Consider the following 48,416-nt stretch of genomic DNA (forward strand, 5'->3'; position numbering starts at 1 on the left):
GCTGGTCATACTGGCGACGACGTAGCCAAACCCGGGCACGCCGCAGCCACTACAAACGCCGAGGTCACACCCCATAACTGCGGTTGCAGTACTAGCCGTCCCTCAAAGGGAACGCGAGGCCGGGCCGACGACAGCTCATCGTCGACACCGGTGCTCAGGCAGGCACGGGCCCGACCTCTTCCCATACGGCAGAACGGGGGCACGGTGGTCGGCGGGTGGCCGGCCGCCCGGTGGTGGGGCAGGTCAGGGCTGGCTGCTGGGCGTGCCGGGTGACGCGGGAGCCTGGCTGCTGGGTGCGCTGGGTGACGCGGGAGCTTGGCTGCTGGGTGTGGCGGGCGTCGCCGCGCCCGAGGCGATGTCCGTGGGCCTGGCGGAGCGTTCCGCGGTGGGCGCGCCGCCTCCCGGGGCCAGTGACGGGGAGGCGCTGGACGTCGGGCCCACGGTGGGTGCCGTGGACAGCTGCGCCGACGGGGAGGCGGAGCTGACGACGTAGGCGTTGACGGTGCCGTGGCCGGCATGGGCGAAGGTGAAGCCGACCAGCCGGTACGTGCCCGGGCTGACCGGACCCGGCAGCTGCACCTGCGGCTGGCCCGGCGACCCGACCAGGACCGGCTGCCCCGGCGGAAGGGCGACAGCCGCCCCGGGCGCCGGGGACGCGCCGGCGCCCTCCAGGTTGACCGCCGTCAGGGTGTCGGGCTCCCCGCCCGGGTTGAGGATGTACGCCGCCAGCGACGCGGTGCCGCTACCACCCGCATCCGCGACCAGCCGCACGTCGCGCAGCTTCACGTCCCCGATGTCGGCGTTCACGCTGTCCGGCCCGATCCGGTAGGTCTCCGCGCCGTTGCCGGCCGCGCACGCCGCCGGGGCCACCGTCGCCAGCAGCACGGCGCCACAGCGCAGCACCACCTTCGGGCGAAGAACTGGTTCGGGTCGCATACGGGATCCTCCGGTGCTCGGCTCGAGGTCCGCCATCCGTTCCCGACCCCCGCCCCGGGCACGCCACGCCTCACCCGAACCGCCCCCTGCCCTCGGCACGGCTCCGGCCGAAGCCGTCCTGAACGGCGGGCTCCAGGCCGTCACCGACGACGGACCGGCGCCCTTCGGGGCCTTTGCCCGCGCGGGTCTGGGGACAGGGCGGGGGGCGTGGAGTCTGCTGCTCCTGCGGCGGGCAGGGTCGCGCCCGTCGTCAGGGACGCGGTGCTATCCGTCGCCACGACGGCTCGGCCCTCGGTCCGGCCCCGGCCGCGCAGCGGGGGCAGACCCGGGCGACCCGGTCGGCGGCCCCGCCGCTGTCCGGCTGCACCTCGGCCCATCCCACGTGGGCGAAGCGGCGCAGGCGGGCGCGGTGCAGCGGAAGACCGCAGACGGTCTGGTTCTTCCCGCGTTCCCACGCGTGGACCTCACCGGCGGGCAGCCGAGTGTTGTCGTCCTCGTCGAACCACTCGCCGGACGCGGCGACGGCGTAGTGCGTCGGACGCGACATCGAACTCCTCCCTCGTCCTGTCCTGCGGCTCGGGGCCCGCCGGGCCATCACCGCGTACGTGTCGGCTGGTCGAGCCACTGCTCCCCCACAGCGGCCTCGGGGTGCCACCGTGAGCCGGCAGGCGTCCTGGCCCCGGATGTCGGTGGTGGGGCCGAGCCCGTGAGAGCCCGTGCGGGTGCAGGGCGCACCGCCCGCGGGGGTGGCTCACCGCGCGGGCAACCCGGAATGCCAGCCCTCTGCGGGCGGCTCGCGACGCCACTCCAGCCCCGCTGTCGGACACGGCCCGCGCCTACCCTGCTCGGCGCAGCCGACGCCTGCGGCGTGTGGGGCGCCTTGAGCGGGGCAGCCGCCTGGCCGGAAGAACCCGAGCCAGGAGGCGGTCATGCCCCAAGCAGTCACCGTGGCGCGCGCCCAAGGACTGTTCAACCTGGTAGGCGGCCTGTGGCCCGTCCTGTCGCTGAGAACCTTCGAAGCGGTCTACGGCGCCAAGACGGACCGCTGGCTGCAACGCACCAACGGCGCCCTGCTGGCCGCCACCGGCATCAGCCTGCTGCTCGCCGAACCGAGCGCCGAAGGCATGCGCCACGCCCGCCGCGTCGGCGTCGGCAGTGCGCTCACCTTCCTGGCCGCCGACCTGGTCTACGTACCGCTACGCCGGATCCCCGCCACCTACCTGCTCGACGCCGCCTAGGAGGCGGCCTGGCTCACGGCCTGGGCGGCCGTCCAGGACCAGCAGCTCGCTCACGGCCCCGCCGTCCGCCGGGACGGGCGGTGACCGGCGGTCCACGCCCAGCCCGCCCGCCGCCTGCTCGCAGTACTACTCCATGGCCGCCTCGACCAGCCGTAGCCACACCACCGACGCCCGGCCGGGGCCGCCCCCGCTCGGCACGGACGACCGCGTCATGGAGGACGGTGTCGGTCAGACGATCGTGGGACCCTGCCGGTAGGACTGGCGCAGCGCCCGCCCGACGGTTCCGGGGCCGGGCAGCACGTCAGCGGGCGGTGGTGCTCCGTCACCCACAAAAAGCAGCGCAGCGGCGGTGCTGCGCCGTCGGGCTGCCGGCACGCTCAGCTGGTCGGCCGGCTTCCCGGCTCGGGCGGCGCCTGGTGGCCTGTCAGAACCGGCGGCGCACCACCGGCCGGGCGGGCTCTGCAACGCGCAGCGCCAGGGCCGCGGTGCGGGTGCGTTCCAGCCGGCTCACGACCTGGCGCACGGTGGCAGCGTCGAACCTCGGGTGAGGGCGCGGACGGCCTGGTGGTCGTCGTCGGACAGCGTGTGGAGGCCGGCGCGCTTTAGGGACGGTGTAGAGGGGGCTGGGTCGCGGTGCCGCCCCGGCTGCAGTGGGCGGCGTCGGCGCTCTGGCGGGCTGGTGGGCGGCCTCGCGGGTGCAAGCGGCGAGGCCTAGCGGTGGCGCTCACGGCGCAGCGCGTGCTGGAGGGCGGTCTCGTCTCCGGCGTCGGCGTGCCGGTCGGCGCAGCGCTCGTCGAACCGGGCCTGCTCCAGGGCCTGCTGTATGGTCTCAAGGGTCATCCCGGCCGCCCGGCGGCGCACCCGGCTGGGAGCGTAGCCGAGCAGCAGCCCGCACAGTTCGCCGCGCTCGAAGTCGCTGATCTTGGAACCCTGCCGGTCACACGTGCCCGTGCTCGGCGGCCCACCCGATGATGGCGACGAAGGCCTGATCGAGACTGTCGGCGTGGCCCAGGCGCGTGCCGTCACCGTTACGGTTCCGCGCGTAGGCGCCCCATCCGCCTGCGTGGTTGATGGCCCATCCGATGGCCATGAAACCGTCGTGGTAAGCGGGATGCCACAGGAAGATCGTCTCTTCTCCGGATTCGACTTCTCTGGTCGTCCGGTACCCGGCCCCGGCCAGTTCCTTCTGCATCTTCCGCGACGGCTCTGTCACATCTCCCCCTGAGTAGACGAACGACCTCAGGTTAGGCGCCTGACGTGAGACATGGAACGGGGTCGCGCGGCCCACGCACCGGCCCTGGCGCGCTCACGCCGCCGAGCTGCGTCCGGCGACCACCAGCGCCCAGGTCACGCAGCCGAACGCCGCGGTGGAGGCGACCGCGCGGACCACGTTCCACCGCACCCACACGTCCTCGAAGGCGGCTCGCACCGCCGCCGGGTCGGTGAGCGCGTCGGGCGCCCCGGCGGCGGCCAGCCGGTCGTTGAGCGGGACGTTCACCACGCCGGTGATCACCAGCACCGCCAGGGACAGCACCGCCGCGGCGGCCAGCCAGGCCAGTGCCGTCCGGGAGCCGGCGCGCCACTGGAGGACGCCGGCCGCCACGATCAGCACCGGCGCGCCGAGGAAGCTCAGCATGAACCACCCGTTGAGGATGGCCGTGTTGATCCGCTGCATGGTGTCGATGAACGCCCGGTCGCCGACCACGGCCAGCCCCGGCATCACCGAGCAGGCGTAGGCGTAGAACAGTCCGGCGCTCCAGCCGGTGGTGAGCACCGCACCGACCAGCGTGATCGTCCGCAGTGCCGCCATTGACCTCGTCCCCGTTCGCTCGTCCATGCCGCCAGTCAACTTCCTGGCCTTACCGGGCGGCCATCGGCGAGGCGCTCGCGGCCATGTGCGAGCGTCCACCCCCGGGCCGGGCCGCTGCTCCGCCCGCTCCTAGGCTGGCGGCATGGACGCCCTCTCCGCGCTGCTGACCGGCCCCCGCGCCCAAGGGGCGTTCCTGCTGCGGTCGGTGTTCGACCCGCCGTGGTCGGTGCGGATCGCGGACCTGGCTCCGCTGACGCTGATCACCGTCGTGCGCGGCGACGGCTGGGTCGTACCGGACGACGGCCCGCCCGTGCCGCTCGGCACCGGCGACCTGGCCGTGGTGCGCGGCCCGGACCCGTACACGCTCGCCGATCTCCCGGACCGCGCCCCGCAGTTGGTCGTCCACCCGGGGCAGGTCTCCACCACGCCGGACGGTGCGGGCATGTGCGAGACGCTCGACCTGGGCGTGCGCGCCTGGGGTCCGGGCGGTGGGACCGTCCTGCTCAGCGGCACCTACCAGCTGCGCGGCGAGGTCAGCGGCCGACTGCTGCGCGCCCTGCCACCGGTGCTGCGACTGGCCGCGGACGAGTGGTCCTCCCCGCTGCCGGCGCTGCTGGAGGCGGAGATCGGCCGGGACGAGCCCGGCCAGGAGGCGGTCCTGGACCGGCTGCTGGACCTGCTGCTGATCAGCGCGCTGCGCAGCCACTTCGCCCGGGACGCCGAACGGGCCCCGGCCTGGTACCGCGCGCACGCCGATCCGGTGGTCGGCCGGGCGCTGTCCCTGATGCACACCGACCCGGCGCGCGGCTGGACGGTGCGCGACCTCGCCGCCGGGACGGGCGTCTCCCGCGCGGCGCTGGCCCGGCGCTTCACCGAGCTGGTCGGCGAGCCGCCGATGGCCTACCTGACGGGCTGGCGGCTCGCCCAGGCCGCCGACCTGCTGGCCGATCCCGCCCTCACCCTGGACGCGGTGGCCCGCCGGGTGGGCTACGGCAGCGGCTTCGCGCTGAGCGCCGCGTTCAAGCGGGTGCGGGGCGTCAGCCCGCAGCAGTTCCGCACCGGGAGCGTCCCGACCGGCGTCCCGACGGCCTGACGCACCGCCACCGGGCGCGCCCGCCGGTACCGAGCCAGGTCCCAGGGGGGACGGACTGTCCAGGGTGGCGAAGGCCGGCGCGTAGCGCCGCCGCAGGCACCCTGACCGGCCGGCACGGCCCGCACACTGCACGCGTGGGCGGCCCCGGCCTACGACGCTCGCTGAAACTCCCCACTCAGTCCGCCCTGCAACTGAGTGGGGAGCCCTGAGCAGCCCCGGCCGCTTTTCCGAGTTCCTCATCAACAGCACTGCAGGGGGCGGTGGTGGCCCGTCGGGGGCGTCCGTGGTGCCGGTCAGCGGTTCCACCGGAGGCGGCGCCGCAACGGCACCACGGGGGCCAGCGGCCGGTCGTCGTCCGCCTCGGCGGCGCCGTACTCGGCGGACACCAGGGCGGCCGGCTCCGGCGGGCGGGGCTAGGGTCTGTTGGGAAAGTGCTGGCGCTGTGCAGGGATATCGATGTCTGATTGCCGCCAGCGTGGTCTGTCCCCGCTGATCACACTGGCGGCATGACGATGTCATCCACTACAGACTCGATTACGGTCCTCACCGGCATGTATGCGGCTGAGGCGGAGTACTTTGCAGCCGGAGGCCCTGACGAGGCTTCATTCGACCTGCTCGCCCCCTTCTTCGCGCCGAATGTGGTGCTGCATCAAGCTGATTCCCTGCCCTATGGAGGCACCTGGCGCGGGCATTCGGGCATGACGCAGTTCTTCCTTGCGATGGGTGCCGCTTGGGAGTCATTCGACATGGCGGAGCAGGAGTTCCTCGCCGCCGGTGAGACTGCGGTAGTGCTCACCCAGGTCCGTGCTCGTGCTCGTGCGACAGGCCGCGAACTCTCCTTCCCGATCCTGCAGGCGATCACGGTCAAGGACGGGAAGATCACCGAGGTCCGTCCGTTCTACTGGGACACACGGGTCATCGCCGACGCCTGCGCAGGGCCGAGGGCGACCGGCTGATGTGGATGGTGAGTCCGCTGGTCACAGCCACTCGTTGATGGCCGCTACCAGCACGGTTGCCTCATGGCGGACCGCGAGCTTGTCGTATCGTGTTGCCACTGCACGGTGCCTTGTGAGGCGGTTGATGCCGCACTCCACCGCGTGACGCTGCTTGTAATCTTCCCGGTCGAACCTCGACGGCCTGCCTCCGCGGGAGCCGAGGTTCTTGCGGTTGCGGACCTGGTCCGTCTTCTCCGGAATGGTGCAGGCGATCCGGCGGCTGCGCAGGTAGGCGCGGTTCGCGCGGGACCATAAGCTTTATCGCCCCGGACCTTGTCGGGCCGGGTGCGCGGCCGGCCGGGCCCGGGGCGCTGCGCGTCTGTCAGATCCCCACGCGCCACGGCGCTCGATCATCACCGAGCAAGATCCACTTTTGCAACAGGCCCTACCAACCCCAGCGACCGAACTCGACTATGCCTTGGAGGACTAAGATGAGGTTCCTATTGAGTCGGCACGCCCGACTGGAAGTGGAAAGCCTGAGCCAGGTAGAAGCGAAACGGAAGGTATACGTATCCGTTTCAGTGTCACGCGGAAGAGAAGTGGTCAGCGTCTGCAGGGATAGGGACGGATCATGGCAGTTCTTCTCCGAAGACGACAAATCCGGCCCTGAAGGTCCCGTCCTGATTCATTTCGGACACGTTCCCACCAGGTCGGAACTAGCCGCGACAGTGCCCGGCCTGAGAAAGGGATACTGGGCGCTCCGTAATAGAAAGGATGATTCCTGGAACGTGGTGCAGGACGATTAAGGTCGCCTCGCACGCCGAACGGCCCGCGCCCGACACTGCCCCTACCAGGACAGCCGGGTCCGGCGGGCGGGCTTCGCGTGCCGGAGCGACCCCCCTCACCACGGCACAAAATCCTCCGAGCCGCAGCGGTGGCGAGGGCGGCGCGGCTCGCCAAGACGGTCGGCGGTGCGGTCGCCGTCCAGCTCGGGTCGCGGCCCTACGGTATTCGGTCTACGACGCGGCCGTCGACGTCATCGCTGCGGCGCTGGCCGTCCTGGCGATCCGGCAGATCACGGCCCGGCAGGACGCGAAGGTCCGCGCCACGCTGGTCGCCCTGCCGTTCACGCACACGTCGGCCTCCTGAGGCTGCCGGTCGGCCGCGGCGGTGGCGGTGGCCGCGGCGGTGCACGGCGACACCTGCGCCACCTGGTAGCGCTGGAGCAGCCCCCTCCCATCACCGCGACCCGGGGACGCCGTCCACAACCAGTTTGCGGTCAGCCCCGCCTGACTGACCATCAGTTTCCGTTGGCCACCGCTGGGCGGCCGGGCGCGGCGAGGGCGGCGTGCATGAGGCGGCGTGCGCGGGTCGCCGCCGTGCCGTCGCCGAGGAGTTGGATCTCCTGGTTGGCGGCCATGGCGATGCCTGACAGCAGGGAGACCAGGTCATCGGTGTCGGCGTCCGCGCCGAGGTCTCCGGCGGCGCGGGCGGCCGCGATCTCCTCGGCCAGGAAGCGCCGCCAGCGGGTCACGGTGTCGTGGATGCGGTCGCGCAACGCCCCTGGCCGCCCGTCGAGTTCGCAGGAGGCGGCGGTCACGAAGCAGCCGTTGGGGAACGGGCTGGCGGCCAGGTAGTCGCACCAGGCGTCGATGACGGCGTGCAGGCGCGGCAGGCCCGGTTCGGCGGTGCGGGCGGGGGCCACCACCTCCTGGGTGAACATCTCCACCGCGCTGGCGAGGGCGGCCAGTTGCAGTGCGGCCCGGGAGCCGAAGGGGCCCACGACTCCGGCCTTGCTCATGTCGAGCGTCTCGGCCAGGGAGCCGATGGTGAGCCCCGACAGGCCCTGGCTGGACGCCTGGTTCACGGCGGTGCTGACGATCCGTTCGCGGGTGCGGCGGGCTTCTTCGGCTGACTTCCTCATGCCCCCAGTTTACCGAACACCCGTCTGCTATATTGGCGAACGATCGTACGGTAAATTGCCTGGAAGGGGATGGTCCGATGCGCGTCCGATGGCTGGGGTGGGCCGGAGTGGAACTCGAATCACAGGGGGAGAGCCTGGTCATCGACCTGCTCGGCCGGCCCGAAGGAGTCCTCGAGGGGACCCCGCTCTCCGCTCCCCTGCCCGAGGTCACACCCCCGCTCACCGAGGGCCGCGTGCTCGCCGGACTGTGCACCCACCTCCACCGCGACCACACGGACGCCGGCGCGCTGGCCCGTGCGCTGCGCCCCGGAGGCACCGTCCTGCACCCCGAGTCCTTCGGCGGCGACGACCACGAGAACCTGTGGACCCTCCAGGCGGAAGCCGAACTGACCGCCCACGGCCTGCCCCGCCGGCCGATGGGACTGTGGCAGACCACGAAGATCGGCCCGTTCACCATCGCCGCCGTTCCGGCCGTGGACACGCTCGGCGATCCCCAGGTCTCCTGGGCCGTCGAAGCCGGCGGCAAGCGGGTGATCCACCTGGGCGACAGCATGTTCCACGGGTACTGGTGGCGCGCCGCCCGCCGCTTCGGCCCCTTCGACGCCGTCCTGACGCCCATCAACGGGCCGACGGTGTGCTTCCCGCACTGCCAGCCGCCGAGCCCGTACCCCGCCTCGCTCGACGCCGAACACGCCGCCGTGGCGGCGCGCCTGCTGCAGGCGAGGACCGTCGTCCCGATCCACTACGACGGCTTCCACCTCGAGGGGTTCTACACCACCCGGCCCCGCGAACTCGACCGCTTCCTCGACGCCGCCGCCGGCGAGCCCTACACCGTCCTCACCCCCAAGCTCGGCGAGGACCTGACCCTCTGAGAGGCCGCGCCGGCGCCGCGGCCGCCCCCCCGCTCACCCGAGCGGCTCGCCGAACACCGCGCCGCCTGCTCGAAGCCGTGCGCCGCATCACCGCGCCCCGGTGCCCCGGCGCCTGCGGACCGCTCCGGCACGTGACGGGGACCCGGTCCCGGCAGGCCGGGGCTCCCCCGCCCTTCTCCGTCCCTCTCCGCCGGGCGTCACGCCGCGATCGGGGCCGTCCGGGCCAGGGCGGCGCGCAGGACGGTGTTGAAGGCGTCCGGGCGCTCCTGGTGCGGCATGTGGGCGGCGTCCTCGATGACGTGGAGTTCGCCGTGCGGGGCGAGGGCGGCGAGGGTCCTGGACACCTCGACCGGGATCTCGGTGTCCTGGCGGCCGTGGACGAAGGCGGCGGGGACGGCGAGGCGCGGCAGGGCGGGCCGCGGATCGTAGGTCCGGCACTCGGTGAAGATCGCGTCGATGAAGACGCCCGAGTCCAGGAGCTGGCGGACCGTCCAGTCGACCTGGGCCCGACTGGCCTTGGGGCCGTACCAGTTGGGCACCCAGTCGGCGAAGGTCCCGGCCCGGTCGGCGGCGAGGTCGGCGACCAGGGCGTCGAGCTGCGCGGCCATGCCCTGGCTGGGCCAGTAGCCGGGGCCGTCCACCGAGACCAGGGCGCCGATCCGCTCGGGCGCGGCCAGGGCGGCTTCCAGGGCGAACGTGGCGCCGACCGAACTGCCCACCAGGACGGGGCGGTCGAGGCGGAGGTGGGCGATGAGCGCCAGGACGTCGGCGGCGTTGCCGGCCGTGTCGTTGCCGTCCACCGGGTGGTCGGAGCGTCCGCAGCCGCGCCAGTCGACGGTGATGGTGCGGTGGTCGCGTGCGAGGTCGGCGACCTGGGCGCCCCAGACCCGGCCGCTGGTGCCCCACCCGTGCAGGAAGAGCAGCGGGCGGCCGGTGCCGTGGTCCTCGTAGTAGAGGTCGATCCCGTTGACGTGCGCGAACGACATGGTGTCCTCCTCGGTTCCCTGCTGCCACCGGTGCGGTGGCAGCAGGACCATCACACCGGCCGGGGCGGCCGGGACCAAGGAGCGTTCCGCGCCTACACTGATCAGCGATCGTGATGGATCGCCGAGGGGTCGGCGGGCGGGGTGGGCGGGGGCTCGGGTGGAACTGCGGCAGGTCCGGTACTTCCTCGCGGTCGCCGAGGAACTGCACTTCGGGCGCGCCGCCGAGCGCATGCACATCGTGCAGTCCGCCGTCAGCCAGCAGGTACGGCGCTTGGAGCGGGAGTTGGGCGTCGACCTGTTCGACCGTACGACGCGCAGCGTGACGCTGACGCCGGCCGGGAGCGTGTTCATCGACCGGGCCCGAGCCCTCGTCGCCGCCGAACGGGCCGCGCTGGACGCGATCGCGGCGCTGCGGGCCGAGGCCTGCGCGGGCGGCGCCGTGCTGCGCATCGGCACCAACGTCGGCCTCGGTGCGCGGCTCGAGCGGTTGCTGGACCGGCTGGGAGAGCGGGCACCGGAGCTCACCGTCGAGCTCGTCAGCGCCGCGCCGGCGGAGCGCCTCCAGCGGGTGCGCGACGGCGACCTCGACGCGGCGTTCGTGCGCGGCGTCTCCCGGAGCCCGGGGCTGGAGCTGGTGCCGCTGTGGCGGGAGCGGTTCGTGGTGGCCCTGCCGGCCGGGCACCCGCTCGCCGCGGGCGGGGCCGTCCGTCTCGCGGACCTGGCCGGGATGCCGCTGCGGATCGCTCCGCGGGAGGCCAACCCGCACCTCGTCGACCTGGTCCTCGGCGCCTGCCGCGCCGCCGGGTTCGAGCCCGTCCTCGGCCCGGCGTTCACCACCGACCAGGACACCCTCGCCGCGATCGGCGCCGGCGGCACCCACTGGACGGTCTTCTACGCGAGCCAGGCCGAGGTCCTCCCGACGTTGCGCACCGTCTTCCGGCCCCTCGCCGATCCGGACGCCCCGACCATGCCCGCCTACCTCGCCGTCCGCCCCGACGCGCCGGCCCGCGCCCTGACGCCGCTGCTCGAGGCGTGCCGTGACGTCGCGGACCAGGAACCGACGGGCGGAGGCGGCCCGGAGAGCGGGCCGGAGACGGGGGGTCAGGCGGTGGGGGCGGTGGGGGCGGTTCGGCCGAACAGGCGGCCGCCGAGGTCGACGCCGAGCACGGTGCCGGCGGAGTCGCGGGTGAAGTAGCCCCGCTGGCCCTTCAGGCCGCCCTCGGTGACGAGGTAGTCGTCGCCGTCGCCGGAGAGGAAGCCCATGGTGGCGGCCGGGTAGTCGGCCGGCAGGTCGACGTCCGAGGCGGCGCGGATCTCCGGTTTGATCCCGACGGCCAGGGTGAGCCGGGTGCCGTCGGTGCGGACGTCGAGGTTCATGACGTCGTTCTCGTAGCGGCCGGCCACCTCGCGCGCCCGCCGCTCGTCGTGGGCGACCGGCTGCGGGTCGCGCTCGACGAGGCCCAGGTGGTGTTCGAGGGCGCGGCGGACGACGGCCTGGGTGAGGACGTAGCCGTCCGGGCCCGCGGCCAGGGCGACCACGGCGAAGTTGTGCTCGGGCACGATGACCAGGTCGGCGAACTGGCCGTTGCCCGAACCACCGTGGCCGACGGTGCGCACGCCGTCCACCTCGCGCAGGAACCAGCCGATGCCGAAGCCGTCGCCGAGCGAGCTGCCGCGCAGTTCGACCGTCCGCTCCCGCATGCCGTGCAGCGTCCCGGCGGGCAGCAGGCCGGCCCCGTCGCCGAGGTGGAAGCGGGCCCAGGCCAGCAGGTCGCTCACCGAGGAGGCGATGCCGCCGCCGGGGTTGTTGCCGCGCGCGCCGGCCGGGGAGGACTTCCACGGCCGGGCGGCCCGCAGTGCGCCGTGCGCGTCGCGGTTGTAGCCCACGGCGAACTTGCGGACCATCACCTCGTCCAGGTCGAAGAAGGTGTTCGACAGCCCGAGCGGCTCCAGCAGGAGCGCGGCGACGGCCTGTTCGTAGCCGCGGCCCGTGACGTTCTCGATGATCCGCCCGGCCAGGTTGTAGCCGGCCTGGCTGTACGAGGCCCGGGTGCCGGGCGGCGCGACCAGCGGGAGGCGGGCCAGCCGCCCGACGAAACCGGCCAGCGTGCCGTCCTCCTCGCCGGGGTCTACCAGGTTCCAGTCCAGGCCGGCGGTGTGGTTGAGCAGGTTCAGCACGGTGATCCGCTCGGCCGCCTGATCGTCGGCGAGCCTGAGCTCGGGCACGTACCGGCGCACCGGCGCGTCCAGTTCGACGGCGCCCTGCGCGACCAGGCGCATCAGTGCGGTCGCGGTGAAGGTCTTGGTGACCGAACCGAGGTGGAACAGCGTGCGCTCGTCCACCGGCAGCGGGTGGTCGACGCTGGTCACGCCGTGGGAGACGAAGCTCTCCTGACCGTCCGCCAGGACGCCGACGGCGACGCCCGGGATGCCGAGCTCCTCGGCCGTCGCCGCGACGAACTCGGACAGCTGCTTGTGCGACATGGCTCCCCCTGAGGCTCTTGAACTAAGTACAGGAGAACCGTACCCAGCTTCTTGAACTAAGTACAAGGGCTTTCCTGAACTATGTTCAACTACGCTGTCGCCATGCCACGACAGACCATGACCGCCGACCGGATCGTCCGCGCCGCGATCGAACTGCTGGACGAGGAGGGCCTGGACGGCCTCAACATGCGCAGCCTGGGCGCCCGGCTCGGCTCGGCCGCCACGGCCGTCTACTGGCACATCAAGACCAAGGACGAGGTGGTCCGCCGGGCCGCGGACGCGGTCTGGGCGGAGGTCGAGCTGCCCGATCCCGCCGCCACCGGGTGGCGGGAGGCCGCCACCGCCATGGCCACCGGCATGCACGCGATGCTCACCCGGCACCCGTGGCTCGGCCAGGCTTTCGGCAGCCACCTGCTGTACGGCCGCGGCAAGGCCCGGCTGGACGACTACGCCCTCGCCGTCTACGAACGGGCCGGATTCACCGGCGCCGAGGCGGACCGGGCGGCCGCCACGGTGTTCGTCTTCGTGCTCGGCAGCGCCCTCGGGCCCGCCGCGCAGATCTCGCTCACCCGGCGGCTGGGCCGCACCGGCGAGGACCCCGAGCAGCAGCTCGCCGACACCCTCGCGCGCAGCACCGAGATCGCCCTGGAGTTCCCCCGCCTGCGCAAGCGCATCGGCACCACCGACTACGCCGCCGCACCCGACAGCAGCTTCGAGTTCGGCCTGCGGGCCATCCTGGACGGCTTCGCGTACCGGCTCGGCGCCGGAGCGTAGACGTACGGCCGACGACGGTCCCCCGGCCCCGCGGCGCTCGGGGCGCCAGTCGTCCTCCGCGCCGGAGCCGACCGGAGAGCACGGTCTTCCCCCCGGGTGCGGCCCGACTCGCTCGCGTGGCAGGGTACGGGCCATGCGGGCCACGGACGCCGCAGCCCGGTCCGGTCGAGGAGGGGGGCGAGCGCGGCCGGGTCCCCGGCGCAGGGGGGGTGAGGGCCCACGCGACCGGCTCGCGGCCTGGACGGGCGGCGCGGGTGCGAAGGGCCGTGGCCGTGCGGTCGCGGGAAGCGCCGCGCGCGTCGACCAGGACCCCGCCGGGTCGCGGCAGCTCCCGTGACCGCACGCCGTGGTCGCCGCTGGACGGTCCGGCGGTCCTCGCCGGCGGGGCTCCTGGAACGAGCGTGGCCGCCCGGCGCCTCGTTCCCGGCACCCCCGTGCCGGCCGGGAGGGAACGTGTGAGAGAGTCGGCGGCCCGAATGCGAGGAGGAGCCGGTGCACGGCAACGGGCCTGGAGGCACGGACGGTCCCGGGGCCGGCCGGGTCCTGGTGGTGGACGACGACGCGGCGATCCGGCGCACCCTGGAACGCGGCCTGCGGCTGAGCGGGTTCGCCGTCGCGCTGGCCGAGGACGGCGAGAGCGCGCTCGCCCGCCTGGCGGCCGCCGTGACGGACGTCCTGGTGCTCGACGTCTCGATGCCCGGCATCAGCGGCGCGGAGGTCTGCCGGACCCTGCGCACCCGCGGGGACGACATCCCGGTCCTGATGCTGTCGGCACTGGACGAGCCGGCCGACCGGGTGGCGGGCCTGCAGGCCGGCGCGGACGACTACCTGGTGAAGCCGTTCGCCCTGGAGGAACTGGTGCTACGGCTGCGCGCCCTGCTGCGCCGCCGCCCGCCGCAGCCCACCGACCGGGTGTCGGCCGGCCCGCTGGTGATCGACCCGGCGACCCGGCAGGCCCACCTCGACGGCCGCGAACTGCGGCTCACCCGGCGCGAGTTCGAGCTGCTCACCCAGCTCACCAGGAACGCCGGCATCGTGCTCTCCCGGGAACTGCTGCTGGAACGGGTCTGGGGGTACGACTTCGAGGTGCGCAGCGACGCCGTGGACACCTTCGTCAGCTACCTGCGGCGCAAACTGGAGGCCGGGGGCCGGCCCCGGCTGATCCACACCGTCCGGGGCGTGGGCTTCGTGCTGCGGCTGCCCGGCGGGGACGGGTAGCGGCCGCCGTGAGACTGTCCACCCGGATCGCCCTGTGGGCCGCCGTCGTGGTGCCGTTGCTGGTGGTGCTGGCCGGGCTGCTCCTGTTGCCGTTGGTCGGCCGGGACCTGCGGCACCAGCAGGACGCCCGGCTGGCGGAGCGGGCGGCCGCCGTCCTGCCGAGCGTGCGCACCCTGGTGGCCGCCGATGCCCGTGGCCGGGCCAAGGCCGAACAGAACCAGCAGCGCAAGGTGTTGGACGCCGCGCTGGACTCGGGCGTGCGGGTCGCCGCCCAGGACGGCACCGTGCTGCTCGCGGGCGGCCCGCAGCCCGCCGACGCCCGGGCCCTGCCCACTGCGCCGGGCGGGCCGGTCACCGTCCGCGACCACGGCACGGCCTGGCGGGTGCTGACCGTCCACGTCTCCGGCGGCGGGACGGCGGGCAATGGGACGGCAGGCGATGGGACGCTCTGGGTCAGCGAGCCCGGCGCTCTGGCGGGCAACCAGACGGCGACCGTGCGCAGGCGGGTCCTGCTCGTGGCGGCGGTCGCGGCGCCGGTCTCGGCGCTGATCGGCTTCGCCCTCGCCGAACGCGCCACCGCACCGCTGCGCCGGCTCAGCCGCCGCGCCTCGGAGCTCGACCCGGCCCTGCCGCCCGGCGGCGCCGAACCCGACGGTCGCGAGCCCGACGGTCGCGAGCCCGGCGGCGGCGGACCCGACGGCGGACCCGGCGGCTTGGCGCGTTCGGGCGGCGCGGGCTTCGCGGCGGAGCGCAGCGGCACCGTCGAGGTGGACGAACTCGCCGCCGCGCTGGCCCGGTTGCTCTCCCGCTACGACGAGCAGGCGCTGCGCACCGCCCAGGCGCTGGAGACGGCGCGCTCGTTCTCGGCCGCCGCCTCGCACGAGCTGCGGACGCCGCTGATGAGTCTGGGCACCAACCTGGACGTGCTGGCCGCCCACCAGGACCTGCCGGCCGGTGAACGGGCCGAGATCGTCGCCGAGTTGCGCGAGGACCACGCCCGGCTGCTGGACCTGCTCACCGCGCTCGCCACGCTCGCCCGCGGCGACCTCGTCGAGGTCGACTCCTTCGGCCCGGTCGACCTCGCGGAGCTCACCGACGCGGCCGCCGCCGAGGCCCGGCGCCGGCACCCGGCGGCCGAGTTCTCCGTCGAACTCCCTCCGGAGCTGAGGCTGTTCGGGTGGGAGTCGGGCCTGCGGATGATGCTCGTCAACCTGCTGGTCAACGCTGCCGTGCACGGGCGCGGCGGCCCGCAGCGGGCGGAGCCGGCCCGGGTGAGGGTCCGGCTGGCCCCGGCCGGCCCGGTCGCGCTGCTCACCGTCGACGACGCCGGGCCGGGTGTCCCGCCGGGCGAGCGCGAGGCGGTCTTCCACCGCTTCCACCGCCGGCGCGACAGCCCGGGCTCGGGGCTCGGGCTCACCCTGGTCGCCCAGCAGGCCGCCCTGCACCGGGGCACCGTGCGGATCACGGAGCCGCCGGGTGGGACGGGGTGCCGGGTGGAGGTCCGCCTGCCGCTGCCCGACGCCGACGCACCGACCCTCCGGCTCCCGCTCCGGCGGGACTGGATCGCGGGCGAGGAGGGCTGAGCACCGCTCCCGCGTTCCACAGGGAATCCACAAGAAGCCGTCCTACGCTCCCGGCGACCGGGCCGCAGCGGGCCCGCAACCGCCGGCCCGGTCCCGTAGACCGTCCACGGCAGAAAGGGACGCCCATGTCCGTCGACCGCACGTCCGCCAACCGCACCTCCCTCCGCCGCGGGGCCGTCAGCCGCAGGGCCGCTGCGCTGGGCGCCGTGGCCCTCGCCGGCTCGCTGTTCGCCGCCGTCCCCGCCCAGGCGGACGGGACGGGCGGCTCGCCCTCCGCCGCCCCGGCCACGCCGTCCGCTCCCGCCACCGGGTCCACGCCCGCGGGCGACGGCGCGAAGGCCGTCTGCAAGCGGCTGCCGAAGACCGAGCAGCGCGTCACCGAGGCGCTCGCCCGGCTGAACGGCGACGCCACCGTCGCCGGGTCGGTCGCCCGCCTGCAGCAGCGGGTCGACAACGCCAAGGCCGCCGGCCACCCGGAGATCGAGAAGCTCCTCAACGACCGCCTCACCGCCCGCAAGGGCCTGGTCACCACCCTGCAGACGCGCAAGAGCGACCTCGACTCCGTCGCCACCTGGTGCGCCGCCCACGACCAGGGCAAGTCCCGGTGAGCCGCCGCCCGCGCGCCGCCCTCGCGGCCCTGTTCCTCGCCGGTGCCGCCCTGCTGACCGCCGCCTGCGGTCCCACCGGGCACCCGGGCCCCGGCGCCGCCGACGCCAACCAGGTGCAGGACATGCAGCACAAGCTCGACGCCGCCGACAACGCGGCCGACCGGGCCGCCACCGACGCGGCGGCCGACGGCAACTGACGCACCACCCGCCCGCTGACCCGCTCAGCGGGCGGGCGCGCCCGGTCGCCGTGGCCGAGCACCGCTCGGCGCCGTTCGGAGCCGTTCGGAGCCGCCGGTGCCGGCGGCCCTGCCCGTGGCCGTGACCGCGGGCCGTGGCCGTGCGCGGCCACGGCCTCAGGCCCCGGCGGCGGGCTGTTCGGCGTCGCCGAAGCGGGCCAGGGTCAGGGCGCCGGCCACGGCGGCCACGAAGCCCAGGACGGCGACCGGCGTCAGGTCGTGCCGGGTGTGGTCGCCGAGGACGAGCACCCCGACCACCGCCGGGCCCAGCGTCTCCCCCAGCACCATCGCCGCCGTCGCCGACGTCACCGATCCGTGCTGCATCGCCCAGGTCAGCGCGGCGAAGCCGCCGATGCCCGCCACCGCCACCGCGTACGCCGAGGGCTCGGCCAGCAGCTGCGGCAGCCTCGGTTCCGGCAGCACCCGCACCGCCACCCCGACGACCCCGAACTGCAGGCCGGCCACCAGCCCCAGCAGCGGCGTGCGGCGGGCCCCGCCGTACCGCACCGCCGCCCAGCCCGCGACGAGCAGGGCCACCGCGACGAGCAGCACGCCCAGCCGCAGCGCGTCGTCACCCGTGCCGTGGCCGTCCCGCCCGGCGGTGAGCGCCAGCAGCAGCAGCCCCGCGCACACCGCCACCACCCCGGCCCACTCGCTGCGCCGCAGCCGCACCCGCAGCACCCGGGCCGCCCCGACGGCCGTCACCGCGAGCGCGGAGGCCAGCGCCGCCTCGACCACGTAGAGCGGCAGGCGCTCCAGGGCGACCAGTTCGGCGGCGAAGCCGCCCATGTCCATCCCCACACCCGCCAGGAAGGGCCACTGGCGCAGCGCACCGGCCAACGCGGCGGCCTCCCCCGCCCGCTGCCTCGACGGGTCCGCGGCCCGTGGGCCCGTACCGGCGGCCCGCCGGGCGCCGACCGCCTGCAGCACGGTGGCCGACCCGGTGAGCAGTGCGGCCAGGAGGGCGGCGAGCAGGCCGATGAGCATGGCCCCGACGCTACGTCCGCGGGCGCCCGCACGAGCGCCTGGCACGCCGTCGCAGCCGCCCCGCGGCCGGCCCCGCGGGTGCGGGGGCGTGGCGGTGCGGGGCCGTGGGCCTGCCCGTGCGATCGGGCGTTCTCAGCCCTGGAGGGACCATTCGTTGACCACGTCGAGGTTGCGGAACACCGGCGGCCCGTCGCACAGTGCCGCGACCCGGGCGGCGAAATCCGACGTCTCCGGCCGGTCGGAGTTCTCCATCGCCTGCTCGTACGAGGGGAACTCCACGATGTTCAGGTACACGTTCTCCTGGTCGCGGTCACGGGTTTGCGCGGCCCGCGTCGCCAGTTGGTGGCCCGCGTTCTGCTCGACCCAGCTGTCGAGCAGCGCGTTGAACTCGTCGATGCGACTGGTCTTGTACTCGATGATCTGGATGAAGCTCACGTCAGGCTCCTCGGCTCAGCAGCGGATGGTCGGCTGAACGCCCTCTCCAGCGTCGCCCCGGCGCCCGCGGCCCGCAAAGGCAGGGAACGGGTCCGCCGCGCGGCTCCGGCGAGGCCTGGTGAACGGGGGCGGGCGCGGCGCGGGCCGCCCTGCCGGGGGTGCGGGGGCGGAGCGGGCGGTCGCGAGGGTGGCCGTGCGGAGGAGCGCCGTGCCCGCGCGCCGGCTGGGCCGCCGCGCGCGCCGAAGCTTCCCGCCGACCCAAGTCCCGCGCTGCGCGCGCTGGTTGGGGGCGGGCTACCGGGTGCCGGGTGAGTTCCGGCGGGCGGGTGCGGGGCGGCCCGGTACGGTCCGGGAGCTCCGGCCGGGGCGGTCCGGCCGGGGCCGTGCGCTCGCCGGGTGGGCCGGCGGGACTTCGGTTAGCGTCGGCCCTGGAGCCCGGAGCCCGGAGCCCGGAGCCCGGAGCCCGGAGCCCGGAGGACGGTCGGTGGTCGGAGGTCGGTGGCATGGCGGCGGCGGAACGGGCGCGGCTGGTGGACGGGTGGCGGCGGGCGGCGGAGCGGGAGCTGACGCCGACCAAGCGGTCGCTGGTGGTGATGTGGGCGGCGTTCGGCGCCACCTTCGGCACGGTGCGGTTCATCACCCACGGGATCAGGGGCGGCTGGCTGCCCTGGGGCAACATCTCTGCCGGCGGGAGGCACCTGCACCACTACAACATCGGCATCGCGGCGCTGGCCGGGGTCGGTCTGGTGGCCGTCCGCGGTGACGAACGGGCGGTCGGCCATCCGGCGGTGGCCGCGGTCTACGGTGCGGGCACCGCTCTGATCACCGACGAGTTCGCGCTGCTGCTGGACCTGCAGGACGTCTACTGGGCCGAGCAGGGCCGGGTGAGCGTCGACGTGTCGCTGTGCGTGCTCGCCGCGCTCGGCGGCTACCTGTCAGCCGCACCGTTCTGGCACGAGGTCGTGCGGGTCACCCACCGCCGGCTGACGGCGCGCTGAGCTCGCCCCGGCCGGCGCCTGGACGGCGGTGCGGGCCCACGTGTCAGGGCCCGACGGTGCTCCAGGCGCCGAAGCTGCCGTCCGTTCGCTGGCGGCTGTGGCGCAGGCGGCCGTCGGGGCCGAGCGCGACCAGGTCGGCGAGGCCGTCGCGGTCGACTCCGACGGCCGGGGATCCGACGACGAGGCCGTCCAGGGCGCTCCAGGTGCCGAAGCGCCCGTCGGTGCCCTGGCGGCTGACGCTGACGCCGCCGTTGCGGTTGCGGACGGCCACCACCGTGCGGTGGGGGGCGGGGGCGTCCGCGGACGCCACGGCCGGCTCGCCGTCGCCGGCGTCGTCGCTGCCGACGTCGTCACCGCCGCCGCCGACGGGCCCGTCGGGCCCCTCGGGTCCGCCGGATCCGCCGTCGCCAGGTCCGTCGCCGACGGGCTGGGCCGTCGGCGTCCACCGGCCGCCCGGGGTGCTCTGGGTGAGGCGGACCGTGGCGGAGCGGGCGGTGGGCCCGGGCAGCAGACCGCCCTCGGAGAGCCGGCGGTAGAACAGCACCAGGCGGCCGTCGGGGTCCTCGGTCACGCTGACGCGGCCCACCGGCGAGACCGCCGGGAAGTCGGGATCGGGCGTCAGGGCGGCGCCGGGTGCGGACTGGGTCCAGTGCAGGACGGCCGGGCGGGTGCCGGCTGACGCGGTGGTGGCGAAGACCTCGATCCGGCCGTCCGCGGTGGCGGCGGCGCTGGGCGGGCCCTGCACGCCGGCCCCGCCGAGACCGGTCCACGGGCCCCACGTGCCGTCGGGTCCGGTCTGGGCCCTGGTGCTGACGCCGCCGTCGCGGTTGCGCACGAACAGGTGCAGCCGCCCGTCGCCGGCGGCGGCCACGGCGGGCGTGCTCACCTGGAGCGCGGGGTCGGCGAGCGGGGAGGACGGCGTGGCGGTGGCGGGGTCGGGGGTGCCCAGGTCGGCCCAGGCCCACGCGCCGGAGGGGTCCTGGGTGCGGGAGACGATCTCGCCGGTGTCCGCGCGCTGCCCGAACACCGCGAGGGTGCCGTCCTGACGGCGGATCACGGTCAGTGCGGCCGCCAGCGGTCGGCCCGGGGCGTCGTGCGCGAGCGGGCCGTGCCACACCTTGTCCGCGTCCTCGGCCCATTCCAGCAGGGTGCCGCTCTCCACCGCGAAGGCGTGCAGGGCGCCGCTCCGGTCGGCGGCCACCACCTGGGAGGAGCGCGGGTAGCGCAGGTACTGCCGGGACTGCCAGCTCGCGTACGCGCTCTCGTCGAAGGCGGCGCCGGTGGGCAGTTTGGCGTCGTGCTCGGCGTACCTGCGGAAGGTGGCGTGCTTGTCGGCGGTCTGCGCGGTGGACAGGTCGGCGGGCGAGGACCAGGTGTTGTAGTCGCGGTAGTGCTCGACCAGCAGCCGGGCGCCGGTCGCCGCGTAGGCGTCGGCGGCCGCGTCCGCGAACCAGGCGGCGGATATGTGGTCCGGGTGGTCGTGGTCCTCGTGGGCGCTCCAGAGCGTCGGGTCGGGCGCCGGGTCCTGCACCCTGAGCAGGGTGGGCCGCTGGTCGGCCAGGACGGCGCGCAGCATGGTGAGGAGCCGTCGGCCGTCGTAGGTCTGCGGCCAGCGGGTGCCGGGACCGTCCATGTCCAGCGTCGGGGTCCGGGCGGGGGCGGCGCTGTCGCGGGTGTCCCACAGCCGGCGCAGGGCGTTGCCGCCGAGGTAGGCGGTGTCGGCGAACTCGGGGAGGTCGAGGAAGACGAGTTGCACCGACCGGTTCGCCCTGAGGGTGAAGCGTTCGGCGACGGGGCCGCCCGGGGCGGGCCGGTAGTCCTCGTGGTCCCAGCAGGCCGGGCCGGGGTCGTCGGCGCAGCCTGCGGCTCCCGTTCCGGTGGCCTGGGCCGCCATCCGGGCGTAGGCGAGGCGGGCGCCGTCCTGCCGGTGGGCGGCGTAGGCCGCCCCGCTGCCGGCGTCGCCGGCGGTGACGTAGATGGTCGTCACCTTCAGGCCGGCCCGGATGCCGGTGGACAGGTCCGGGTTCATGAACAGCAGGTCGTCGTCCTGGTGGGCGACGATCTGGACGACGGCGGCGGGCCGGTCGTCGGTCTGCGGGGGCGGGACTTTCGCCCCGGTCAGTGCGGACGGGACCGTCCACGTCTGTGACAGCGTCAGGGCCCACGCCGCCACGGCGGTCGTCGCCCGCCCCATCCCGCAACCGCCCTTCGCTCATGCCTGCCGTCACGGCCCCCCGGGGCAGGAATGAAGGATTATCACATCATGTCGGGATGTGGTGCGGCCGGGCCCGGGCGGGCCCCGTCGGTGCGCCTCTCACCCGTCCGCGGTGGCGACGGTGGCGCCGGTGGCGCCGGTGGCGGCGGTGGCGTCGGTGGCGTCGGTGGCAGCGGAGCGGGGGGCCGGCGGGCGGTGCGGGTCGTCTTGGCCCTCGTCCTCGGGTGCGGTGACCTCGTAGGGGGAGGGCACCGGGAAGTACGCCTGGAGGAAGGAGGTGACGGCCGCTTCCTGCTCCTGCGGGGAGAGGTGGTCCTCGGTGCCGTCGGCCAGGCAGAAGTAGTCCGCCCAGCGCTGCTCCCGCAGTTCCGTGAGCCGGGCGAGGTCCTCGGCGCTGTCCGTGACGAAGTAGCCGTCGTAGAGGTGGCCCTCCACGGCGCGGGCGGTCGCGTGGGCGTAGTGGACGGCCAGGGTGACCGGCGCGAGGTCGTCGGCGGCCCGGAAGGGCGAGCGCACGGTGCCGTGCAGCTGCGCCGCGAACCGCTCGGCGCTCTCGGCCAGGACACTGCGGCGCAGCGGGTGCGGGGCGTGCTTGAGGGTGCGGGGGTAGGTCTTGCCGACGGCGGCGGCCAGCGCGTCGCGGGTGTTCTTCAGCGCGGCGACGTAGACGGAGTCGTCGGCGTCGGCGTCGCCGGGCGGGATGATCCGGTTGTCGGGGAAGCAGCGCGGCAGGCCGTTGCCGAGGAAGAAGTCCTCGGGTACCAGGGTGCGGCCGAGGAAGACGTCGTCGTTGACGTAGAGGAAGTGCTCGGCGAGGCCGGGGATCAGGTGCAGCCGGGTTTCGATGGCGTGGGAGTTGAACACCGGTCCGGCGCCGGTGCCGGCGAACAGGTCGCGGTGGGAGACGACGGTCAGGCCCGGCTGGTCGGTGTCCAGCCAGTGCGGCACCTGGTCGTCGGTGACCAGGTACAGGTGGCGGATCCAGGGCGCGTGGGCGGCGAGGGCGCGCAGGCAGTACCGCAGCTCGTCGCGGTTGCGGAAGCGCTGGTCGGCGTCGCCCGCGATGCCGCTGGCGGCGACGCCGTCCTCCGCCGCGACGGGGCCGGCGGTGTGGGCGAGGCGGGCCCGGACGGCGGCGCGGCGCTCCTGCCAGGCGGGGTCGGCGTCGTCGACCCAGGTGATCACGGCGTCGATGGGGAAGGTGACCTGGTCCGGCAGGTCGGTGGCGAAGACGTCGAGCAGCGGGTAGGGCTGCCCGTCGACGGTCGTCGTGGCGGTGGCGGCGAGGGAGGGGACCCACCAGCCGAGCGGGGTCTCGTCGATCGAGGCGATGGCGCCCTCGGAGGGCGCGGCGGAGTCCCAGAACTCGACGTCGCAACCGGTGTCGGGGCCGTAGAGGAGAGCGCCGATCACCGCGGTCCGGTAGATCCGCACGCCCTTGACCCGGTCGGCCGGCCAGATCGGGCCGGCCTGGTCCTCCTCCGGCCCGTCCTCCTCGGCCGGTTCCGCGGCGCGGGCGCCGTCGGCGGGGTCCGCTTCCTCCTCCACCAGCGCGACGGCGGCGGGCAGTTGCTCGGCCAGGACGGTGCCGAGGGTGCGGCCGTGCTCCAGCAGGTCCGCGTAGACGGCCTGGCCGGCGAACGCGGCGGACAGGGCGGCCAGCACCGCCGTCCGGTCGCCGGGGGCGATCGCCAGGCGGTGTCGCGGGTGCCGGTCGGGAACGATGCCGTGGTCGATGCCCGCCGCCCGCAGCACCCGGGACACCTCGGCGAGGTTGCCGTCCCGGCGCTGGCCCGGCAGGAGCCTGCGGTGCGGCTCCGCGAGGAGGTCGCCGCAGCGGGTCACCCCGGTCAGGGTGTCGAGCAGCTGCGCCTCGCGGGCGGCGCGGGCCCGGTTCAGCCGGTCGATCGGGGTGAGCGGCTCCTCGCCCTCGGGTTGCGGCTCGGCCTGCTGCCGGGCCGCGGGCCGGTCGCCGTCCTCCGCCGCCAGGGGCCGGCGCAGGCGTGCCAGCGCGGCGAGGGGGCGCATCGCGGTGGCGAGGCGGGCCGGGGGGACGGGCACGGGAGCTCCAGGGGCGGGGGCAGGGGGCGGAACGGCGAAACGGCGGGAACGGGCGCCTTAGGTCCGGACTTCCGATTTCACCGATTTCCTCTCCTCACACCCGCGGGGCGGTACTCGCCTCGCACTGGGGAGATCGTATGCGACTGGGAGGATATTTCATGAACTTCGGATAACGATCGGATGTCTGTTTGAAATGTGGACACCTGGGCGAGGCTGCCATGGTCAGGACAGGAGCGGGCCCTTTCTCCGGCTTTTCCCTCGGGGAAGTCGAATGGCCATGGAGTCGGGGTGGGGCGAATGGCGCCCTGTGACATCGCTTTACCTTCCCCTGGCCATCCCATGGGGCCATCCGAACACGGATGGCGGAGGCGTCTCACGGAAGCGTGCTGACGGACGGGTGCTGACGGAAGGGTGTGCCTTCGTCGCTCAGCTCTGCAGCAGGCGGTTGAAGAAGGTGCGGTACTGCTGCAGTGCCACCCGCAGCTCCTCGGTCTCGACCGAGTCACCGCGGTTCCACTGGCTCTCGAGGCTTCGACGGCGGTCGGCGAAGGACTCGGCGAGGCGCTGCATGAGGTCCGCGACGAGGGCGTCCGCGGTGTGGACGGCCTCGCGGGGGTCGTCGACGAAGTCCGTCTGCACCTGCTGCCAGCGCTCGCGCAGTTCGCGGGTCTCCGCCTCCGGGAGCAGCGGTTCGCGCCCGTCGCCGCCGTCCGGGCCGCCGGTGACGTCCTGCTCGCCGCCCTGGGCGGCTCGGGTGTCCTGCTCCTGGGGGCCGGCGTCCGCGGAGGGCGAACCGGCGTCCGTGGGGGCGGAGCCGGCGGTCGGGTAGGACGTGTCGGCGTCCGCGTAGGCCGTGTCGGCGTCCGCGGCGCCCAGGCCCTCGCGGGTGCCTTCACCCAGGCTGCCGCCCGTGCTTTCGTCCGTGCCTTCGCCCGGGCCCTGGCCCAGACCAAGGCCCAGGCCTTCGTTCGCGGCCGGGGCGGCCTGCTCCGCGGTTCCGGTCGACTGCTCCTTCTTCTCGGCGGCTGCGGCGATGTCCTCCGTGGACATCCGTTCCTCGTCGTCGAAGTGCGTGCCCGACATCCCTGTCATCCCCTTTCGGTGTCCGTGCCCCGGTCGGGGGGCCCGCCGCCGTTCAGGAGCTCCGCGAACAGCGCGCGGTAGTGCACCATCGCGGTGCGGAGTTCCTCGGTGGTGGCGGCGTCCCGTGAAGCCGCGGCGTTGATCGCGTGGGCCGCGCGATAGTGCTCCAGCGTCTGTCCGTGTTCGACGGACAGGTCGCGCAGCCGCTGCTCGTAGTCCTCGGTGGGATAGCCGCGGTCGTGCATCAGCAGGGTGACCAGCCGGTCGGCGTGCTGGACGGCGTCGACCGGCCGGTCGACGAACTCCTGCTGGACCCGCGTCCAGTCCTCGGTGTACTGCCGTCTCGTCTGCGGCGACAGCGGCTTGATCCTCAGCTGTTCGTGGCGCTGCTCCCGCTCCCGCAGGTCCCGCTCGGCGGACAGCCGGCTGCCGGAGCGGCGCACGGTCCTCTCGTACTCCGGGCCGAACTGCTGCTGCAGTCGGCGGCGCCGGCTCACGAACCACCACAGCGCGACGGCCAGGATCAGCAGGACGGCGACGGGGACGATGATCGCGATGAGGGTCCCGGTTGACATCAGGTCCTCCCTCGTCCTTCGGTGCCCCAGCCGCTGCCCCGAATCGGCGGGTTGAAACGTCCTCCCGCGGCCGGACGCCCGGCGTCGCGGCGGCCCGGCGTCGCGGCGGCCCGGCGTCGCGGCGGGTCAGCGCTGGGGCGGGTCAGCGCTGGGGCGAACTGCCGGGCGTCCCCGCGGGGTTCGGCGCGGGGCTCCGGGCGGGGTCCGGGACTGGGTCCGGCGCGGGGTCCGGGGCGGGGACTTCGTCGTGTGCCGGGGTGCGGCGTGCGGTGCGGCGGTCGGCCAGGGCCGGGGCGAGGGCGGCGAGCATGGCGGCGCCGGTCAGGGCGAAGGCCCAGGGGTAGCCGGTGCCCGCGGCGAGCCAGCCGAAGGCGACGGCGCCCACGCCCATGCCCGCATCGTAGGCGAAGTTCCACAGCGCGCTGACGGTGCCGTAGCCGGCGGTGGGCACGCGGGCGTACATCAGGTTGATCGTGGCGTTCTGGGCGATGCCGAAGCCGATCCCGAACACGGCGACCGCGACGACGACGGCCACCGGGCTCGCAGTCAGGGCCATCAGCAGGGTGCCGGCGGCCGACAGCAGCAGGCCGGGCAGCACCAGGGCGGCGGGGCCGTGCCGGTCTCCGTGCCGCCCGGCCAGCCAGCGGGCCAGGGTGGACGCCGCGGGCTGGACGAACAGCGCCACGGCGACGACGCCGGCGGCCGAGGCGGGGACGGCGAGCGGCAGGAAGGTGACGACGATGCCGGCGGCGACGGCCGTGGCCGCGAAGGTCGCGGCCGGGCGCAGCAGGTCCGCTGTGCGCAGCCCCTCGGCGATGCCGATCGGCCGCCCGGAGGCGCGCAGCCGGTCGGGCAGGCCGGGCACCGAGGGGATCGCGGCGAGGGCGGCCACGGCCGCGGCGGTGAACACCGCGCCGTAGCCCGCGTGCCCGGCCAGCCACACCCCCAGCGGCATGGCCAGGATCGCCGGGGCGCCGCTGACGATGCCGACCAGGGCCAGGCCTTCGCCGCGTCGTTCGGCGGGGATGAGCGCGGCGGTCAGCGAGCCGCCCGCCACCACGGTGAACGCGAACCCGAGCCCGCGCAGGAGGCACACCGCGACGACGCACCACAGGTCGCGGGAGAGCACGAGGGCGAGGGCGGGGGCGCCCAGCAGGCCCAGGCCGGCCGCCAGGACGGTGCGGTAGCCGTGCCGGTTGACCAGGGCGGGCGTGGCCAGTTCGCCCAGCACCGTCGCCAGCATCAGCGCGCCGGTGGCCAGGCCGGCCCGGCCGCCGCCCTCCCCGCCGGCGGCGGCGTAGCCGGGGACGGTCGACAGCAGCAGGTAGAAGCTGGTCGAGGCGCCCAGGATCGAGAGGAAGCGCAGCAGCAGCGGGCGGGTGAGCAGGGGCGGGCGCGGCGGGGGCGCGGGGAGGTCGGAGTCGAGCGTTTCGGTCACGGCAGGACGCTAAGGGCACGACCGGACTGCCGGTAAGATCCGGTTCCGTGCCTGTGGAGTGGTCCAGTTCCCCGCCGGAGTTGCTGCTGGCCCTCGATCGCGGCGGCGGGCGGCCGCTGCGCACGCAGGTGGAGCACGGACTGCGCGAGGCGATCCGCACCGGTCGGCTGCGTGTCGGCGAACGGCTGCCGTCCTCGCGGGAGTTGGCCCGTACGCTCGAGGTCTCCCGGGGACTGGTGCAGGAGTGCTACGCCCAACTCCAGGCCGAGGGCTACCTGGTGACCCGTGCCGGGTCGGCGACCAGGGTGGCGTCCGGGGCCGGGGGCGCCCCGCCCGCACTCCCCCGCGCGGAGCGCCCCGCGTCCCGGCTGCTGGCCGATTTCCGCTGGGGCGTACCGGACTTGGGGTCCTTTCCGGTCCGGGACTGGCTGTGGGCCGTGCGTGAGGCGGCCCGTACCATGCCGGTGGCCGATCTGGACTACGGCGACGCGCGCGGCAGCGCCGTCCTGCGCGAGGTCCTGGCCGGGTACCTGCGCCGGGTGCGTGCCGCCGTGGCCGATCCGGAGCACATCGTGGTCTGCTCCGGCTACGCGCAGGGGCTGGGCCTGGTCCTCGGGGTGCTCGCCGACGCCGGGGTGCGCAGCGTGGCCTTCGAGGACCCCGGTTCCCCCGCCACCGTCGGCGCGGCCGCCGCCGCGGCCGGGCTGCGGGCGGTGGCGGTGCCCGTCGACGAGCACGGCATCGACGTCCGTGCGCTGGCCGCCACGGACGCGCGCGCCGTCGTGGTCACCCCCGCCCACCAGTGGCCCACCGGCGTGGCCCTGGCGCCGGAGCGCCGAGTGGCGTTGGTCGAGTGGGCCAGGCGGCGCGACGCGTTCGTCCTCGAGGACGACTACGACGCCGAGTTCCGCTACGACCGCGGGCCCGTCGGCGTGCTGCAGGGACTGGCACCGGAGCGGGTCGTCGCGATGGGCACCGTCAGCAAGTCCCTGGCGCCCGCCCTGCGGATCGGCTGGATGCTCTGCCCGCCCGCCCTGGCCGGAGCGCTCGCCGAGCACAAGCACCGCAGTGACCGCGGCACGCCCGCACTGGACCAGCTCGCCCTGGCCCGGCTGATCGAGTCCGGGCGCTTCGACCGCCACCTGCGCCGGATGCGCGCCACCTACGCGGGCCGCCGCGCCGTCCTGCTCGACGCGCTCGGCGCCCACGCCCCCGCGCTGACGGTCAGCGGCCTGGCGGCCGGCTTCCACGCCGTCGCCCACCTGCCCGCGGGGGTCGACGAGCACCGCGTCACCACCGCCGCCCGCGAACGGTCGGTCGGCCTCTACGGCATCAGCGGCTGCCGCGCCTCGCGCTCTACCGCGCCGGCGCAACTCGTCCTCGGCTTCGGCGACGTGGGCGAACGGGCCATCGCCGAGGGCATCGCGGCCGTCGGCCGGCTGCTCGCCGGGCGGGTGTGACGGGCCGGCGGGTCGGTGGCGTCCTGCCCGCCGCGGTCCCGCGGGGCCGGGGCGGCGGGCGACCGTGCTGGTGAGCGGGTTCGCGGGGCCGTCGGCACCGAGCGCGCTGTGGCCAAAGTCGTCGGCGGGCGCGCGGCCGTGGGTGCCGCGGCCGGCGGGCCGGGCCGGCTTCACGGCGGGCAGCCGTCCGCCCCGGGAGGCGGCGGGGGTGTGAGGCCGGCGTGCGGCGGGCGGCCCGGGGGCCGGGTCCATCCGGGTCCGGCGTCCCCGTTCGCCGCGGCGCGGGGGCGGGTGGCCGTGAGGAGGGCGTGCAGGACGACCGCGGTCAGGGTGCCGGCGACGACTCCGCTGCCGAGCACCGGCCGGATCCAGTCGGGGAATCCGCCGTAGAGGCCGGGGGCCACCACGGGGAGCAGGCCGGCGGTCAGGGCCAGGCCGGTGACGACCAGGGTGTCCGGGGCCTCGCCCGCGCGGGCCCGGCCGAGCATCTCCACGCCCATGACCGTGATCACCGCGTAGACGACCAGCGCGGCTCCCGCGACGGCCGCCGGCGGCAGGCCGGCCACCAGTCGCGACAGGGGGGAGAACAGGCCGGCGGCGATCAGCAGGAAACCGGCCCCGGCCGTCACGAAGCGGCTGCGGACCCCGGTGAGCCGGTTGATCCCGATGTTCTCGGAGCTGGTCACCATGCTCGGCGTGCCGAGGAGCCCGCTGAACAGGGAGACCAGCGCGTCGGCCCGGGCCACCCGCGGGACGTCCCGGCCGGGGTCGGGCACCTCGCTGTTGAGGACGGTCTGGCCGGTGGCCTCGGCCAGCGAGGTGAGGCTGAAGAGCAGCAGCGGCAGGGCGGCCACCAGGTCCGGCCGCGGGGCGCCGTACGGCAGCAGGTGCGGGAGGGAGACGCCCGCACCTGCTGCCGGGGTGAGCGTGCCCAGGCCGGTGGCGACCGTGAGGAGCGCGCCGCCGGCCAGGCCGATCAGCACCGCGCACTGGCGCCAGGCGCCCCGCAGCAGCAGGTGGGCGACGAGGGTCGCCGCGACGGTGAGGCCGGCCGCGGCCAGGGCACCGGGTGCCGCGCTGCCGCCCGGGCCGGCCAGGAGCAGCGTGGTGACCCGCACCATGGACACCCCCACCAGCAGCACCGTCACGCCCATGACCAGCGGGGGGAACAGGGCGACCACCCGCCCGTACAGGGGGGTGACCGCGAGCAGCAGCGCCGCGGCGAGGAGCACCGAGCCGGAGGCGACGGCCGGGCCGTGGTCGCGGGCGATCTGGACGAAGAGCGCGGTGGCGGCGCCGCCGGGCAGCATCACGAACGGCAGCCGGGCGCCGAACCCCCACCGGCCGAGCGACTGGAGGACGGAGCCCGCTCCGGAGAGCACCAGGGCCGCGCCCAGCAGGGACGAGGCCTGGGCCGGTGTCAGGCGCAGCGGTGCGGCGATCAGGAACACGGTGGACACCGGTGTCGCCGCCATGGCGAGTACGTGCTGGAGGGCGAGCGGGAGCAGTCGTCGCAGGGGCGGGCGCTCGTCGGCGGTGGTCACGGGTGGGCCGCCTGCAGCCACGGGATCTCCTCGGGGGCGTAGCGGTAGGCGCGGAAGACGGCGTTGGGTTCGGCGGGGAACAGCGTGCGGACCTCGTTCTCCGTGTAGGCGCCGAAGTGGGGGATCACGTACTCCCAGCAGAGGTAGCCGTCCGGTGTGACCTCGAAGAGGCGGCCGGCGGGCGAGTCGGTCACCAGGGTGTTGCCATTGGCCAGTCGCTGGGCCGAGCCCATGAACGGTGCGAAGAACGACTCGCGGGCGGGGTCGTGGTACTCCCACACCACCTCGCCCCGGGCGCGGTCGATCTCGACGACGCGGGAGTAGGGCACGTCGTGGCCGGGCCGGTAGACGCCGTTGTCGAAGACCAGGAGGCGGCCGTCGGCCAGTTCGGTGGGGTGGTGCTGCTGGGAGAGCGTGCCGGGCCGGCTGCGCCAGAGGATCTCGCCGGTGGCGCGGCTGATCACGACGACGGCCGAGACGCTGCGCAGGCTGGCGAGAACGTTGCCGTCGGCGAGCGGGGTCACGCTGTTGACGAGCGGCCAGTGTTCGCGGGAGTAGTCGGGGTGGAGCGGGTAGTCGGCGCGGTCGAGGTGTTCCGCGGCGCGCCAGGACCAGCGCGGCGATCCGTCGGCCGCCACCTCGGTGATGGTGTCGGCCCACACGGTCGTTCCGCCGGCCTCGGAGCCGGGGACTCCGCCGAGGACGGTCCTCGCCTCGGCGCCGCGCAGGGGTTCGACGCCGGTGTAGAGGACGCCGCCGTCGTCGAGGTGGTGGGCGTCGTGGTGCTGGCGCGGGTCGCGGTGCTCCCACAGCACCGTGCCGTCGGGTGCGGCGCGCAGCATCACCCCGCCGCGGTACTTGTGCCACATCGGGAAGAGCGACTCCTCGCCGGGCAGGACGCCGTTGTAGGCGAGTTCGCCGCCGGCCAGGAGCCGGGCGTGGCGGCCGGGGCGGTAGGGGAACCGCCATCGGTGCGCGGTCGTGCCGTGCAGGTCCACCAGGTACACGTCGCCGCCGCCGGTCAGCGGGGCGAACAGGGTGAGGCCGGGGAAGGCGGCGTCCGGGTCCAGGGCGATGAGGCCGGTGCCGCGGCGGCGGCGCTGGTTCTGGTCGACGCGGGGCATCGATCACTCCGATCAAAGTTTTTTTGATGGGGTCAAAGTGCTTCGACGATAGGAGTGCTGTGTGACGGCCTTGTTGCAGCCGTACGAAACGTGCCGAGCGGGCCGTAGGGTGACGGCGGGAAGGAGCGTGATCATGAGCGGTGCGCAGCCGGGGGCGCGGTCGGGCGGCGGCGGTGCGGGAGCGCCCGGCGGTGGCGGTGCGGGAGCGCGCGGCGGTGGCGGTGCGGGAGCGCCCGGCGGCGGTGCGCAGCCGCGGCTGGGCGGTGCGGTCCGCCGTCGCCGGCGCGCCCTGGAGCTGACGCTGGCGCAGGTGGCGGGGCGTACCGGTCTGTCCGTGCCCTTCCTCAGCCAGGTCGAGAACGACCGGGCGCGGCCGAGCATGCGCTCGCTCCAGCGGATCGCGGACGGGCTGGGGACGACCGCCGTGGAACTGCTGGCCGCCGCCGACCCGGTCGACCGGCCGGTCGACGTCGTCCTCGCCCGGGACGACGCGGGCCTGGCGCCGGACACCGGGGTGCGCCCGCTGGTGCGCGGACGCCGCCGGCTGCACGCGTTGGAGTTCACCGGGGACCAGCAGGCGGACCGCGAATTCGTGCACGCCGGTGACGAGTTGATGTACGTGGCGGACGGTGCGGCCGAGGTGGAGGCGGAGGGCCGCCGTTACCGGCTGCACCGGGGAGACACCCTCTACCTGACGGGCGGGGTCCGCCACCGCTGGCGCGGCACCCGCCCCGACACCCGGGTGCTGCTGGTGGCCGTCTCCGAGCACGACACGGGGACGCCGCGGGAGCGGGGCGACTGATCCGGGGGCCGCGGGCGGTCCGAAGGCTGCGGGCGGTCCGGGGGCCGCCGCTCGGGGCGGGCGCGCGCGGACGGCGGCGGGACGGCCCGGCGGCGGGGCCGACGGACGGGCCGCCGGGGGCCGGGGTGGAGCGGTCGCGGGCCGGGGCTGGGGCGGGGGCGGGGGGCCGTACCTGCCGATCGGCACATGGCGCGGAGCGCGCGGGCCGCGCAAATGTGCCGATCGGAACTGCCGGGCGGGGGTGGTGAAACGGGAGGCTGGAGGACATCAGGGGCCGTCAGGAGGGTGGCCCGGAAGGAGATCTCGTGATGACCGCCGTGTCCGCCTGCACCACGTCTGCCGCTGCCCGTACCGACGCCGGCTCCGACGCCCCCGCGCCGGGGTGGGTGGTGCTCGCCGCCAAGGCCGCCGCGTGGAGCACCGTGCCGTCCGGCCTGTGGCGGCTGTGCTTCGCGACGGGGGCGACCATGGGTTTCTCCGGTGAGGCGCTGGCGTTCCTGCACCAGGCCGTGCCCGGGTGGGGGTCGGTCTACATGATCGCCCTCAGCGTGGTGGCCGAACTGCTGTCGTTCCTCACCATCGGTCTGGTCCGGCCCTGGGGCCGCGTCGTGCCGCGCTGGATACCCCTGCTGGGCGGGCGCCGGGTGCGACCGCTCGCGGCGATCGTGCCCGCCGCCCTCGGCTCGCTGATACTCACCGCCGGCGCGGTCCTGGGCGTTCTCGGCTGGAACAGCCCCGACAACATGGGCAACCCCGATGCCCCGCACGGCTTCGCCGGCCTGGCGATGACGCTGTGCTACCTCCCTCTGGTGGCCTGGGGCCCGCTGCTGGCCCTCGTCGTCGCGGACTACGCCCGCCGCACCCTGCGCCGCAGGTAGCCGAAGGCGCCCTCGGCCGACTCCCCCGGGGCCGGCCGGCGTCACCAGGCGGTTGGCACCACCGGGCCGTTGGCGTCGACGGAGGGCTCCCGGCCGTACGGCGGCGGCCCCCGGCCGTACGGCGGCGGCGCCGGGCCGCAACCCGCCGGCCGCCGGCCGCCAGCCGCTGGCTCAGCGCACGCGGCCGTCCCACTGCCAGCCGTCGGCCGGGCGGCGCGGGTGCCCGGGCAGGGTGGCGCGGCCGGTGCACCACAGGAGGGTCTCGGCGGGGCCGTGGCCGCGCGGCGCCTCCGGGAAGAGCCGATCCACCGCCGGGCCGGCGAGGTGTTCGGGCGGCTGCCAGCCGAGCCCGAAGGCGCCGGCCAGATCCCAGGTGTGGACGAGGAGTTCGACCACCCCCATGGCCGCGAAGCCGGGACCGTCCGAGTGGCCCCAGGGGTGCCAGGCCCGGGCCGCCGGCGGGGTCGCGCGCACCGTGGTGGCGAGCAGGCCGGCGGCGATCCGCAGGCCCTCCAGGCAGTGCGGGATGGGAGCGGCGGGGTCGAGCGAGCCGAACAGGGTGATGTAGCGGTCGGTGGGGCGGACGGTCAGCAGTCCCGCGTAGCCCAGCAGGCCGAGCGCGAGGTGGTCCAGTGTGGCCCGGGCGCTCCAGTCGCTTCCGGCGGGCCGGCGGGACCAGTCGGCCCCGGCGGCCCGTTCGAGGACGCCGGTGGTCACCGCGGCGGCTTCGACGACGTGTGCCGCCCAGTCGGTACCGGAGGGGGCCGAACCGGCCCACGGGGCAACGGACATGGACGAGGAGGCGGACGGGGGCATGGTGGTGGGCACGGATACGGCAGCGGCGGCGACGCTCACTTCTGGACCACCTCGATCAGGCGCGCGTAACTGTCGGCGCCGTGACCGGCGGCGATGGCGCGCCGGGCCTGGTCGGCGAAGACCTCCGGCAGGGCGGTGTCGATGCCGCGCGCCCGGCTCGCGTGGAGCAGGTGCTCCATCGCGGCGAGGTGGACGTCCAGGCTGGCGTCGTCGCCCGGGTAGGTCCGGGCGTCGGCCTGCGCCGCGTAGCGGCCGATGAACCCGGCGACGGCGCCGGACAGCCAGCGGGTGGCCACCGGCGTGAACTCGGCCGCCCGGACACCGTCCGCACCGACCAGGGCGACACCGTGCAGCCAGCCGCTCAGCGCGGACCACATCAGGCCGAGCAGCGCCGTGTCGTACAGCCCGGCGATCCCGGCGTCCGCGCCGAGTTCGACCGGCTCCCCGAGGGCGGCGAGCGTCGCGCGGTGGCGGGCCAGGACGTGGGGCGCGCCGCCGTAGAGCACCGTCGCGTCCGCTCCCCCGATACCGGGCGGGGTGATCATGATGGCGCCGTCCAGGTAGTCCAGCCCGATGCCGTCCGCCCAGTCGGCCAGTTCGCGGGCCTGCTCGGGCGAGCCGGAGGTGAGGTTCACCAGGGTCCGTCCGGCCAGCGCCGCCTCCTGGCCGGCCAGCACGGCGCGCAGCGCGTCGTAGTCGAGGACGCAGGCGACGATCAGCCGGTTGGCCGTCACCGCCGCCCCGGGCGAGGCGGCCGCGGCGGCGCCCCGGGCGATGAGCGGCTCGGCCTTGGCCGCCGTACGGTTCCAGACGGTGGTCGGGTGACCGGCGGCGAGGAAGGCGCCCGCCAGTGCGGCGCCCATCGCACCGAGGCCGAGGACGGTGACGGATTCCCGCTCGTGCGGCGTGGAGTTCATGGGTTGCTCCCGTTCGTGCAGCCGGCCCGGGTGTTCCGGGCCTTGATCGACACCCCCACGTTCGCAGCGCCCACGCGCCCCGGACAGTGGCAGGATTGCCCTTTGCCGCACGGTTCCTGCCAGGAAGGTGTCCGCCATGCCCGACTCCCCCGCCGAACCCGTGGCCGGTCGCACGGTCGGTCCCGCGGTCGGTCGCGGCGCCGGTCGCACGCTCGGGCGCGCCGCCGGACCCGGCACGGTGGCGGTCGCCGTCGTCGACCACGCCGAACTTCCGCTGTGGGACCTCTACGAACTGGGCATGGCCTGCGCGGTGTTCGGCATCCCGCAGCCCGAACTCGCCGACCGCTGGTACGAACTGCGGCTGTGCGCCGAGACGCCGGACGCCCCGGCCCCGCCCCGGGCTGTCGGCGGCTTCGGGTTCTCCCTGCGCGCCGAGTACGGGTGGGAGGCGCTCGCCGAGGCGGACACGGTGGTCGTCACGTCCGTCCCGGACGCCTGTGTGAGCGGCGAGCGCGAGGTGCCGCCCGCGCTGCTGGCCGAACTCCGGCGTGCCGCCCGGGCCGGAGCACGGATGGTCTCGTTGTGCACCGGCGCCTTCGCCCTCGCCGCCGCCGGGCTGCTGGACGGCCGCCGGGCCACCGCCCACTGGTCGCACACCGCCGACCTGGCCCGCCGGTACCCGGCCGTCACCGTGGACGACGGGGTGCTCTACGTCGACGACGGCGACGTGCTCACCAGCGCCGGCGTCGCCGCCGGCCTGGACCTCTGCCTCCACATCGTCCGGCGCGACCTCGGGGCGCACGTGGCCAACCGGTTGGCGCGCAAACTCGTCGTGCCCGCCCACCGACCCGGCGGGCAGGCCCAGTTCGTCGACCTCGCCGTGCCGGTGGCGGACGACGAGAGCCTCGCCCCGGTCCTCGCCTGGGCCACCGAGAACCTCGACCGCGCCCTCACCATCGGCGAGTTGGCGCGGCGGGCCAGGATGAGCCCGCGCACCTTCTTCCGCCGCCTGCAGGCCGCCACCGGCACGACGCCGCTCCAGTGGCTGCTCAACCAGCGCCTCGCCCGCGCCCAAACCCTCCTGGAGGCCACCGACCTGCCGGTGGAGCAGATCGGGGAGAGGAGCGGTCTGGGCAGCGCCGCCAACCTGCGCCGCCACTTCACCGCCCGCGTCGGCGTCACCCCCACCGACTACCGCCGCGCCTTCCGCTCACCGGCCGCCCCCGCCGCGCCGGCCACCGCAGCCGTCCCGCCCCTTGCCGCCGTCCCGGCCGTGTCGGCCGTGTCGGCCTGACCGGGCCGCGGCCCTGCACCCCGGACCCGCGGGCGCGGCCTGGGCGGCGGGGACGTCAGTGGTGCCAGGCCCGTCCTCCGGTGTTGCGGATGACCCGCTGCAGGACCTTCAGCGTGGTCAGGTACTCCTCGTCGGAGATGTCCGCGTGGCGCTCGGCCCACAGCTCGTCCTGGAGGGCGGCCGCCTTGTCGTAGAACGCCCGTCCCTCGGGGGTCAGGTCGAGCCGTCCCCCGGCGGACTCGGTGACCCAGCCGCGGGCGACGGTGGCGTCGATGTCGGCGTCGAGGGCCTCCTGGCCGGTGTCGAGGTAGTCGCGCAGGACGGCGGAGACGTCGTCGCGGGTCCTCGGCTCCTCGGCACGGGCGAGCTGGGCGAGCACCCACCACTGCGGCTGTGTGGTGCCGAGTTCGGCCAGCGCGCCGCGGGTGCGGGTGACGACGGCCTTGTAGGCCGCCCAACTCCAGTAGCCGATCGGCTGCTTGATCAGTTCGGTGTCGCTGTGCGAGTACTCCACGGCCGGTCCCGCCCCTTCTCGTCGATCACTTCGGCGCCACCGACCCTAGAAGCTGAAGTCGACTTCAGGTCAAGCGGGGAGAACGCGACCGCCTCTACCGTGGACCCATGATCGATCGCGCCTCGCTGCCGTCCGAGCTCCACCCGCTGTTCCCCGGCGCCGCCGCCGGGCAGTACACCCTGTCCACTCCTCTGCCGCCGGGGCGCCTGATCGTCCCGGCCGAGGCCGCGGCGGAGACCGGGAGCGGCACCGGGAGCGACGCCCGGAGCGGCTCAGGGAGCGCCGCCGCCGGGGGCGAGGCCGGCGGCGGCGCCCCGGTGATGTGGCTGAGTGACGGGCCGGCACCCGCGGGGCTGTGGCAGGAGCTGCAGCGCGAGCACCCGCGGTCGGGCCTGTGGCCGCTGCTGCTGACGCGCCGGGTCACCGACCCGCGGTTCCGGCCCTGGGCCACCGGGGAGCTTCACCCGGCCCGGGCGTCCTCGCCCGCCTCCCACGACCCCTGGGCCCTGCTGCGCGGCTGGTGGAACTCCCCCGCCGTGGGCCGCCCGGACGACCCCGGGCAGGCGAAGGAGCGCGACATCATGCTGGAGCCGTTCGGCGTCGACTGGCCGGGCCCGGCCCCCTCCCCTGCTGCGGCGCCGGACGACGATCCGGACGCCGCCGCGGCCGAGGTGGCGCACTGGCTGCTGCACCACGACCCCGGGCTGCGGATCGGGCTGGTGCGCGCGGACAGCGGCGCCGAGGCGCTGGCCGTCTGCGGCTGGAGCGTCGCCGGCCGTCGCGACCCCGGTGAGCTCGCCGCCGTCGTGCTGAGCTGGGAGCGCAGGTTCGGCGCCCGGGTGGTCGAAGTGGGCCCCGACGGGCTGCGGTTGAGCACCACGGTGCGCCAGGACGACCCGGACGACCTGGACGGGGTGCTTCCGATCGCGGCCGAACACGTCGCGTTCTGCCCCGACAACGTCTTCAAGGGCACCGAGAGCCTGATCGACTACGCGCAGGAGCTCGTCCTGGAGAAGTGCTGGTCGTTCTGGTGGCACTGACCGCGCCCGCGCGAGGTACGGGCGAGGGGGCGCACCGTCGGTGCGCGGCCGTCCCAGCGACGGGCCGGCCGTCCCAGCGACGGGCCGGCCGAACGGTGGCGGGCCGGCCGAACGGCGGCGGCCCCGACGAACGGTGGCGGGCCCGACGAACGGTGGCGGCGCGCAGTGTCCGGGGGGTGACCGCGCGCCGCCGACCCGCCCGCGCCCACCGTCTACCCCGGTTGTCCCGGCCCATGCCGCGGGCTCAGGTCCGTTTGTTAGGTTGGCCGTTGTGACTCCGGAAGAGATGGTCCGCCTCGGCGTCGAGCGCGACAAGCAGGGTGACGGTGCGGAAGCGGAGCGGCTCTTCGCCGCGGCCGCCGAAGCGGGGAACGCCGACGCGATGAACCACTACGGCGTCCTGCTCGGCAAGCGGGACGACTGGGCCGGGGCCGAGGAGTGGTACCGCAGGGCCGCCGCCACCGGGAACGCGTTGGGCGCCTACAACGTCGCGTTCGCGCTGGTGCGGCGCGGAGAGGACGCCGAAGCCGAGGGCTGGTACCGGCGGGCGGTCGAGGGTGGTGACGAGGAGGCCGTGGTGGGCCTCGCGCTGGCCCTTCAGCGGCTGGGCCGGCCCGACGAGGCCGAGGGCCTCCACCACCGGGCGGCCCGGCGCGGGCACGTGGTCGCGATGAACCACTACGGCCGGGCGATGGAGCGCCAGGGCGATCCCGCCCGGGCGCAGGAGTGGTACCGCAAGGCCGCCGACGCGGGCAGCGTCGACGCCATGTTCAACCTCGGCTTCCTGCTGCGGGCCCAGGACGACCTGGCGCAGGCGCTGCGGTGGTTCCGCGCGGCCGCCGACACGGGTGACCGGCAGGCGCGGTTCGAGCTCGCCTGCACGCTGGAGACGCTGGAGCGGTTCGACGAGGCCGAGGCCCTGTTCGGCGAGCTCACCGAGGACGGGTACGACCAGGCGCCGCAGCGGCTGGCGCGGCTGCGGGAGCGACGCGCACCCCGGGCCGCCCCCGCCGCAGCGGTGCCCGAGCCGGCCCCGGCCACGGCCCCGGCACCGGCACCGGCACCGATCGGCACGGTGTACCTCCTCCACACCGGCGCCGCGCCCGCCCGGGAGGAGATCGAGCGGCTGATGAACCAGGTGGTGCGCGACGCCGGCGTCGAACTGGCGGCCACGGCCCGGCTGACCGTCACGGGCGGGGTCCACGAGCCCACCGAGGAGATCGGCCGGGCCGTCGTCGCCCGGTACGAGGGCGAGGGCGCGGTGCCGCCCGGATCGACCGAACGGGCGATCGTGCGGAGGTATCCGGTCGCGGGGGCGCACCGGCTGGTGATCCTCATACCCGGTGCCGCGCCCGGGGCCTGAGCGCGCGGCAGTGCCGGTGCCCTCCGGCCGCCACCGGTGTGACGCGGCGCCGTGCGCCGTGTGGGCGCGGGCGGGGCCGGGAAATCTCGTGCGATGAACTCAGACATCACCGTGCAGGTCGACGGGGTCCCGCGCCGGCTGACCGTCGACACGCGCACGACGCTGCTGGACGCCCTGCGGGAACGGCTCGGGGTGACGAGTCCCAAGAAGGGCTGCGATCACGGGCAGTGCGGCGCGTGCACGGTGCTCTCCGGCGGGCGGCGGGTGCTGAGCTGCCTCGTGCTCGCGGTCACCCAGGACGGCGCCGAGGTCGTCACCGCCGAGGGCCTCGCCGCCCGGGCGGCCACCACCGACGGACGGCACGACACCGACGCACGGACCGCCACCGATGCACGGACCGCCGAGGAGCGGCACGCCGACGGCGCCCTGCATCCGGTGCAGCGGGCTTTCATCGACTGCGACGCGCTCCAGTGCGGCTACTGCACCCCGGGGCAGGTGGTCTCCGCGGTCGGGGCGCTGGAGGAGTTCGCGAGGGGCTGGCCGAGCGCCGTCACCGAGGGCCCGGGGGCGCCGCGGCTGGACCGCGCCGAGGTGGCCGAGCGGATGAGCGGCAACCTGTGCCGCTGCGGGGCCTACGTCAACATCGTGACCGCCATCCAGCAGGCCGCCGGCACGGGGCCCACCGGCACGAGTACGGCCGGCACGGAGCCGGCCGGAACGGCGAGCGCGGGGGCGGCCCGGTGAAGCCGTTCGACTACCGCAGCCCCGCCGACGCCGCGGACGCCGTGCGCAGCGTCGCCGGGAACCCGGGTGCGGTGTTCCTGGCCGGGGGCACGAACCTGGTGGACCACCTCAAGCTGGGGGTCGTCGAACCGGACCTGGTCGTCGGCGTCGCCGCCCTCCTGCCCGGTGAGGTGGAGGAGCTCGGCGGGGGCGCCCTGCGGATCGGCGCGGGTGTCAGCAACAGCGAGCTCGCCGCGCACCCGCGGGTGCGCGAGTGGTTCCCGGTGCTGTCGCAGGCGCTGTTGTCGGGTGCGTCGGGGCAGTTGCGCAACATGGCCACCGTCGGCGGCAATCCGCTGCAGCGCACCCGCTGCGTCTACTTCCAGGACGTCACGACGCCGTGCAACAAGCGGCGGCCGGGCTCGGGCTGTTCGGCGGTCGGGGGGTGGACGCGCCACCACGCGATCCTCGGCGCCTCCGAGCACTGCATCGCCGTGCACCCGTCCGACATGGCCGTGGCGATGGCCGCGCTCGAGGCGCAGGTGCGGGTGCTCGGGCCGGACGGCGAGCGCGTGGTGCCCTTCGTGGACCTGCACCGGCTGCCCGGCGATGCTCCCGAGCGCGACACGGTGCTCGGGCACGGCGAGCTGGTCACCGCGATCGACCTGCCGGCGCTGCCGCTCGCGCGCCGCTCGGCCTACCGCAAGGTGCGCGACCGCGCCTCCTACGCGTTCGCCCTGGTCAGCGTGGCCGCTGCGGTGGAGGTCGAGGACGGTGTGATCACGGACGCGCGGGTCGCGTTCGGTGGTGTCGCGCACGCGCCCTGGCGCGCGTACCGGGCCGAGGAGGCGCTGCGGGGCGCCCCGGCGTCGGAGGCGAGCTACCGGGCCGCCGCGGACGCCGAACTCGCCGACGCCCGGCCGGCCGCGGGGCTGGACGGCGGCAACGCGTTCAAGATCCCGCTGCTGCGCCGCACCCTTGCCGCCGTCCTGCGCGGCCTGGCCGGAGAGGACGCCCGATGACGTTGCCGCGCGAACCGGAGGCCGTCGGCCTCGACCTGCCCCGCCGGGACGGGCCGGTCAAGGTGCTGGGCACCGCCACCTACGCGTACGAGACCGCGTTGGCCGGCGCCGCCTACCTGCACCCCGTCCAGGCCACCGTCGCCCGCGGCCGCGTCACGGAGCTGGACACCGGCGCCGCCGAGGCGCTGGAGGGCGTGGTGGCGGTGCTCACCCACGCCACCGCGGAGCGCCTGGCCTCCACCGGGAACCGGGAGTTGGCGGTCCTGCAGGACGACCGGGTGGCCTTCCGGGGCCAGGTCGTCGCCGTGGTCGTGGCCGACGCTCCCGAGGTGGCGCGGCACGCGGCCGCCCTGGTGCGGGTCGGCTACGCGCAGGAGGAGCACGACGTCGAGCTGCGGGCCGACCGCGAGGACCTGTACGCGCCCGAGAAGGTGAACCCGGACTTCCCCACCGACACCGCCGAGGGCGACGTCGACGCCGCGATGGCGGCCGCGGCGGTGAGCGTCGAGGAGACGTACCGCACCGCGATGTACCACAACAACCCGATGGAGCCGCACGCCACGGTGGCGCTGTGGGAGCCGGCCGGTGACGGCTTCCTGACCCTGTGGGACTCCACCCAGGGCGTCCATTCGACGCGTTCCGCGCTGGCGGCGGTGTTCGGGCTCGAGGAGGCGCGGGTGCGGGTCGTGTGCCCGTACGTCGGTGGCGGGTTCGGGTCCAAGGGGCAGCCGCACGTCAACGTGGTGCTCGCCGCGCTGGCCGCCCGCGCGGTGCCCGGCCGGCCGGTGCGGCTGGCCCTGACCCGGCAGCAGATGTTCTGCCTGGCCGGCTACCGCACGCCGACCATCCAGCGCTGCAGCCTGGGTGCCGACCGGGACGGCACGCTCACCGCCGTCGCCATCGACGTCGTCGAACTGACGTCGCGCATCCAGGAGTTCGCGGAGCAGACCGGGGTGCCGACCCGGATGATGTACGCCTCGCCGAACCGGCGGACCACGCACCGCCTCGCCGCCCTGGACGTGCCGGTGCCGTCCTGGATGCGCGCCCCCGGGGAGTGCCCCGGCATGTTCGGCCCCGAGGTGGCGATGGACGAGCTGGCCGAGCGCCTGGGCCTGGACCCGGTCGAGCTGCGGATCCGCAACGAGCCGGACGTCGAGCCCGGCTCGGGTAAACCCTTCTCCAGCCGCAACCTGGTGGGCTGCCTGCGCGAGGGCGCGGCGCGGTTCGGCTGGGCGCAGCGCGACCCGCGGCCGGGGGTGCGCCGGCGCGGCGACTGGCTGGTGGGCACAGGCGTCGCGGCCTCCACCTACCCGGTCAGCCGCATGTCGAAGTCGACGGCGACGATCCGGCGGGAGGGGGAGCGCTACGTCGCCGAGATCGGCGCCGCCGATCTGGGCACCGGCACCTGGACCACGCTGGCGCAGATCACCGCGGACGCGCTCGGCGTGCCGGTGGCGCGGGTGGCGGTGCGCATCGGCGACACCGACTACCCGGTGGCGTCGGTGGCCGGGGGCTCCTCGGGCATGACGACGTGGGGCTCGGCCGTGGTCGAGGCGGCGCGCGCCTTCCGCGCCCGCTACGGCGACGAGCCGCCGGAGGGGGCCGAGGCGTCCGGCGACGTCGGGCCGGCCGACGAGCGCTTCGCGATGCACGCCTTCGGGGCGCAGTTCGCCGAGGCGCACGTCCACGCGGACACCGGCGAGGTGCGGGTGCGGCGCCTGCTGGGCGTGTTCGCCGCGGGCCGGATCATCAACCCGCGCACGGCGCGCTCGCAGTTCGTCGGCGGGATGACGATGGGGCTGTCCATGGCGCTGCACGAGAGCAGCGTCCTCGACCCCCGCACCGGCCACGTCGTCAACCACGACCTCGCCGACTACCACGTCACGGCCAACGCGGACGTCGAGGGGATCGAGGCGCACTGGCTGCCCGAGCACGACCCGTACGTCAACGCCATGGGGTCCAAGGGCATCGGGGAGATCGGCATCGTCGGCACGGCCGCCGCGGTGTCGAACGCGGTGTGGCACGCCTGCGGTGTGCGGGTGCGGGACCTGCCGATCACGCTGGACAAGGTCCTGCCCGCGCTGGAGCGGCCGTCCGCGGGCGGGTGAGGGAGCGGCACCGGCCGGCGGGAGGGGGGTCGCGGCCGCGGCTGCAGCGGGTGGTCCGCACCCCGGGCGCGGCGGGCCCGGCGGGCGGGCCGCGCGGGTCGGGGTGGCGGCGGCGCGTGGAGTCCGGGGGGTAACCCACGCGCCGCCGAGCCACCCGCGACGGCCGTCTACCCCCGCTTCGCCGGTCCATGCCTGCGGCGGACCACCCGTCACAGGAGCGGCCCCCGGGGTACCGTCAGCCGGGGTACCGCCAGGTGCGCTCGCACGCCGGAGGGCCCGGGCCCGTCGGTTCGACGGGCCCCGCGAGGAACCAGGGAGGCGCGACAGATGGTGGACCGACCCCGTCGGGTCCTGCTCACCGGGGCCGCCGGCCGCATCGGCAGCTGCCTGCGGGAGCTGCTGCCGGCCTACGGCTACCGGCTGCGCTGCTTCGACCGCCTGCCGGTGCCCGGCGAACCGGACGCGATCACCGCCGACCTGCGGGACGCCGAGGCGCTGGCGGCGGCGGTGGACGGCGTCGACGCGGTGGTGCACCTGGCCGGGATCCCGGGCGAGGCGCCGTTCGCCGACATCCTGGCCGCCAACATCGACGGCACCTACCGGCTCTACGACGCCGCTCGGGCGGCGGGCGTGCGGCGGATCGTCTACGCCAGCAGCAACCACGCGGTGGGTTTCACCGAACGGCCCGCCGACGGCGGCACCGTGCCGGTCGACACCCCGCAGCGGCCCGACACCTACTACGGGCTCTCCAAGTGCTTCGGGGAGAACCTCGCCTCGCTGTACGCCGACCGGCACGGGATGGAGACGGTCTCGCTGCGGATCGGCTCCTTCACCGACGAGCCCCGCAGCGTCCGGATGCTCGCCACCTGGCTCAGCCCGGGCGACTGCGCCCGCCTGGTGCACGCCGCGCTCACCGGGCCGGTGAGCGGGCACACCGTCGTCTACGGCATCTCCGCCAACACCCGGGCCTGGTGGGACCTCGCCTCGGCCCGCGCGCTGGGCTACCGGCCGGTGGACGACGCGGAGGCCTTCGCCGCCAAGGTGATCGCCGAGCACGGTGAACCGGCCGCCGACGACCCGGAGTTGCGCTACCTCGGCGGCAGCTTCACCCAGGCCGCCCCCTGACCGGCGCCGCACTCCACCGGTCACCGCCGGCCGCCGACCGCGGGCGGAGGCCCTCACCTACGGCCCGGCCAGACCGGCCGGACACACTGACGGGCCGTCCGACGGCTGCAACCGTCGGACGGCCCGCGGAGCGCACCCGCCCGACACCCGGGCGGGCGCTGCTCCCTGCGGTGTCGTCTCAGCGCCGTCGCCCGACGTAGACGGGCGTCACGAAGGCGATCAGGACCGCTGCCACACCGACCTGCAGCGCGTGCCGTATCCAGTCGATGCCGTCGGTGTGCCGCACGCCCAGGAAGGAGGCCGCGGCGTTGCCGAGGAGGGCCCCCACCAGGCCGATGAGCACGGTCAGCCACAACGGCACGGGCTGGCGTCCCGGCAGTACGAGCTTCGCCAGCAGGCCCACCACCAGGCCCGCGATCACGGCCCACAAGAACGTCACAGTCGTGTCCCCTCTCTGCTTCCTTGCCCGATCAGACGTCCCACCGTCTGCCCCCGTCCCCGGGTCTCATGCTCACCGCACCGGCCGTCCTCGGAACAGGCCGGCCCGCTGCCCCGGCGCGGCCGGGGGCGGGACCGGGAGGCGCCCCGGCGACCGCCCGGGGCGACCGGACGGGCGGCCGGGGTCGCGGGCCGGTGAGCGGCGGGCGCTACGGGGCCATCGGGTCCTGCGGCAGCGCGCCCGGATCGCCGGCCGGTGCCGGGCTGCCGCCGGCGGGGGTGCCTGCGCCGGGGACGGTGGCGGTGCCCTCGCCGGTGCCGGTGCCGGTGCCGGTGAGGGCGTCCCCGGCGGCGCGCACCGGGGTACCCGCGCCGGCCCCGCCGCCGCTGCCGTTGCCGGACAGGCGCGCGGCGAGCAGCCGCTTGCCCATCTCGGCGCCCTTGCGGCTGTCGGCCTGCGCCTTGCGGAACAGTTCCGCCACCTCCTGGTCGCCGTCCCGCTCGGCGTCCTGGACGTAGGTCTCCAGGCGCAGCGCGTTGTTCAGGCACGCCTCGACGTACCAGAGCAGGTTGTAGTCCTTGTCCTTGGTGCCGGTGACGTGACCGGTCTCCTCGTTCATGGTCGCGGTCTCTCCTTCCGCGCCCCGGTGCGCGCCGGTCCCGTCGGCCGGGCGGCAGGGCGCGTCGGCGCGTGTACCCGGGTGGGCAGGGCCAATCCCGCGCCGCCGCGCCGGCCGGCCGGGGTCGGGCGGGGGTACGGCCGGTCGGCGCAGTGCACGCCGGTGAGCCGTGGGCCGGGCCGGAGTGGGTGCCTATCGTGGGCTGGTGACCGATCATCGGGAAGCCGGGACCGCTGTCGCCCGGACGGGCTATCTCCTGGCCGCGTTCGCCTTCGCCGTCTGCATGGCCGGGACCACCCTGCCCACGCCGCTGTACGGGTTGTACCGGGAGCGGATCGGCTTCTCCGAGCTGACGGTGACGGTCGTGTTCGCCGTCTACGCCTTCGGTGTCATCGCGGTGCTGCTGCTGGTCGGCGACGTCTCCGACACGGTGGGGCGCCGGCCCGTCCTGCTGGGCGGGCTGGTCTGCGCGGCCGGCAGCGCGGTGGTCTTCCTGGGCGCGGACAGCGTGCCGCTGCTGTGCCTGGGCCGGTTGCTGTCCGGTCTGTCGGCGGGCCTGTTCACCGGCACCGCGACCGCGTACGTGCTGGAGCTGGCCCCGTCGCGGCGCCGGGGGCGGGCGGGGTTCGTGGCGACCGCCGCGAACATGGGCGGGCTCGGCTGCGGGCCGCTGCTGTCGGGGCTGCTGTCCGAGTACGCGCCGCATCCGCTGGTGCTGCCGTTCGTGGTGCACCTGGGGCTGCTCGCGGTGTCCTTCGCCCTGCTCCTGGTGCTGCCGGAGACCGTGGAGGGGGCCCGCCCGCTGCGCACCGCCCGGCCGCACCTGCCCGAGCTGCCGCCGCAGGTGCGCGGGGTGTTCGTGCCGGCCGGGGTCGCCGCGTTCGCCGGGTTCTCCCTGCTGGGGCTGTTCACCTCGGTGGGGCCGGCCTTCCTGGCGGAGGGTTTGGGCGTCCACGACCGTGCGGTGGTCGGCCTGGTCGTCTTCGCGGCCTTCCTCGCCTCCACCCTGGGCCAGCTCCTCGTGCCGCGGCTGGGGACGGCGCGGGCGGTGCCGCTGGGCTGTTTCGTGCTGATCGCCGGGTTGGCGCTGCTGGCGGGTTCGCTCGCGTGGGCCGTGCTGGCGCTGCTGGTGCTCGCCGCGCTGGTCGGCGGCGCCGGCCAGGGCATGGGGCTGCGCGGGGCGGTGGGCGAGGTCGCCGGGGCCAGTCCCCCCGAGCACCGGGGCGGGGCCCTGTCGGCGCTCTTCGTGGTCGCCTACTTCGGCATCTCGATCCCCGTCATCGGGGTGGGCCTGCTGACCGGGCCGCTCGGCCTGGCCCACGCCGGCCTGGTCTTCACCGCCTGCATGGCCCTGCTCGCCGCCGCCTCCGGCGTCTACCTGCTGCGCCGGGCGGTCGTCGGCGAGGCGGCCGGCGGGCCGTGACCCCCGGGCCGGCCCGGGTGCGGCGCGCGGCCCGGGTGCGGCGCGCGGCCCGGGTGCGACGCGAGGGCGGGGTACGGCGCGCGGCCCGGGTGCGGCGCTCGGGCCGGGTCAGGGCGCCGGGTGGCGCAGGGCCTCGATGAAGCCGGCGGTGGAGGGGCCCGGCAGGGGGCGGCCGTAGGTGTCCGCGACGCGCTGCAGGGAGGTGAGGGTGGTGGTCCAGCCGTGCCGTTCGAGCCAGGTGTGGGTGTCGGGGCCCAGGCCGCCGCGCCACAGGCCGGTGATGTGGGCGAGGGCCGGGTCGGGCGGGGTGGCGGTGATGTCCCGGCCGCGTTCGAGCAGCAGGCGGCTGCCGGGGGCGGCCAGCGCGGTGACGGCGGTGAGCAGGCCGGCCGCCTGCTCGGCGGTGAGGTAGGGCAGCAGCCCTTCGGCGAGCCAGGCGCAGGGGCGCGCGGGGTCGAAACCGGCGGCGACCAGCCGGGCGGGCCAGTGCGGGTCCAGCAGGTCGGCGGGCAGGGAGGTGCGCTCGCTGCGGGGCACGGCGCCGAGCTCGTCGAGGACCTGGTCCTTGAAGGCCAGGACGGGCTCCAGGTCGAGTTCGAACACCCGGGTGCCGGCGGGCCAGTCCAGCCGGTGGGCGCGGGTGTCCAGGCCGGCCGCGAGCAGCACGACCTGGTCCGCGCCGGCGGCCAGGAGGCGGTCGTCGTAGAAGCGGGTGCGCAGGATGCTGTTCGCGACCAGGGCCTTGGCCAGGGCACTGCCCGACCCGGGGGCCGGCGGGGTGCCCGCGGCCTCGAGGAACGCGGCGGCGTACGGGTCGGTGAACAGCGGGTCGGGGCGGGAGCTCTCGCGGGCCCGCACCCGGGCGACGGACAGGGCGGTGCGGGAGACCGGGCTGAGCGGCTGAGGGGTCGTCATGCCCGCAATCTACATCGCCAGCGATACATCGGTGAAGATGTATGCTGCCGGGCATGGACGGCGTGCGACTCCTCAGACTCGGCAGGCGGCTGACCGACCTCGGCCGCGAGATGGTCGGCGATCCGGCCTCCGCGCTCCCCGCCGGGGAGGTCGCCGTGATCTCCGACGTGTTCCGCCACCCCGCGACCACCGTCCAGGAGATCCGGGCGCGGACCGGCTTCGCCCAGAGCCACGTCTCCACGTGCGTGGCCCGGCTGCGCGAGCGGGGCCTGCTCGACGCCGCCGCCGACCCGGCCGACGGGCGGCGCACCCTGCTCACCGCCTCCGAGCGGGCCCGCGAGGCCGTCCTCGCCCGCGCCGCCCGGCCCGCCGAGCCGGTCATCGCGAAGGCCGTCGCGGACCCCGACCGGGCGCGCCGCGTCACCGAACTGCTCGACGAGCTCGCCGGCCTGCTGCTGCCCTGACCGGCCCCGCCCCGGACCGCCACGCGGGCCCCCCGCAGGCCATGCGGGCCCCTCGGTGTCCGAGGGCCGGTCCGGGGACCGGGGCCGCCGGCCGTGTACGAAGGCCGCCCCGGGGTAGCGGAGCGGCATGCTGACACTCGGAGTCGAGGAAGAGTACTTGCTGGTCGACCCCCGCGACGGCACGCCGCTGCCCCGGGCCGCCGAGGTCCTGGCCACCGCCTCGCTGGCGCCGGCGCTGCGCCCCGCCGAGGCGCAGCACGAGCTGCTGCAGGTCCAGGTGGAGAGCGCGACCCCGGTCTGCGAGGACCTGGCGGAGGTGGGCCGGCACCTGACCCGGGTGCGCGCCGGGCTGAGCGCGGCCGCGGCCCAGCACGGCTGCCGGGTGGTGCCGGTCGGTTCGGCCCCGTTCGGGCCGCCCGGGCCGGTGCCGGTCACCGACCACGAGCGCTACCGGCGGGCCCGCCGGCAGGCGCCGGCGCTGGTCGACGACCTGATGCTCAACGGCATGCACGTCCACGTCGGCGTCCACGACGAGGAGGAGCGCGTGGGCGCCCTGGTGCGGTTGCGGCCCTGGCTGCCGGTGCTGATCGCGCTGAGCGCCAATTCGCCGTACTGGCGCGGGGGTGACACCCGTTTCGCCAGCTGGCGCACGGTGCACTTCGACCAGTGGGCGGTCAGCGGGCCGCCGCCCGCCTTCCGCGACGCCGCGGACTACCGGCGGCGGGTGGCGGCGCTGCGGGCCGCCGGGGCGATCGCCGACGCGGGGCAGCTGTACTGGCACGCCCGGCTGTCCGAGCGCTATCCGACCGTGGAGGTGCGGGCGGCGGACGTCCAGCTGACGGTCGCCGACGCGGAGCTGTTCGCCGGCCTGGTCCGGGCCCTGGTGACCACCGCCGTCCTGGAGGAACGGCAGGGGCTCCCGCGCCCGGACACCCCCGAGGAGCTGCTGCGGGCCGCGACCTGGCACGCCGCCCGCACCGGGGTGCACGGGCAGCTGGTCTCCCCCGCCGACGGCACCGCCCGCCCGGCCGCGGCCGTGGTCGAGGAGCTGCGCGCCTACGCCGCGCCCGGCCTGGAGGCGGCCGGGGACACCGGGCGGGTGGCCGGGCTGTGGTGGGGGTTCGAGCGCGAGGGCAACGGCGCGGACCGCCAGCGCCGCTGGTTCCGCGAGCAGGGCTGGGCGGGTCTGGCGGAGCACCTGGCGGGCTCCACCGTGACCCGCACGCCCTGAGTGCTAGGGCCCGTCTTCAAACCCCCGTCGTCCGCCCGAAGGGCGGGCGGGGCGGCGTTGGGGTGCGTGCATCGCAAGGCGGAGGAGGGAGTCCATGCGGAGCATC

The 48,416-nt window shown here is 75.5% G+C and carries 47 protein-coding genes and 2 pseudogenes; 24 read left to right on the forward strand and 25 right to left on the reverse strand.

Features of this window, described 5'->3' with window-relative positions; genetic code table 11:
• Positions 1–243: 243 nt before the first annotated feature.
• A complete protein-coding gene (locus ABT247_RS04835) occupies positions 244–936 on the reverse strand; it encodes a hypothetical protein (RefSeq protein ID WP_350737983.1) in 693 nt (230 codons plus the stop codon).
• 250 nt (positions 937–1,186) lie between these two features.
• Positions 1,187–1,483, reverse strand: a complete 297-nt coding sequence (locus ABT247_RS04840; RefSeq protein WP_350737986.1) for a hypothetical protein — start codon at positions 1,481–1,483, stop codon at positions 1,187–1,189.
• A gap of 382 nt (positions 1,484–1,865) precedes the next feature.
• On the opposite strand from ABT247_RS04840, the gene ABT247_RS04845 reads away from it, so the two are divergent.
• Complete coding sequence (locus ABT247_RS04845) at positions 1,866–2,174, forward strand: hypothetical protein (protein ID WP_350737988.1); 309 nt, start codon at positions 1,866–1,868, stop codon at positions 2,172–2,174.
• A 711-nt stretch (positions 2,175–2,885) separates the two neighbouring features.
• Here the strand turns inward: ABT247_RS04845 and ABT247_RS04850 are convergent.
• From ABT247_RS04850 to ABT247_RS04860, 3 genes are all read right to left on the reverse strand, one after another.
• Positions 2,886–3,014: a hypothetical protein gene (locus tag ABT247_RS04850; protein WP_350737991.1), complete on the reverse strand. Its 129-nt coding sequence runs from the start codon at positions 3,012–3,014 to the stop codon at positions 2,886–2,888.
• A 97-nt stretch (positions 3,015–3,111) separates the two neighbouring features.
• A complete protein-coding gene (locus tag ABT247_RS04855; RefSeq protein ID WP_350737994.1) occupies positions 3,112–3,366 on the reverse strand; it encodes a hypothetical protein in 255 nt (84 codons plus the stop codon).
• 114 nt (positions 3,367–3,480) lie between these two features.
• Entirely contained in the window at positions 3,481–4,011 is a 531-nt protein-coding gene (locus tag ABT247_RS04860) for an anthrone oxygenase family protein (protein ID WP_350737997.1), read from the reverse strand.
• Between the two features lie 115 nt (positions 4,012–4,126).
• Between ABT247_RS04860 and ABT247_RS04865 the strand changes: the two genes are divergently transcribed.
• Positions 4,127–5,077: an AraC family transcriptional regulator gene (locus ABT247_RS04865; RefSeq protein WP_350738000.1), complete on the forward strand. Its 951-nt coding sequence runs from the start codon at positions 4,127–4,129 to the stop codon at positions 5,075–5,077.
• A 506-nt stretch (positions 5,078–5,583) separates the two neighbouring features.
• Positions 5,584–6,033 carry a nuclear transport factor 2 family protein gene (locus ABT247_RS04870; protein ID WP_350738002.1) on the forward strand — a complete coding sequence of 150 codons (450 nt, stop codon included), beginning with the start codon at positions 5,584–5,586 and terminating at the stop codon, positions 6,031–6,033.
• A gap of 21 nt (positions 6,034–6,054) precedes the next feature.
• Here the strand turns inward: ABT247_RS04870 and ABT247_RS04875 are convergent.
• The 3 genes and pseudogenes from ABT247_RS04875 to ABT247_RS04885 all read right to left on the reverse strand — a co-directional run.
• Positions 6,055–6,383: pseudogene (locus ABT247_RS04875) on the reverse strand (transposase family protein); the annotation flags it as partial.
• Positions 6,384–7,028: 645 nt separating this feature from the next.
• Positions 7,029–7,214 carry a hypothetical protein gene (locus ABT247_RS04880; RefSeq protein ID WP_350738005.1) on the reverse strand — a complete coding sequence of 62 codons (186 nt, stop codon included), beginning with the start codon at positions 7,212–7,214 and terminating at the stop codon, positions 7,029–7,031.
• 98 nt (positions 7,215–7,312) lie between these two features.
• Positions 7,313–7,936: a TetR/AcrR family transcriptional regulator gene (locus tag ABT247_RS04885; protein ID WP_350738008.1), complete on the reverse strand. Its 624-nt coding sequence runs from the start codon at positions 7,934–7,936 to the stop codon at positions 7,313–7,315.
• Between the two features lie 77 nt (positions 7,937–8,013).
• Between ABT247_RS04885 and ABT247_RS04890 the strand changes: the two genes are divergently transcribed.
• A complete protein-coding gene (locus ABT247_RS04890) occupies positions 8,014–8,808 on the forward strand; it encodes an MBL fold metallo-hydrolase (RefSeq protein WP_350738011.1) in 795 nt (264 codons plus the stop codon).
• A 197-nt stretch (positions 8,809–9,005) separates the two neighbouring features.
• Here ABT247_RS04890 and ABT247_RS04895 read toward each other — a convergent pair whose 3' ends face one another.
• Entirely contained in the window at positions 9,006–9,794 is a 789-nt protein-coding gene (locus ABT247_RS04895; protein WP_350738014.1) for an alpha/beta fold hydrolase, read from the reverse strand.
• A gap of 157 nt (positions 9,795–9,951) precedes the next feature.
• Here ABT247_RS04895 and ABT247_RS04900 point away from each other — a divergent pair, with 157 nt between their 5' ends.
• Positions 9,952–10,989, forward strand: a complete 1,038-nt coding sequence (locus tag ABT247_RS04900; RefSeq protein WP_350738017.1) for a LysR family transcriptional regulator — start codon at positions 9,952–9,954, stop codon at positions 10,987–10,989.
• Here ABT247_RS04900 and ABT247_RS04905 read toward each other — a convergent pair.
• Entirely contained in the window at positions 10,896–12,278 is a 1,383-nt protein-coding gene (locus ABT247_RS04905; RefSeq protein WP_350738020.1) for a serine hydrolase domain-containing protein, read from the reverse strand. The two genes, ABT247_RS04900 and ABT247_RS04905, sit on opposite strands and share 94 nt — an antisense overlap.
• A gap of 102 nt (positions 12,279–12,380) precedes the next feature.
• On the opposite strand from ABT247_RS04905, the gene ABT247_RS04910 reads away from it, so the two are divergent.
• From ABT247_RS04910 to ABT247_RS04930, 5 genes are all read left to right on the forward strand, one after another.
• On the forward strand, positions 12,381–13,052 hold the full coding sequence (locus ABT247_RS04910) for a TetR/AcrR family transcriptional regulator (protein WP_350738023.1): 672 nt from the start codon (positions 12,381–12,383) through the stop codon (positions 13,050–13,052).
• 492 nt (positions 13,053–13,544) lie between these two features.
• The gene (locus tag ABT247_RS04915) at positions 13,545–14,270 is read left to right on the forward strand and encodes a response regulator transcription factor (protein ID WP_350738025.1); all 726 of its coding nucleotides are present in this window, start codon (positions 13,545–13,547) and stop codon (positions 14,268–14,270) included.
• An 8-nt stretch (positions 14,271–14,278) separates the two neighbouring features.
• Positions 14,279–15,853 carry a sensor histidine kinase gene (locus ABT247_RS04920; RefSeq protein ID WP_350738028.1) on the forward strand — a complete coding sequence of 525 codons (1,575 nt, stop codon included), beginning with the start codon at positions 14,279–14,281 and terminating at the stop codon, positions 15,851–15,853.
• Positions 15,854–15,978: 125 nt separating this feature from the next.
• Positions 15,979–16,461: a hypothetical protein gene (locus tag ABT247_RS04925; protein WP_350738031.1), complete on the forward strand. Its 483-nt coding sequence runs from the start codon at positions 15,979–15,981 to the stop codon at positions 16,459–16,461.
• Entirely contained in the window at positions 16,458–16,658 is a 201-nt protein-coding gene (locus ABT247_RS04930; protein WP_350738034.1) for a hypothetical protein, read from the forward strand. Before ABT247_RS04925 ends, ABT247_RS04930 begins: the two co-directional genes overlap by 4 nt.
• Positions 16,659–16,814: 156 nt before the next feature.
• Here ABT247_RS04930 and ABT247_RS04935 read toward each other — a convergent pair whose 3' ends face one another.
• Both ABT247_RS04935 and ABT247_RS04940 read right to left on the reverse strand, forming a co-directional pair.
• On the reverse strand, positions 16,815–17,684 hold the full coding sequence (locus ABT247_RS04935) for a hypothetical protein (protein ID WP_350738037.1): 870 nt from the start codon (positions 17,682–17,684) through the stop codon (positions 16,815–16,817).
• A 132-nt stretch (positions 17,685–17,816) separates the two neighbouring features.
• Positions 17,817–18,119, reverse strand: coding sequence for a hypothetical protein (locus ABT247_RS04940; RefSeq protein WP_350738039.1), 303 nt, complete (start codon positions 18,117–18,119; stop codon positions 17,817–17,819).
• A 503-nt stretch (positions 18,120–18,622) separates the two neighbouring features.
• Here ABT247_RS04940 and ABT247_RS04945 point away from each other — a divergent pair.
• On the forward strand, positions 18,623–19,117 hold the full coding sequence (locus tag ABT247_RS04945) for a hypothetical protein (protein ID WP_350738042.1): 495 nt from the start codon (positions 18,623–18,625) through the stop codon (positions 19,115–19,117).
• Positions 19,118–19,160: 43 nt separating this feature from the next.
• On the opposite strand, the gene ABT247_RS04950 is transcribed toward ABT247_RS04945, so the two are convergent.
• The 5 genes from ABT247_RS04950 to ABT247_RS04970 form a co-directional block, all read right to left on the reverse strand.
• Entirely contained in the window at positions 19,161–21,311 is a 2,151-nt protein-coding gene (locus ABT247_RS04950; protein ID WP_350738044.1) for a DUF8189 domain-containing protein, read from the reverse strand.
• 120 nt (positions 21,312–21,431) lie between these two features.
• Positions 21,432–23,393, reverse strand: coding sequence for a stealth family protein (locus tag ABT247_RS04955; protein ID WP_350738047.1), 1,962 nt, complete (start codon positions 23,391–23,393; stop codon positions 21,432–21,434).
• A gap of 426 nt (positions 23,394–23,819) precedes the next feature.
• On the reverse strand, positions 23,820–24,476 hold the full coding sequence (locus ABT247_RS04960; protein WP_350738049.1) for a hypothetical protein: 657 nt from the start codon (positions 24,474–24,476) through the stop codon (positions 23,820–23,822).
• A gap of 5 nt (positions 24,477–24,481) precedes the next feature.
• The gene (locus ABT247_RS04965) at positions 24,482–25,051 is read right to left on the reverse strand and encodes a hypothetical protein (protein ID WP_350738052.1); all 570 of its coding nucleotides are present in this window, start codon (positions 25,049–25,051) and stop codon (positions 24,482–24,484) included.
• 142 nt (positions 25,052–25,193) lie between these two features.
• Positions 25,194–26,489, reverse strand: a complete 1,296-nt coding sequence (locus ABT247_RS04970) for an MFS transporter (RefSeq protein WP_350738055.1) — start codon at positions 26,487–26,489, stop codon at positions 25,194–25,196.
• A 47-nt stretch (positions 26,490–26,536) separates the two neighbouring features.
• On the opposite strand from ABT247_RS04970, the gene pdxR reads away from it, so the two are divergent.
• On the forward strand, positions 26,537–27,949 hold the full coding sequence (gene pdxR, locus ABT247_RS04975) for a MocR-like pyridoxine biosynthesis transcription factor PdxR (protein WP_350738058.1): 1,413 nt from the start codon (positions 26,537–26,539) through the stop codon (positions 27,947–27,949).
• A 170-nt stretch (positions 27,950–28,119) separates the two neighbouring features.
• Here the strand turns inward: pdxR and ABT247_RS04980 are convergent, their stop codons facing one another.
• Positions 28,120–29,493, reverse strand: a complete 1,374-nt coding sequence (locus tag ABT247_RS04980; RefSeq protein WP_350738060.1) for a solute carrier family 23 protein — start codon at positions 29,491–29,493, stop codon at positions 28,120–28,122.
• Positions 29,490–30,617, reverse strand: a complete 1,128-nt coding sequence (locus ABT247_RS04985; protein ID WP_350738062.1) for an aryl-sulfate sulfotransferase — start codon at positions 30,615–30,617, stop codon at positions 29,490–29,492. The genes ABT247_RS04980 and ABT247_RS04985 overlap by 4 nt, the downstream gene beginning before the upstream one ends.
• A 133-nt stretch (positions 30,618–30,750) precedes the next feature.
• On the opposite strand from ABT247_RS04985, the gene ABT247_RS04990 reads away from it, so the two are divergent.
• Positions 30,751–31,419: a helix-turn-helix domain-containing protein gene (locus tag ABT247_RS04990; protein ID WP_350738064.1), complete on the forward strand. Its 669-nt coding sequence runs from the start codon at positions 30,751–30,753 to the stop codon at positions 31,417–31,419.
• Positions 31,420–31,727: 308 nt separating this feature from the next.
• Positions 31,728–32,297, forward strand: coding sequence for a hypothetical protein (locus ABT247_RS04995; RefSeq protein ID WP_350738067.1), 570 nt, complete (start codon positions 31,728–31,730; stop codon positions 32,295–32,297).
• A gap of 171 nt (positions 32,298–32,468) precedes the next feature.
• Here ABT247_RS04995 and ABT247_RS05000 read toward each other — a convergent pair whose 3' ends face one another.
• A complete protein-coding gene (locus tag ABT247_RS05000; protein WP_350738069.1) occupies positions 32,469–33,089 on the reverse strand; it encodes a maleylpyruvate isomerase N-terminal domain-containing protein in 621 nt (206 codons plus the stop codon).
• Between the two features lie 59 nt (positions 33,090–33,148).
• Positions 33,149–34,030 carry an NAD(P)-dependent oxidoreductase gene (locus ABT247_RS05005; protein ID WP_350738072.1) on the reverse strand — a complete coding sequence of 294 codons (882 nt, stop codon included), beginning with the start codon at positions 34,028–34,030 and terminating at the stop codon, positions 33,149–33,151.
• A gap of 238 nt (positions 34,031–34,268) precedes the next feature.
• Between ABT247_RS05005 and ABT247_RS05010 the strand changes: the two genes are divergently transcribed.
• The gene (locus ABT247_RS05010; protein ID WP_502892382.1) at positions 34,269–35,324 is read left to right on the forward strand and encodes a helix-turn-helix domain-containing protein; all 1,056 of its coding nucleotides are present in this window, start codon (positions 34,269–34,271) and stop codon (positions 35,322–35,324) included.
• A 55-nt stretch (positions 35,325–35,379) separates the two neighbouring features.
• On the opposite strand, the gene ABT247_RS05015 is transcribed toward ABT247_RS05010, so the two are convergent.
• Entirely contained in the window at positions 35,380–35,838 is a 459-nt protein-coding gene (locus ABT247_RS05015) for a MarR family winged helix-turn-helix transcriptional regulator (RefSeq protein ID WP_350738074.1), read from the reverse strand.
• 107 nt (positions 35,839–35,945) lie between these two features.
• On the opposite strand from ABT247_RS05015, the gene ABT247_RS05020 reads away from it, so the two are divergent.
• The 6 genes from ABT247_RS05020 (at position 35,946) to ABT247_RS05045 (ending at position 43,219) form a co-directional block, all read left to right on the forward strand.
• Complete coding sequence (locus tag ABT247_RS05020; protein WP_350738077.1) at positions 35,946–36,878, forward strand: DUF4253 domain-containing protein; 933 nt, start codon at positions 35,946–35,948, stop codon at positions 36,876–36,878.
• Between the two features lie 271 nt (positions 36,879–37,149).
• Complete coding sequence (locus tag ABT247_RS05025) at positions 37,150–38,241, forward strand: tetratricopeptide repeat protein (RefSeq protein ID WP_350738080.1); 1,092 nt, start codon at positions 37,150–37,152, stop codon at positions 38,239–38,241.
• Between the two features lie 93 nt (positions 38,242–38,334).
• The gene (locus ABT247_RS05030) at positions 38,335–38,985 is read left to right on the forward strand and encodes a (2Fe-2S)-binding protein (RefSeq protein ID WP_350738083.1); all 651 of its coding nucleotides are present in this window, start codon (positions 38,335–38,337) and stop codon (positions 38,983–38,985) included.
• Positions 38,982–39,986: an FAD binding domain-containing protein gene (locus ABT247_RS05035; RefSeq protein WP_350738085.1), complete on the forward strand. Its 1,005-nt coding sequence runs from the start codon at positions 38,982–38,984 to the stop codon at positions 39,984–39,986. Before ABT247_RS05030 ends, ABT247_RS05035 begins: the two co-directional genes overlap by 4 nt.
• Complete coding sequence (locus ABT247_RS05040) at positions 39,983–42,094, forward strand: xanthine dehydrogenase family protein molybdopterin-binding subunit (protein WP_350738088.1); 2,112 nt, start codon at positions 39,983–39,985, stop codon at positions 42,092–42,094. The genes ABT247_RS05035 and ABT247_RS05040 overlap by 4 nt, the downstream gene beginning before the upstream one ends.
• A 330-nt stretch (positions 42,095–42,424) precedes the next feature.
• The gene (locus tag ABT247_RS05045; RefSeq protein ID WP_350738106.1) at positions 42,425–43,219 is read left to right on the forward strand and encodes an NAD-dependent epimerase/dehydratase family protein; all 795 of its coding nucleotides are present in this window, start codon (positions 42,425–42,427) and stop codon (positions 43,217–43,219) included.
• 178 nt (positions 43,220–43,397) lie between these two features.
• On the opposite strand, the gene ABT247_RS05050 is transcribed toward ABT247_RS05045, so the two are convergent.
• Together ABT247_RS05050 and ABT247_RS05055 are read right to left on the reverse strand one after the other, a co-directional pair.
• Positions 43,398–43,658 carry a GlsB/YeaQ/YmgE family stress response membrane protein gene (locus ABT247_RS05050; RefSeq protein ID WP_350738091.1) on the reverse strand — a complete coding sequence of 87 codons (261 nt, stop codon included), beginning with the start codon at positions 43,656–43,658 and terminating at the stop codon, positions 43,398–43,400.
• 394 nt (positions 43,659–44,052) lie between these two features.
• A pseudogene (locus tag ABT247_RS05055) lies at positions 44,053–44,277 on the reverse strand (hypothetical protein); the annotation flags it as partial.
• Positions 44,278–44,560: 283 nt separating this feature from the next.
• Between ABT247_RS05055 and ABT247_RS05060 the strand changes: the two are divergent.
• On the forward strand, positions 44,561–45,700 hold the full coding sequence (locus ABT247_RS05060) for an MFS transporter (protein ID WP_502892383.1): 1,140 nt from the start codon (positions 44,561–44,563) through the stop codon (positions 45,698–45,700).
• A gap of 108 nt (positions 45,701–45,808) precedes the next feature.
• Here the strand turns inward: ABT247_RS05060 and ABT247_RS05065 are convergent, their stop codons facing one another.
• Positions 45,809–46,615 (reverse strand): SAM-dependent methyltransferase, encoded by an 807-nt coding sequence (locus ABT247_RS05065; protein ID WP_350738094.1) that lies wholly within the window; start codon positions 46,613–46,615, stop codon positions 45,809–45,811.
• A 53-nt stretch (positions 46,616–46,668) separates the two neighbouring features.
• Between ABT247_RS05065 and ABT247_RS05070 the strand changes: the two genes are divergently transcribed.
• Together ABT247_RS05070 and ABT247_RS05075 are read left to right on the forward strand one after the other, a co-directional pair.
• Positions 46,669–47,079, forward strand: a complete 411-nt coding sequence (locus ABT247_RS05070; protein WP_350738096.1) for a MarR family transcriptional regulator — start codon at positions 46,669–46,671, stop codon at positions 47,077–47,079.
• A 127-nt stretch (positions 47,080–47,206) separates the two neighbouring features.
• Positions 47,207–48,310, forward strand: coding sequence for a carboxylate-amine ligase (locus ABT247_RS05075; protein ID WP_350738100.1), 1,104 nt, complete (start codon positions 47,207–47,209; stop codon positions 48,308–48,310).
• The last annotated feature ends 106 nt before the right edge of the window (positions 48,311–48,416 follow it).

Origin of the sequence: Kitasatospora sp. NPDC001539 (assembly GCF_040298565.1) — a bacterium.
Classification (GTDB): domain Bacteria; phylum Actinomycetota; class Actinomycetes; order Streptomycetales; family Streptomycetaceae; genus Kitasatospora.

Excerpts from the sequence above, each read along its gene's own strand:
- ABT247_RS05065 (WP_350738094.1), bottom strand. The coding sequence starts at position 46,615 with ATGACGACCCCTCAGCCGCTCAGCCCGGTCTCCCGCACCGCCCTGTCC.
- ABT247_RS04850 (WP_350737991.1), bottom strand. The coding sequence starts at position 3,014 with ATGACCCTTGAGACCATACAGCAGGCCCTGGAGCAGGCCCGGTTCGAC.
- ABT247_RS04950 (WP_350738044.1), bottom strand. The coding sequence starts at position 21,311 with ATGGGGCGGGCGACGACCGCCGTGGCGGCGTGGGCCCTGACGCTGTCA.
- ABT247_RS04860 (WP_350737997.1), bottom strand. The coding sequence starts at position 4,011 with ATGGACGAGCGAACGGGGACGAGGTCAATGGCGGCACTGCGGACGATC.
- ABT247_RS05020 (WP_350738077.1), top strand. The coding sequence starts at position 35,946 with ATGATCGATCGCGCCTCGCTGCCGTCCGAGCTCCACCCGCTGTTCCCC.
- ABT247_RS04885 (WP_350738008.1), bottom strand. The coding sequence starts at position 7,936 with ATGAGGAAGTCAGCCGAAGAAGCCCGCCGCACCCGCGAACGGATCGTC.
- ABT247_RS04895 (WP_350738014.1), bottom strand. The coding sequence starts at position 9,794 with ATGTCGTTCGCGCACGTCAACGGGATCGACCTCTACTACGAGGACCAC.
- ABT247_RS05060 (WP_502892383.1), top strand. The coding sequence starts at position 44,561 with ATGGCCGGGACCACCCTGCCCACGCCGCTGTACGGGTTGTACCGGGAG.
- ABT247_RS04910 (WP_350738023.1), top strand. The coding sequence starts at position 12,381 with ATGCCACGACAGACCATGACCGCCGACCGGATCGTCCGCGCCGCGATC.
- ABT247_RS04985 (WP_350738062.1), bottom strand. The coding sequence starts at position 30,617 with ATGCCCCGCGTCGACCAGAACCAGCGCCGCCGCCGCGGCACCGGCCTC.
- ABT247_RS05030 (WP_350738083.1), top strand. The coding sequence starts at position 38,335 with ATGAACTCAGACATCACCGTGCAGGTCGACGGGGTCCCGCGCCGGCTG.
- ABT247_RS04840 (WP_350737986.1), bottom strand. The coding sequence starts at position 1,483 with ATGTCGCGTCCGACGCACTACGCCGTCGCCGCGTCCGGCGAGTGGTTC.
- ABT247_RS05005 (WP_350738072.1), bottom strand. The coding sequence starts at position 34,030 with ATGAACTCCACGCCGCACGAGCGGGAATCCGTCACCGTCCTCGGCCTC.
- ABT247_RS04995 (WP_350738067.1), top strand. The coding sequence starts at position 31,728 with ATGACCGCCGTGTCCGCCTGCACCACGTCTGCCGCTGCCCGTACCGAC.
- ABT247_RS04845 (WP_350737988.1), top strand. The coding sequence starts at position 1,866 with ATGCCCCAAGCAGTCACCGTGGCGCGCGCCCAAGGACTGTTCAACCTG.
- ABT247_RS05070 (WP_350738096.1), top strand. The coding sequence starts at position 46,669 with ATGGACGGCGTGCGACTCCTCAGACTCGGCAGGCGGCTGACCGACCTC.
- ABT247_RS04965 (WP_350738052.1), bottom strand. The coding sequence starts at position 25,051 with ATGTCAACCGGGACCCTCATCGCGATCATCGTCCCCGTCGCCGTCCTG.
- ABT247_RS04865 (WP_350738000.1), top strand. The coding sequence starts at position 4,127 with ATGGACGCCCTCTCCGCGCTGCTGACCGGCCCCCGCGCCCAAGGGGCG.
- ABT247_RS04945 (WP_350738042.1), top strand. The coding sequence starts at position 18,623 with ATGGCGGCGGCGGAACGGGCGCGGCTGGTGGACGGGTGGCGGCGGGCG.
- ABT247_RS05075 (WP_350738100.1), top strand. The coding sequence starts at position 47,207 with ATGCTGACACTCGGAGTCGAGGAAGAGTACTTGCTGGTCGACCCCCGC.
- ABT247_RS05040 (WP_350738088.1), top strand. The coding sequence starts at position 39,983 with ATGACGTTGCCGCGCGAACCGGAGGCCGTCGGCCTCGACCTGCCCCGC.
- ABT247_RS04855 (WP_350737994.1), bottom strand. The coding sequence starts at position 3,366 with ATGCAGAAGGAACTGGCCGGGGCCGGGTACCGGACGACCAGAGAAGTC.
- ABT247_RS05000 (WP_350738069.1), bottom strand. The coding sequence starts at position 33,089 with ATGTCCGTTGCCCCGTGGGCCGGTTCGGCCCCCTCCGGTACCGACTGG.
- ABT247_RS04990 (WP_350738064.1), top strand. The coding sequence starts at position 30,751 with ATGAGCGGTGCGCAGCCGGGGGCGCGGTCGGGCGGCGGCGGTGCGGGA.
- ABT247_RS04870 (WP_350738002.1), top strand. The coding sequence starts at position 5,584 with ATGACGATGTCATCCACTACAGACTCGATTACGGTCCTCACCGGCATG.
- ABT247_RS04925 (WP_350738031.1), top strand. The coding sequence starts at position 15,979 with ATGTCCGTCGACCGCACGTCCGCCAACCGCACCTCCCTCCGCCGCGGG.
- ABT247_RS04935 (WP_350738037.1), bottom strand. The coding sequence starts at position 17,684 with ATGCTCATCGGCCTGCTCGCCGCCCTCCTGGCCGCACTGCTCACCGGG.
- ABT247_RS04905 (WP_350738020.1), bottom strand. The coding sequence starts at position 12,278 with ATGTCGCACAAGCAGCTGTCCGAGTTCGTCGCGGCGACGGCCGAGGAG.
- ABT247_RS04960 (WP_350738049.1), bottom strand. The coding sequence starts at position 24,476 with ATGTCGGGCACGCACTTCGACGACGAGGAACGGATGTCCACGGAGGAC.
- ABT247_RS04835 (WP_350737983.1), bottom strand. The coding sequence starts at position 936 with ATGCGACCCGAACCAGTTCTTCGCCCGAAGGTGGTGCTGCGCTGTGGC.
- ABT247_RS04890 (WP_350738011.1), top strand. The coding sequence starts at position 8,014 with ATGCGCGTCCGATGGCTGGGGTGGGCCGGAGTGGAACTCGAATCACAG.